61 protein-coding genes (1 of these 61 running past the window's edge) are annotated in these 55,820 nt (G+C 69.4%); 37 read left to right on the plus strand and 24 right to left on the minus strand.

The features are described from left to right. Nucleotides 1-238: 238 nt before the first annotated feature. Complete coding sequence (locus tag OHB23_RS04100; RefSeq protein WP_328810936.1) at nt 239-667, plus strand: VOC family protein; 429 nt, start codon at nt 239-241, stop codon at nt 665-667. Here the strand turns inward: OHB23_RS04100 and OHB23_RS04105 are convergent, their stop codons facing one another. Next, nucleotides 668-1,426, minus strand: a complete 759-nt coding sequence (locus tag OHB23_RS04105; RefSeq protein ID WP_027507308.1) for a lysophospholipid acyltransferase family protein — start codon at nt 1,424-1,426, stop codon at nt 668-670. Between the two features lie 61 nt (nt 1,427-1,487). Beyond that, a complete protein-coding gene (locus tag OHB23_RS04110) occupies nt 1,488-2,501 on the minus strand; it encodes an NADP-dependent oxidoreductase (protein WP_328810937.1) in 1,014 nt (337 codons plus the stop codon). Between the two features lie 67 nt (nt 2,502-2,568). Between OHB23_RS04110 and OHB23_RS04115 the strand changes: the two genes are divergently transcribed. Together OHB23_RS04115 and OHB23_RS04120 are read left to right on the plus strand one after the other, a co-directional pair. Beyond that, a complete protein-coding gene (locus OHB23_RS04115) occupies nt 2,569-3,132 on the plus strand; it encodes a TetR/AcrR family transcriptional regulator (protein WP_328810938.1) in 564 nt (187 codons plus the stop codon). Between the two features lie 63 nt (nt 3,133-3,195). Beyond that, complete coding sequence (locus OHB23_RS04120; RefSeq protein ID WP_231476487.1) at nt 3,196-3,591, plus strand: hypothetical protein; 396 nt, start codon at nt 3,196-3,198, stop codon at nt 3,589-3,591. A gap of 22 nt (nt 3,592-3,613) precedes the next feature. Here the strand turns inward: OHB23_RS04120 and OHB23_RS04125 are convergent, their stop codons facing one another. Genes OHB23_RS04125 through OHB23_RS04135 form a run of 3 tightly spaced genes read right to left on the minus strand, consistent with a single transcriptional unit; the run spans nt 3,614 to nt 7,736 of the window. Then, entirely contained in the window at nt 3,614-6,031 is a 2,418-nt protein-coding gene (locus OHB23_RS04125; protein ID WP_328810939.1) for an outer membrane protein assembly factor BamB family protein, read from the minus strand. Between the two features lie 3 nt (nt 6,032-6,034). After that, nucleotides 6,035-7,297, minus strand: a complete 1,263-nt coding sequence (serS, locus tag OHB23_RS04130) for a serine--tRNA ligase (protein WP_222632571.1) — start codon at nt 7,295-7,297, stop codon at nt 6,035-6,037. Nucleotides 7,298-7,325: 28 nt separating this feature from the next. Then, nucleotides 7,326-7,736: an ankyrin repeat domain-containing protein gene (locus OHB23_RS04135; protein WP_222632569.1), complete on the minus strand. Its 411-nt coding sequence runs from the start codon at nt 7,734-7,736 to the stop codon at nt 7,326-7,328. A gap of 35 nt (nt 7,737-7,771) precedes the next feature. Between OHB23_RS04135 and OHB23_RS04140 the strand changes: the two genes are divergently transcribed. From OHB23_RS04140 to OHB23_RS04160, 5 genes are all read left to right on the plus strand, one after another. After that, nucleotides 7,772-8,992, plus strand: a complete 1,221-nt coding sequence (locus tag OHB23_RS04140; RefSeq protein ID WP_222647823.1) for a septum formation family protein — start codon at nt 7,772-7,774, stop codon at nt 8,990-8,992. A 13-nt stretch (nt 8,993-9,005) separates the two neighbouring features. Then, entirely contained in the window at nt 9,006-9,338 is a 333-nt protein-coding gene (locus tag OHB23_RS04145; protein ID WP_081821502.1) for a metallopeptidase family protein, read from the plus strand. Nucleotides 9,339-9,423: 85 nt separating this feature from the next. Next, on the plus strand, nt 9,424-9,735 hold the full coding sequence (locus OHB23_RS04150; RefSeq protein ID WP_307096827.1) for a PE domain-containing protein: 312 nt from the start codon (nt 9,424-9,426) through the stop codon (nt 9,733-9,735). Next, nucleotides 9,732-10,913 (plus strand): PPE domain-containing protein, encoded by a 1,182-nt coding sequence (locus tag OHB23_RS04155; protein ID WP_328810940.1) that lies wholly within the window; start codon nt 9,732-9,734, stop codon nt 10,911-10,913. Before OHB23_RS04150 ends, OHB23_RS04155 begins: the two co-directional genes overlap by 4 nt. Beyond that, the gene (locus OHB23_RS04160; RefSeq protein WP_222641314.1) at nt 10,910-11,740 is read left to right on the plus strand and encodes an ESX secretion-associated protein EspG; all 831 of its coding nucleotides are present in this window, start codon (nt 10,910-10,912) and stop codon (nt 11,738-11,740) included. Before OHB23_RS04155 ends, OHB23_RS04160 begins: the two co-directional genes overlap by 4 nt. On the opposite strand, the gene OHB23_RS04165 is transcribed toward OHB23_RS04160, so the two are convergent. The 3 genes from OHB23_RS04165 to OHB23_RS04175 are packed head-to-tail and all read right to left on the minus strand — an operon-like array spanning nt 11,683 to nt 13,956. Continuing rightward, nucleotides 11,683-12,345, minus strand: coding sequence for a histidine phosphatase family protein (locus OHB23_RS04165; protein WP_328810941.1), 663 nt, complete (start codon nt 12,343-12,345; stop codon nt 11,683-11,685). The genes OHB23_RS04160 and OHB23_RS04165 overlap by 58 nt on opposite strands. Next, the gene (pheA, locus tag OHB23_RS04170; RefSeq protein ID WP_268788538.1) at nt 12,342-13,259 is read right to left on the minus strand and encodes a prephenate dehydratase; all 918 of its coding nucleotides are present in this window, start codon (nt 13,257-13,259) and stop codon (nt 12,342-12,344) included. The genes OHB23_RS04165 and pheA overlap by 4 nt, the downstream gene beginning before the upstream one ends. 1 nt (nt 13,260) lies before the next feature. Further along, entirely contained in the window at nt 13,261-13,956 is a 696-nt protein-coding gene (locus OHB23_RS04175; RefSeq protein WP_328810942.1) for a hypothetical protein, read from the minus strand. A gap of 88 nt (nt 13,957-14,044) precedes the next feature. Between OHB23_RS04175 and OHB23_RS04180 the strand changes: the two genes are divergently transcribed. The 4 genes from OHB23_RS04180 to OHB23_RS04195 are packed head-to-tail and all read left to right on the plus strand — an operon-like array spanning nt 14,045 to nt 17,582. After that, nucleotides 14,045-14,821, plus strand: coding sequence for a DUF2470 domain-containing protein (locus OHB23_RS04180; RefSeq protein WP_328810943.1), 777 nt, complete (start codon nt 14,045-14,047; stop codon nt 14,819-14,821). Between the two features lie 30 nt (nt 14,822-14,851). Further along, nucleotides 14,852-15,634 (plus strand): CPBP family intramembrane glutamic endopeptidase, encoded by a 783-nt coding sequence (locus OHB23_RS04185; protein WP_442973030.1) that lies wholly within the window; start codon nt 14,852-14,854, stop codon nt 15,632-15,634. Between the two features lie 25 nt (nt 15,635-15,659). Next, nucleotides 15,660-16,946, plus strand: a complete 1,287-nt coding sequence (locus OHB23_RS04190; RefSeq protein ID WP_328810945.1) for an LCP family protein — start codon at nt 15,660-15,662, stop codon at nt 16,944-16,946. Nucleotides 16,947-16,988: 42 nt separating this feature from the next. Next, nucleotides 16,989-17,582: a ferritin gene (locus tag OHB23_RS04195; protein ID WP_081821499.1), complete on the plus strand. Its 594-nt coding sequence runs from the start codon at nt 16,989-16,991 to the stop codon at nt 17,580-17,582. A 3-nt stretch (nt 17,583-17,585) separates the two neighbouring features. Here the strand turns inward: OHB23_RS04195 and OHB23_RS04200 are convergent, their stop codons facing one another. Genes OHB23_RS04200 through OHB23_RS04220 form a run of 5 tightly spaced genes read right to left on the minus strand, consistent with a single transcriptional unit; the run spans nt 17,586 to nt 21,149 of the window. Further along, a complete protein-coding gene (locus OHB23_RS04200; RefSeq protein WP_027507323.1) occupies nt 17,586-18,497 on the minus strand; it encodes a DUF5926 family protein in 912 nt (303 codons plus the stop codon). A gap of 11 nt (nt 18,498-18,508) precedes the next feature. After that, on the minus strand, nt 18,509-19,291 hold the full coding sequence (locus tag OHB23_RS04205) for a glycerophosphodiester phosphodiesterase family protein (protein ID WP_027507324.1): 783 nt from the start codon (nt 19,289-19,291) through the stop codon (nt 18,509-18,511). Then, entirely contained in the window at nt 19,288-20,307 is a 1,020-nt protein-coding gene (locus OHB23_RS04210; protein WP_328810946.1) for a DUF4328 domain-containing protein, read from the minus strand. The genes OHB23_RS04205 and OHB23_RS04210 overlap by 4 nt, the downstream gene beginning before the upstream one ends. 4 nt (nt 20,308-20,311) lie before the next feature. After that, nucleotides 20,312-20,653 (minus strand): rhodanese-like domain-containing protein, encoded by a 342-nt coding sequence (locus OHB23_RS04215; RefSeq protein WP_204869490.1) that lies wholly within the window; start codon nt 20,651-20,653, stop codon nt 20,312-20,314. Between the two features lie 43 nt (nt 20,654-20,696). Then, nucleotides 20,697-21,149, minus strand: a complete 453-nt coding sequence (locus OHB23_RS04220) for a hypothetical protein (protein ID WP_328810947.1) — start codon at nt 21,147-21,149, stop codon at nt 20,697-20,699. Nucleotides 21,150-21,325: 176 nt separating this feature from the next. Here OHB23_RS04220 and OHB23_RS04225 point away from each other — a divergent pair, with 176 nt between their 5' ends. Beyond that, a complete protein-coding gene (locus tag OHB23_RS04225; RefSeq protein ID WP_328810948.1) occupies nt 21,326-22,252 on the plus strand; it encodes an LLM class F420-dependent oxidoreductase in 927 nt (308 codons plus the stop codon). Here the strand turns inward: OHB23_RS04225 and OHB23_RS04230 are convergent. Further along, on the minus strand, nt 22,240-23,430 hold the full coding sequence (locus OHB23_RS04230; protein WP_328810949.1) for an acyltransferase family protein: 1,191 nt from the start codon (nt 23,428-23,430) through the stop codon (nt 22,240-22,242). The genes OHB23_RS04225 and OHB23_RS04230 overlap by 13 nt on opposite strands. A gap of 201 nt (nt 23,431-23,631) precedes the next feature. Between OHB23_RS04230 and OHB23_RS04235 the strand changes: the two genes are divergently transcribed. From OHB23_RS04235 to OHB23_RS04245, 3 genes are all read left to right on the plus strand, one after another. After that, nucleotides 23,632-24,255: a superoxide dismutase gene (locus tag OHB23_RS04235; protein WP_027507329.1), complete on the plus strand. Its 624-nt coding sequence runs from the start codon at nt 23,632-23,634 to the stop codon at nt 24,253-24,255. Nucleotides 24,256-24,461: 206 nt separating this feature from the next. After that, a complete protein-coding gene (locus OHB23_RS04240; RefSeq protein WP_027507330.1) occupies nt 24,462-24,995 on the plus strand; it encodes a hypothetical protein in 534 nt (177 codons plus the stop codon). Between the two features lie 317 nt (nt 24,996-25,312). Further along, nucleotides 25,313-26,011 (plus strand): TMEM165/GDT1 family protein, encoded by a 699-nt coding sequence (locus OHB23_RS04245; protein ID WP_056440761.1) that lies wholly within the window; start codon nt 25,313-25,315, stop codon nt 26,009-26,011. Here the strand turns inward: OHB23_RS04245 and OHB23_RS04250 are convergent. Next, nucleotides 25,953-26,447 (minus strand): nucleoside deaminase, encoded by a 495-nt coding sequence (locus OHB23_RS04250; protein ID WP_222641335.1) that lies wholly within the window; start codon nt 26,445-26,447, stop codon nt 25,953-25,955. The two genes, OHB23_RS04245 and OHB23_RS04250, sit on opposite strands and share 59 nt — an antisense overlap. Before the next feature lie 84 nt (nt 26,448-26,531). Between OHB23_RS04250 and OHB23_RS04255 the strand changes: the two genes are divergently transcribed. After that, the gene (locus OHB23_RS04255) at nt 26,532-27,299 is read left to right on the plus strand and encodes an SDR family NAD(P)-dependent oxidoreductase (RefSeq protein ID WP_222629296.1); all 768 of its coding nucleotides are present in this window, start codon (nt 26,532-26,534) and stop codon (nt 27,297-27,299) included. Nucleotides 27,300-27,414: 115 nt separating this feature from the next. Here OHB23_RS04255 and OHB23_RS04260 read toward each other — a convergent pair whose 3' ends face one another. Continuing rightward, complete coding sequence (locus OHB23_RS04260; protein ID WP_328810950.1) at nt 27,415-29,046, minus strand: TM0106 family RecB-like putative nuclease; 1,632 nt, start codon at nt 29,044-29,046, stop codon at nt 27,415-27,417. A 152-nt stretch (nt 29,047-29,198) separates the two neighbouring features. Here OHB23_RS04260 and OHB23_RS04265 point away from each other — a divergent pair, with 152 nt between their 5' ends. The 5 genes from OHB23_RS04265 to OHB23_RS04285 are packed head-to-tail and all read left to right on the plus strand — an operon-like array spanning nt 29,199 to nt 32,516. Then, nucleotides 29,199-29,837 carry a DUF6474 family protein gene (locus OHB23_RS04265; protein ID WP_027505892.1) on the plus strand — a complete coding sequence of 213 codons (639 nt, stop codon included), beginning with the start codon at nt 29,199-29,201 and terminating at the stop codon, nt 29,835-29,837. A gap of 57 nt (nt 29,838-29,894) precedes the next feature. Further along, nucleotides 29,895-30,392 carry a hypothetical protein gene (locus OHB23_RS04270; RefSeq protein WP_222632535.1) on the plus strand — a complete coding sequence of 166 codons (498 nt, stop codon included), beginning with the start codon at nt 29,895-29,897 and terminating at the stop codon, nt 30,390-30,392. Between the two features lie 16 nt (nt 30,393-30,408). Continuing rightward, nucleotides 30,409-31,074: a YcnI family copper-binding membrane protein gene (locus tag OHB23_RS04275; RefSeq protein ID WP_027505893.1), complete on the plus strand. Its 666-nt coding sequence runs from the start codon at nt 30,409-30,411 to the stop codon at nt 31,072-31,074. Then, a complete protein-coding gene (locus OHB23_RS04280; protein WP_056440779.1) occupies nt 31,071-31,577 on the plus strand; it encodes a copper resistance CopC family protein in 507 nt (168 codons plus the stop codon). Before OHB23_RS04275 ends, OHB23_RS04280 begins: the two co-directional genes overlap by 4 nt. Before the next feature lie 3 nt (nt 31,578-31,580). After that, on the plus strand, nt 31,581-32,516 hold the full coding sequence (locus OHB23_RS04285) for a CopD family protein (protein ID WP_328810951.1): 936 nt from the start codon (nt 31,581-31,583) through the stop codon (nt 32,514-32,516). On the opposite strand, the gene OHB23_RS04290 is transcribed toward OHB23_RS04285, so the two are convergent. The 3 genes from OHB23_RS04290 to OHB23_RS04300 form a co-directional block, all read right to left on the minus strand. Continuing rightward, nucleotides 32,517-33,533 (minus strand): CNNM domain-containing protein, encoded by a 1,017-nt coding sequence (locus tag OHB23_RS04290; protein ID WP_027505896.1) that lies wholly within the window; start codon nt 33,531-33,533, stop codon nt 32,517-32,519. Then, nucleotides 33,530-34,957 carry a hemolysin family protein gene (locus OHB23_RS04295; RefSeq protein WP_328810952.1) on the minus strand — a complete coding sequence of 476 codons (1,428 nt, stop codon included), beginning with the start codon at nt 34,955-34,957 and terminating at the stop codon, nt 33,530-33,532. The genes OHB23_RS04290 and OHB23_RS04295 overlap by 4 nt, the downstream gene beginning before the upstream one ends. A gap of 126 nt (nt 34,958-35,083) precedes the next feature. Further along, nucleotides 35,084-36,628, minus strand: a complete 1,545-nt coding sequence (locus tag OHB23_RS04300) for a succinic semialdehyde dehydrogenase (RefSeq protein ID WP_027505898.1) — start codon at nt 36,626-36,628, stop codon at nt 35,084-35,086. A 170-nt stretch (nt 36,629-36,798) separates the two neighbouring features. On the opposite strand from OHB23_RS04300, the gene OHB23_RS04305 reads away from it, so the two are divergent. Continuing rightward, nucleotides 36,799-37,566 carry a MerR family transcriptional regulator gene (locus OHB23_RS04305; protein ID WP_328810953.1) on the plus strand — a complete coding sequence of 256 codons (768 nt, stop codon included), beginning with the start codon at nt 36,799-36,801 and terminating at the stop codon, nt 37,564-37,566. A gap of 61 nt (nt 37,567-37,627) precedes the next feature. Here the strand turns inward: OHB23_RS04305 and OHB23_RS04310 are convergent, their stop codons facing one another. Next, a complete protein-coding gene (locus OHB23_RS04310) occupies nt 37,628-37,927 on the minus strand; it encodes a DUF6480 family protein (protein ID WP_231476342.1) in 300 nt (99 codons plus the stop codon). 138 nt (nt 37,928-38,065) lie between these two features. Here OHB23_RS04310 and rraA point away from each other — a divergent pair, with 138 nt between their 5' ends. Then, nucleotides 38,066-38,560, plus strand: a complete 495-nt coding sequence (gene rraA / locus OHB23_RS04315) for a ribonuclease E activity regulator RraA (RefSeq protein ID WP_056440786.1) — start codon at nt 38,066-38,068, stop codon at nt 38,558-38,560. 8 nt (nt 38,561-38,568) lie between these two features. On the opposite strand, the gene OHB23_RS04320 is transcribed toward rraA, so the two are convergent. Together OHB23_RS04320 and amaB are read right to left on the minus strand one after the other, a co-directional pair. After that, a complete protein-coding gene (locus tag OHB23_RS04320) occupies nt 38,569-38,766 on the minus strand; it encodes an RNA-binding S4 domain-containing protein (protein WP_027505902.1) in 198 nt (65 codons plus the stop codon). A 113-nt stretch (nt 38,767-38,879) separates the two neighbouring features. Continuing rightward, entirely contained in the window at nt 38,880-40,391 is a 1,512-nt protein-coding gene (gene amaB, locus OHB23_RS04325) for an L-piperidine-6-carboxylate dehydrogenase (protein ID WP_328810954.1), read from the minus strand. Nucleotides 40,392-40,476: 85 nt separating this feature from the next. Here amaB and lat point away from each other — a divergent pair, with 85 nt between their 5' ends. Both lat and OHB23_RS04335 read left to right on the plus strand, forming a co-directional pair. Further along, nucleotides 40,477-41,814: an L-lysine 6-transaminase gene (lat, locus tag OHB23_RS04330; RefSeq protein WP_328810955.1), complete on the plus strand. Its 1,338-nt coding sequence runs from the start codon at nt 40,477-40,479 to the stop codon at nt 41,812-41,814. Between the two features lie 60 nt (nt 41,815-41,874). Next, nucleotides 41,875-42,684, plus strand: a complete 810-nt coding sequence (locus OHB23_RS04335; protein ID WP_027505905.1) for an alpha/beta fold hydrolase — start codon at nt 41,875-41,877, stop codon at nt 42,682-42,684. Nucleotides 42,685-42,688: 4 nt separating this feature from the next. Here the strand turns inward: OHB23_RS04335 and OHB23_RS04340 are convergent, their stop codons facing one another. Then, a complete protein-coding gene (locus tag OHB23_RS04340) occupies nt 42,689-43,729 on the minus strand; it encodes an NAD(P)H-dependent flavin oxidoreductase (RefSeq protein ID WP_222647791.1) in 1,041 nt (346 codons plus the stop codon). A 165-nt stretch (nt 43,730-43,894) separates the two neighbouring features. Between OHB23_RS04340 and OHB23_RS04345 the strand changes: the two genes are divergently transcribed. Continuing rightward, the gene (locus OHB23_RS04345; protein ID WP_307108024.1) at nt 43,895-45,121 is read left to right on the plus strand and encodes a GGDEF domain-containing protein; all 1,227 of its coding nucleotides are present in this window, start codon (nt 43,895-43,897) and stop codon (nt 45,119-45,121) included. Nucleotides 45,122-45,161: 40 nt separating this feature from the next. Then, nucleotides 45,162-45,449, plus strand: a complete 288-nt coding sequence (locus OHB23_RS04350) for a hypothetical protein (RefSeq protein ID WP_235578852.1) — start codon at nt 45,162-45,164, stop codon at nt 45,447-45,449. Here OHB23_RS04350 and OHB23_RS04355 read toward each other — a convergent pair whose 3' ends face one another. Beyond that, nucleotides 45,450-46,025: a TerD family protein gene (locus tag OHB23_RS04355; protein ID WP_027505908.1), complete on the minus strand. Its 576-nt coding sequence runs from the start codon at nt 46,023-46,025 to the stop codon at nt 45,450-45,452. It abuts the gene before it with no gap. Between the two features lie 224 nt (nt 46,026-46,249). Between OHB23_RS04355 and lysX the strand changes: the two genes are divergently transcribed. The 9 genes from lysX to OHB23_RS04400 form a co-directional block, all read left to right on the plus strand. Further along, complete coding sequence (gene lysX, locus OHB23_RS04360; protein ID WP_328810958.1) at nt 46,250-49,609, plus strand: bifunctional lysylphosphatidylglycerol synthetase/lysine--tRNA ligase LysX; 3,360 nt, start codon at nt 46,250-46,252, stop codon at nt 49,607-49,609. Nucleotides 49,610-49,618: 9 nt separating this feature from the next. Continuing rightward, nucleotides 49,619-50,503: an alpha/beta fold hydrolase gene (locus OHB23_RS04365; protein ID WP_328810959.1), complete on the plus strand. Its 885-nt coding sequence runs from the start codon at nt 49,619-49,621 to the stop codon at nt 50,501-50,503. Between the two features lie 26 nt (nt 50,504-50,529). After that, complete coding sequence (locus OHB23_RS04370; RefSeq protein ID WP_222629337.1) at nt 50,530-51,414, plus strand: oxygenase MpaB family protein; 885 nt, start codon at nt 50,530-50,532, stop codon at nt 51,412-51,414. A 334-nt stretch (nt 51,415-51,748) separates the two neighbouring features. Next, nucleotides 51,749-52,282 (plus strand): hypothetical protein, encoded by a 534-nt coding sequence (locus OHB23_RS04375; RefSeq protein ID WP_328810960.1) that lies wholly within the window; start codon nt 51,749-51,751, stop codon nt 52,280-52,282. A gap of 9 nt (nt 52,283-52,291) precedes the next feature. Beyond that, nucleotides 52,292-53,461, plus strand: a complete 1,170-nt coding sequence (locus OHB23_RS04380; protein WP_328810962.1) for a zinc-dependent alcohol dehydrogenase — start codon at nt 52,292-52,294, stop codon at nt 53,459-53,461. A gap of 19 nt (nt 53,462-53,480) precedes the next feature. Beyond that, a complete protein-coding gene (locus OHB23_RS04385) occupies nt 53,481-54,284 on the plus strand; it encodes a transglutaminase-like domain-containing protein (protein ID WP_027505913.1) in 804 nt (267 codons plus the stop codon). Nucleotides 54,285-54,286: 2 nt separating this feature from the next. Next, on the plus strand, nt 54,287-54,826 hold the full coding sequence (locus OHB23_RS04390; protein WP_328810963.1) for a GNAT family N-acetyltransferase: 540 nt from the start codon (nt 54,287-54,289) through the stop codon (nt 54,824-54,826). A 22-nt stretch (nt 54,827-54,848) separates the two neighbouring features. Then, a complete protein-coding gene (locus tag OHB23_RS04395; RefSeq protein ID WP_328810964.1) occupies nt 54,849-55,247 on the plus strand; it encodes an MmcQ/YjbR family DNA-binding protein in 399 nt (132 codons plus the stop codon). 19 nt (nt 55,248-55,266) lie between these two features. Next, nucleotides 55,267-55,820: the 5' portion of a histidine phosphatase family protein gene (locus OHB23_RS04400; RefSeq protein ID WP_027505916.1), read on the plus strand. It continues 64 nt past the right edge of the window; only the first 554 of its 618 coding nucleotides appear in the window; it begins with the start codon at nt 55,267-55,269; its stop codon lies off the right edge, out of view.

A 55,820-nucleotide genomic window follows, 5' to 3' on the forward strand; every position in this document is an offset into this window, starting at 1 on the left:
TGCGACTCCGTCCCACCTCGTTCGCCCAGCCCCGTAAGGCCTTCGGTCGGTGTCCGTGTCGCTCTGACTCGAAGAAAGTTACGTGAGTGATTCGCGAGATGCAAATCGCCTGGTCACGGCGTGTCGAACAGTGCGAGAGGCCGGCACATCGCTTTCATGCACGGCCACGAATACCTCCAGAGTGCGCCCGAGCCGGCCCGATGGTCGTGTCGGCAGGCGTACCGGAACGGAGTAGCTCGTGCCCATCGCAGCAGTCGACTACAACCACGTACGCCTGACGGTCAGTGACATCGCGGTATCGAAGAAGTTCTACGACGACGTCTTCGGCTTCGAGGTGGCGTTCGAGCTGCCACCGAACCCGGACGTGGATACGAAAGAAGCCCTCGGCTTCCTCTTCGGCGGTGTCATCTACAAGTTCGCCGGCGGTCTACTCGGACTTCGTCCCACCGCGCCGAGCGACGACACGTTCGGCGAGGATCGCGCCGGGCTCGATCATCTGAGCTTCAGCGTCGCCTCCATGCAGGATCTGCACGACGCCGCCGCACTGCTGGACACCCTGGGCATCGAGCACGAGCCGGTGAAGGATCTCGGTGACGCCGGCATGGCGATCCTCGAGTTCCGGGATCCCGACAACATCGCCCTGGAGATCGCCGGTCCCAACAGCTAGTCAGTCCGAGGCGCGCTTGCGCTCGTCTCGCGCTGCCATCCGAGCCTCGAGGTCGACGGCATCCAACTTGTCGGCTTCCTCGAGGGTCGGGGCTGTCCCCCCGAGACGGGCCGGTACCCAGTACTCGCCGGCGGGGTGGTGATAGTTCTTCTGCACGTCGGCGAGCATGGTCTGCATCGTCGATCGCAGGTGGGCGGTGAGGTCACCAGCCGACATGGTCGGCGCGATCGGCTCTCCCACCGCGATGGAGATCGGGGTCTTCGTGCGTCCGAGCTTTTTCGGGAACCCCTTGGTCCACACACGCTGCGCGCCCCAGATGACCACCGGAATCACGGGGACCCCGGCCTCGATCGCCATCCGGGCCGCGCCCGACTTGAACTCCTTGATCTCGAAGCTGCGACTGATCGTGGCTTCGGGATAGACCCCTACCAGTTCGCCTCGCGACAACGCGTCGACCGCAGCCCGGTAGGACTCCGCGCCGGCGGCGCGGTCGACCGCGATGTGCTTGAGAGAGCGCATGATCGGCCCCGACTTGGGGTTGTCGAACACTTCCTTCTTCGCCATGAACCGGATGTACCGCTTGTGCTTCCGCGCAGGCAGGCCGGCGTAGGTGAAGTCCAGGTAGCCCGTGTGGTTGATGGCGATCACGGCGCCACCCCGAGCGGGGATGTTCTCCGCGCCCTCGACGTCGAACTTCAGCCCCTGCGCCGCGAAGACGGTGCGAGCGATTCCGATGACAGTGCGATAGACGGGGTCCACACGGTGCAGCGTAGCGGCTCGTCGCCGCCCCCGAGAGGGGCTCGTCCGGTAGGGCACTCCGTCAGCGGGAGTTGCCCACCGCCACGACCATCTTCCCGGTGTTCTCCCCGCGCAGCATCCCCAGGAACGCCTCCACCGTGTTCTCGATGCCGTGCACGACCGTCTCGTCGAAGGTCACGCGACCCTCGGAGAGCCACGTCCCCATGTCCTCCGCGAACTGGGGGAACCGGTGCAGGTAGTTGCCGACCGTGAATCCCTGCAGGGTGAGACCGCGGGTCACGATGTTCGACATGTTGTCCGGCCCCGGCGTCGTTCCCACAGTGTTGTAGGCGGATATCGCTCCGCACAGTGCGGTCCTGCCACCGTCGTTGAACGCGTCGAGCGCCGCTTCGAGGTGGTCGCCGCCGACGTTGTCGAAGTACACGTCGATGCCGTCCGGGGCTGCCTCACGCAGTTGGTCGCGCACCGGAGCCTGCTTGTAGTCGAATGCCGCGTCGAAGCCGTACTTGCCGGTCAGAAGGTCGACCTTCTCCGCCGAGCCCGCAGAGCCGATGACCCGTCCGGCGCCGAGAATGCGGGCGATCTGACCCACCGCGCTTCCCACTGCTCCGGCAGCGCCCGAGACGAACACCGTGTCGCCCTGCTTCATCCCGGCAATGTCCTGCAGTCCGACGTACGCGGTCAGGGCCGTCATACCGAGAATTCCCAGGTAGGCCGAGGTCGGAACGCCGTCGATCTCACGGACCGTACGGAAAGCCGAGGCCTCTCCCTGCGCGATGTCACGCCATCCCAGCTGATGCACCACGACACTCCCCACAGCGACGTCGTCCGAACGGCTCTCGAGAACTCGGCCGACGGCGCCACCGGTCATCGTCTCGTGGAGAGCGAAGGGCGGTACGTACGACTTGACGTCGTTCATGCGCCCGCGCATGTACGGGTCGACGGACAGGAAGTCGTTGGCGACGCGCACCTGGCCCGGCTCGAGGTCGGGAAGGTCGACTGTGACCGACCGGAAGTTGTCGGCAGTAGGCCACCCGGTGGGGCGGGACACGAGCTGGATCTGGGTGCTCTTCACGAAATACTCCTTTTGTGGATCGTTCGGTACAGTAAATACCGTACGCCTCACCGACGAAAGGTGACAGATGGGTAGGAGAGCGACGTTCGATGCGGCGCAGGTCGTCACTGATGCGCGGGATGTGTTCTGGCACAGAGGCTTCGATGGCGCATCTCTGCCCGAACTCGAGGCGGCGACCGGGCTGTCCCGGTCCAGCATCTATCACGCGTTCACCAGCAAGCGCGGCCTGTTCGACGCAGCGGTGCAGGACTATCTCGACACGGTGGTGGCACCGCGGCTCGCCCTGTTGCGTACCGACGACGGTCTGGACGCGTACTTCGCGTCGATGGACGTCGAACTCGAGAACCTCGATGCCGAAGCACCACGTCGCGGCTGTCTTCTGGTCAACACTGCTGCGGGATCCGCCGCGCACGACGACACCCTCGCCGCCGTCGTCGACGCCTACCGTCGGCGACTCACCGATGCGGTCACCGACTCCCTGGTGAACCGGGGTGACGACGATCCCGAGAATCGGGCTCGCATTCTGGTGACGATGAGCTCGGGCGCACTTCTGCAGGCACGCGTCGACCGGGACGAGGCACGCGCAATCATCGCCTCGGCACGGAAGTTGGCGCGGTCCTGGGAATCATGAGCCGACGCGGACATCGGTACCGTCGAGGAAGTGGATATCGACCGGTGGCGTAGCCGACTCCCCGTGACCAGAGCATCGGACGGTGAGCTCGTGGGGTGGACCGTCTCCGACATGGCTCGCGACGACGGCGAACTCGTGGACGCCGTCAACCCTGTCGGCCACGTGATCGCCGAAGACGTGCAGCTCGAGGCGGCAATCGACGTTCTCGAAGCGCGCGGGCTGAGCTCGCTGTCCGTGCCCTACTGGGCGCGTGCGCCGTTACCGCTTGTCGGCGAGCTGGATCTCCGGCGTGCGACACCGGAGTGGCAGTGGCGTCGGATGGTCATGACGCAGTTGGACGACACCAAGGTGTGGATCCGTCCCGCCTACCCGTCGTATCCGGAGCGGATGGTGGAACTCGCCGTCCCGCTGCCGGCAGACGACGTCCTGGTCCCCGAACCGCCGACACGGGACGAGTAGTTCCGCGGCACCCTGGCGCGGATCACTCCAGCAACGCCACCTGATCGCTACCGACGTACAGAAGTCCGGCGGAACTGTCGACGACGGAACCGTGTCCGTCCGCATCGGCATCTTCGGTCGGGCCGAGGAGATCTCTCCCGGTCATCGCTCCCGTGCGGACGTCGAGCAACTGCACGGACAACGAGCCGTCGGGTCCAGCCACCACGCTGGCGGCGCGGCCACCGACCTCCGCTGTCACCGGATCGAAGTCGTCCGCTGCCTGCTGCCACAGGCGCGTCCCGGTCCGCAGATCGAAGGCGGAAACCTCGGCGGTTCCGGGCGCTCGGACCAACACCACGTCTCCCACGACTGCTGTCCCGTTGGTCGCGGTAAGCGCATCGTTCGACCACAACACTTGCCCGGTGACTCTGTCGATGGCCGATGAGCCCACCAGAAGCGGCAGGTCGGCGGTCGAAGAATCCCATTCGTCGTAGGAATAGCTCGGCCCGGGAACCACCGCCAGGACACGGCCGTCCACTGCAATCGCCTCGTAGCCGGTGACGGGATCCGACGACTGGTCGCACGTCATCCTGCGTACCGTCGTCACTCCACCCGCCGACACGGTCGCGCCCGACACACAGGAGTCGGGGCGTCCACGAGACCACCTGGTGGCGCCTGTCACGGGGTCGAAACCCAGTGCCTCACTGCCGAATCGAACGATACCGACGTCTTTGCCCACCGTGACGACCTCGCCCGGATAGCCGGGATAGCCACCCGTGATCGGCGTCGACACGGCCCAGTCGGCTGCAGGGTCGTCGAGCGTTCCCTTACGTAGAACGGTGGGGCCGGATTCGCCCGCCGGCGTCACTGTCTGGACCACCGAGTACAGCGCATCCCCGTCGGTTCCTATCCCCACCAGCGGGTCCCCGCCGGGCATGTTCTGCAGATCCCCGGCGCTCGTATCGACGGCGACCAAGGATGTCTCAGACGCACGGTCGGGATCGGCTCGCAGACACACCACTGTCGTGCCGAGAAGCGTGTCGAGGCACGACACGAGATCCTCCACGGGTGCTCTCCACCGCACGACCCCCGTCACCGTGTCGATACCGAGCAAGGTCGAGTCGTCGTATGCGCCGGTGGTTCGGTCGAGTCGGCCCACCGACACGACTGTGACTCCGCCCGCGTCGATGACCCCGGACGCCAGCGGGGGCACCGTGCCGCTACCTGGATCACTGAAAGTGGAGAAGCGTCCTCCCGCATCTGCTGTGAGCGTCCACGCGCTGTCGACGACGTCGCGGACGACGGGCAGAGCTTCGCCAGGGGTGCCATCCGGATCGACATCGAGGCCTGGCGCCGTTGCCAAGTGCTCGAGGTCCGCCGTCGAGAGATACGGCACGTCGGCGGGTTTGTCCTCGCGCGCCGTCACGGTGATCACCGTTCCGGACGGGCGAGTGACGACGACACTGGGGACGCCGGTGCGGGATCGGGCGGACACGGCCCCTCCGGCGAGCTGCACGTGGTCGCTGCTCAGGTCCTGGTCCGGGTCGTGAACGTCCGGGTTCCGCGGGGCCTCGGTGCCGCCGGCGATACCGAGCGTCAACGACCCCGAACGACCGCTTGCACTTGTGCGGACCTCGATACACGCACCCGACTTCGAGCCGTCCGACAGCGTCAGCTCGCTCAGCGAGCGATCAAGCTCGACTCTGCGGCCCGGTCCGTCGTCCCAGGCATTCGACAACGCTCTGCTCACTGCGCCGAGCCGCGCCCTGTCGAAAGTCGGTGCGCCCTCGACGGTGCTTGTTCGACATACCGGAGGTAGGGGCGACGTTTCACCCGGAATCCGCGCCGAGACACGCAGGCCGGGAGAGGCGACGATGTCGAGCAGTTCGTCCTGTGTCACCAGGTCGTCGCTTCCCAGCTGGAGCACGGTGCCGTCCGGCGCGTACGCCAGAGCGGACCCCGGCGACAGATCGACCACGGTTCCGTCGGCCAGTCGCACTCGCCGCGTCACCGTCGGCCCGCAGGGCGGGACACCCCGATCCGTCACACTCACCGTCGCGGTCAGCGAACCGGACTTCCCTGCACGTGTGATGGTTCCCGATGCGGTGGTCGAGGCGATCTGCTCAGGTGCCACGTCGGACGGCCTACTCATGATGTCGTCGGGAACGCCACCGAACTGCAAGGACCCGGACGGCGACGCGAATGCCACCGTCGTTCCCCGTGGGAGGGCGCGGTGCAAGGCGTCCGTCAACGCCGCCGCCTTGCGAGCGGAGAACCACGGTGCGGCAGGACTGTCGTATGTCTCGGCGCCGAACGCCACGTAATAGCCGCTCGTCTCGCCGGCCGACGTGCACTGCAGCGGAAGGTCGACGGGATCGGGCGGGCGCAGAATCGCCGCGATCAGTGTTCCGGCCGCCACGATGCCCACGACGACGAGCGCATCGACGCCGCGAGCTCGCATCGACTACGAGGTCGGCGGACGCAGGACGTCGGTGCCGACGAACGGGACGAGCGCAGCCGGGATCTTGACGCTGCCATCGGGCTGCTGGTGGTTCTCGAGGATCGCGGAGATCCACCGCGTCGTGGCCAGGGTCCCGTTGAGCGTCGCCGCCGTCTGCGGTTTCCCGTTCTCGTCGCGGTAACGAACACCGAGTCGACGCGCCTGGAACGTGGTGCAGTTCGAGGTGGACGTGAGTTCACGGTAGGTGTTCTGCGTGGGAAGCCATGCCTCGCAGTCGAACTTACGCGCAGCCGACGATCCCAGGTCGCCGCCGGCGGTGTCGATGACGCGGTACGGCAACTCGACCGCGGCGAGCATCTCCTTCTCCCAGCCGAGGAGCCGCTGGTGTTCCGCGTCCGCGTCCTCGGGACGGGTGTAGACGAACATCTCCACCTTGTCGAACTGGTGGACACGGATGATGCCGCGGGTGTCCTTGCCGTAGCTGCCGGCCTCGCGGCGGAAGCACGACGACCATCCCGCATAGCGCTTCGGGCCGCCGTTCAGATCGAGGATCTCGCCCGAGTGGTAGCCGGCGAGGGGCACCTCCGACGTGCCGACGAGGTAGAGGTCGTCGTCGCCCAAGTGGTAGATCTCCGACGAGTGCGCGCCCAGGAAGCCGGTCCCGGCCATGATCTCCGGCCGCACGAGCACCGGTGGGATGACCATCGTGAACCCGTTCGACACTGCCTTCTGGGCGGCGAGCTGCAGCAGACCGAGCTGCAGCAGTGCGCCGTAGCCGGTCAGAAAGTAGAACCGAGCGCCCGACACCTTGGCGCCGCGCTCCATGTCGATGATCCCGAGAGCCTCGCCGAGCTCGAGGTGGTCCTTCGGATTCTCGATGGTCGGGATCTCACCGATCGTCTCGAGGGTGACGAAGTCGTCCTCGCCGCCGGCCGGCGCGCCCTCCTGCACGATGTTGGAGATCGCACGGTGTGCGGTGTCGAGAGCCGCGTCGGCGGCATTCTGCTCGGCCTCCGCCTCCTTCACCCGCGCGGCGAGCGCGGACGCCGTCGCGAGAAGCTCCGGGCGCTCGTCGGGAGTGGCCTTACCGATCTTCTTACCGAACGCCTTGTGCTCGGCGCGCAGATTGTCGGCAGCCGACACGGCGGCCCGGCGCGCGGTGTCCGCCTCGAGCAACGCGTCCACCAGGGACGGATCCTCGCCACGGGTGCGCTGCGACTGACGGACGGCGTCGGGGTCCTCGCGGACAACTCTGAGGTCGATCACGGGACGTCAGCCTACTGGGGCGATGTGGTCACCCTCGTCCGAGGACGTCCAGGTAGTCCTCTCGACCGAACATGCGCGCGGCGTCGACCGCGGTCGGATGCCCCGCATCGGCGTCGGCTCCGGCGTCGACCAGTGCCCGGACGACCTCGTCCTCCCCCTTGAACACGGCACCGGCGAGCGGGGTCTGCCCCTTGTCGTTCGCGCGGTTCACGTCGGCTCCGCGGTGCGCGAGGGCCACGACGCTCTCGGCGTGACCGTGATAGGCCGCCAGCATCACCAGGGTGTCCCCGGATCCGTTCGTCAGATCCACGGGCACGCCCGCGTCGACGTACGCGGTGAGTGCGGCGGTGTCGCCGCTGCGTGCCATGTCGAACACGCGCGTCGCGAGGTCCTCGATCCCGGCCTCGAGCCGGGTGTCCTCGGTATCAGCACCACTCATACCGTCCGAACCTACCGGCAGGCATGATGGAGCCGATGTCTCCGAAGCCCGAAGATCCCACCCCGAGCCCGTCCGGCGAGGACGGCCCGGTGGTCGACGACGCCCCGACGTCCGAGATCGCGACACCCGACGCGTCCACATCCGACACGTCCGCGCCCGACGCGGTGGTACCCGAGGCATCGACGGCCGACGAGACCGACACCGCGACGGACGAGAAGAGTGGCCCCCGCACCGTCCAGGCCTCGAACGCCCGTCGGCTGCTCGCCCTGGTCGCGATCGGCGCCATCGGAGCCGCCGCCGTCACGATCGGTGTGTCCGGTGGGTTCGACCGGAGCGAGAAGCTCGCCACACCGTCCACGGCAGGAACCGTCGGAACCGCGTCGACGACGTCCTTCGGCTCGTCCGACGCAGGCGACTGCCTGCAGTGGACTCCGACCGACGACCCCGACACCGACCGCCAGGACCTCGCCGAGGTGAGTTGCGCGGAGCCGCACCGCTTCGAGGTCGCCGAGACGGTGGACCTCGGGGTGTACCCGGTCGCCGAGTTCGCGACGGGATCGCCGTATCCCGACGCGGCCCGCTTCGCCTCCCTGCGCGACGAACACTGTGAGACCGCGGTGCAGGACTACACCGGGGGCCGCTTCGACCCCACGGGCAAGTACTCGGTGGGCCTCATGTTCCCCAGCCAGGCCGGGTGGGCCGCGGGCGAGCGCGCGATCCGGTGCGGCATCCAACAGACCGGCGCGACCAGCGCGCTGCAGGTGATGACCGGCAGCGTCGCCGACCAGGACCAGTCGATGGTCTGGGAGACCGGTAGTTGCGTCGGCGTCGAGTCGGGCGTGCCGACAGACCCGATCGACTGCACCGCTCCGCACGCCTTCGAGGTGGTGTCGGTGGTGGATCTCGCCGCGCAGTTCCCCGGCGGGCTGCCGTCCGTCGAGGACCAGGACCGCTATCTCGAACCTACGTGCACCCAGGCGTCGGACACCTACCTGGGCGGTCCGGACGTTCTCCGGGAGAAGACACTGACGCTGTTCTGGGACAACGTCGACGCCTCGAGCTGGTTGGCGGGCAGCAAGAAGGTGAGCTGCTCCATCGGCAAGGAGGTCGAGTCGGGCGGGTTCGCGTCCATCGTCGGCTCGGCGAAGGGCGACATCACCATCGACGGCGCCGCGCCGGTTCCGCCGCCTCCCGTTCCGGACGGCCGCAGCCTGCCGATCCCGCTCCCCGGAGCGTCTCCCCTGCCCGGTGCGTGACGTGTCGGTCAGCATGTCCGAAGCGGAGTTCGAGAACGCGGTCGGCGATGCGCTGGACACTCTCCCGGACGAGCTGGCCGCATACATGAACAACGTCGTCGTGCTGGTCGAGGACGAGCACCCGACGGAGGATCTCCTGGGTCTGTACGAGGGCGTCGCTCTGACCGAACGGTTCGAGTACAGCGGGCACCTGCCGGACGTCATCACGATCTACCGACTGCCGATCCTCGACATCGCCCGTGACGAGGACGACGCGCGCCGCGAGATCGCGGTGACCGTCGCCCACGAGATCGGGCACCACTTCGGCATCGACGACGATCGCCTGCACGAACTCGGCTTCGGCTGAGCTCCGCTTTCCACCCGCGGAACCGATTCCCGCCGTCGCGCGTCCAAGTCTCGAGATCCGACCGGACGCTCGAACGGAGACCCCCATGCCCGGCCACGTACTCGTCGATCCCGAGGCGCTGCTCGCGGCCGCGTCGGAACTCGATGCCGCGGCGATGCGCCTGGCGTCGTCTCTCGCCTCCGCGTCCGTCGCGCTCCGTCCTCCCCCCGCGGGCAGCGACGAGGTGTCCGCGCTGGCTGCACGCTACTTCTGGTCGACCGCGCAGTCTCTCGACACCTCGACGTCCGCGGCGGTGACCGAGCTCCACGAGACGGCGGCTGCCCTGCGAGTCCAGGCGGCGGCGTACCGCGAGGTCGACGCGTCGTTCTCCACGGCCCTGACCGCGGGCACCGCGTGACGGCCGGGCCCACCGGGGTGTTCTGGCTCCCGCGTACCGCGGCGGTGAACTCGGCCGCACTGCTCGCGGGTGCCGGCCCCGCTCCGCTGGCCGCCGCCGGCACGGCGTGGGCCGCGGTGGCCACGGCACTCGCCGCGGCCGCCGCGACGGTCAGCGGTGTCGCGTCCGCACTGGCAGCCACGTGGGACGGGGATGCCGCCGACGCCGCCGGAGCGGGGATGACGGCGTTCGCGACGTGGGGCACGGGAGCGGCGCAACACGCCGCCGCCGTGTCCGCTCGGGCCGCCGCCCAGTCCGCGACGGTGGTGACCGCGCTCGCCGTCATGCCGACACTGCCGGAGATCGCCGCGGTGAAGGTCGGACGCACCACCGCGTACGCCACCGGCGGCGCCCTCACCGGCGCGGCGCAGGCTGCCGATGCCGCCGACGCCGCGCTCGATCTCCGCGCCGCCCTGGTCATGGAGGCGTACGAAGCGGCGACGGCGCCGCTCGCGCTCGTCGACGGTCTGCAGATGCCCCCGCAGATCACCACGGCGGTCACCGCGTCCACCTCCACGGTCATCTCTGCTGTCCCCGGTCACGGGCCGGTGCCGGGCGAGGCCGGGACACCGCCGTCGGACGACAGCGGATCCGACCGGCAGAAGCACGGATTCTCGGACGATCCGGCGCACCAGAGTCACCGGTCGCCCCTCACCACGGACAGCATCGGACACGATCCCGCCGTCACGAGGGCGGCGTCGCTGATCCAGCAGATGCCGGCGCAGGCCGGGTCGACGCTGTCCTCCGTTCTGTCGTCGGCACCGCAGCCCGGTGCGGCACTGACGATCACCCACGCTGTGCCGCAGCAGGTTCCGATGGCCGCCACCGGGTGGGGTGGCGGCGGCGGGCGAGGTGGCAGCGGACAGGGTGGCTCCGTGCACGCCGCCGGTGGCTCGTTCGCACGGACGCCGTCACCGTTCCTCGGTGCGGGCGTCGGATCGGACACGGCGGTGTCAGCGGGACAGGACGCGTCCGTGTCCGGCGCCGCGCACGCCCGGTCGCCGTTCGGCGCGGGACTTCCCATGGGTCACAGCAGGCTCGGCTCCGACGATGTCGTGCACGCCCGCAGGACACCTGCCGTCGTCGAGGAGGAGGCGGGAGTTCCGGTCGTGCCCGCCGTCATCGGGGCGCGGCGATGAGCGCGGCGCCGGTGCTGGGCGGGGACGTCCCGCTCGAGGGTTCGCTCACGCTCGACACGAACGAACTGACGTATCTCGTGGGGGCGATCGGAGGACGTTCTCTCCCTGCCGTTCTCGGATGGCACCCGGCCGGCGCGACCGTCGCCGATCGCGCGACCGTGCTCGCGAGTGCCGCCCGACGCCTCGCCGATCGTCTCCTGGTGTCAGCCGACGGCGGCCTGCACCGTGATCTGGCCGCGATGCTCCGTGCGGCGGCGGCGCCTCGCTGGAGTGTCGACGTCCGCATCGTCGGCCACTCCACCGGCATCGAGAACCGGCGAGGATGTCTGTGCGGCAACGACATCGACGATCCGGTGTGGATGACCGCGAGCGAGGGATCGGTGACGATCACGCGGGTCGACACCGACATGGCCGCCCTGATCGCGGCCTGGCTCGGCGACGCCGCAGGAGCGCCGATCGATCCGCTGACCGAGTACACCGACGTCCTCACGGCCGGTATCGAGGACGTCGTCCCGCACTGCACCCGCCACACCGAGATCGTCGGACTCCGACACGATCACGGTGTCACCACCACGGTCGACCCGTCGATCGCGGTGTACGACAGCGACTCCGGCCGTGTCGTCGCGACCACGGTCCAGGATCCGACCGGACGATCGAGCACGTCCGTGCGATCCGCGACACCGGTACGCACCGTCGGAGCACTCCGCTCGCTGATCACCTCGCTGGAACGGCGCTCGATACTCGACGACCACCTGGTCCGTGTGTCCGCTCAGCCCATCGGATCGTCGGGAGTGCGGCTGCCCTTCGTCTCGAACGGGGGCGTGTAGTCGCCCCAGCGCACGCAGTCCCAGGCCGAGACACCCTCGGCGGGCACCAGTTCGACGGTCCCCGTGTTGTCGAGATGGTTGTCGGCGGCGAAGTCGCGATCGATCCCGGACAGCACCGCGGCGACGAGCCGAATCGCAGCACCGTGACTCACCACGTGGACGGTGGCGGAATCGTCGCCGAGGTGGGTGGCGCGGAGCTCGTCCAGTACCGGCACGTAGCGGGCGAGCACCTCGGCGCCGGACTCGCCCCCGGGCAGGCGGGCATCGAGGTCACCGTCCAGCCAGGCGCGATACACCGCGGTGAAGCGGGCGTGGTCCTCCTCGGCGCTGCGGTCCTCGAGGTCGCCGACGAACGTCTCCTGCAGACCGTCGCGCACCGTGAGCGGCGTGCCGGTCGCGTCGGCCAGGTACTGCGCGGTCTGACGTGCGCGGACGGCGATGGACGACACCACGGCGGCCGGCGTCTGCGTGACTGTCCGGGCGTACTCCTGCGCCTGTCGGTGTCCGAGCTCGGTCAGCTCCGCGCCGGGCGGCAGGGTGTCGAGACGACGAGCGACGTTCGAGTGGGTCTGACCGTGCCGCACCAGGACGAGTCGGCCGCTCACCGATCTCCCCGTCGCAACGCGTCCAACCAGTCCCGGCCGCGGTCGTCGGTGGGGCGAGGACCGCCGGCGGCGACGTGCGCGCTGGGCCAGGAGCCGAGGAACCGCACGTCGGTGCGCGAGTGCAGGACCCGCAGGGCGTCCGCCACCGCGACGTCGTCGATGTGGCCGACGCAGTCGATGTAGAAGCGATAGGTGCCCAGATGGGTACGGAGAGGGCGAGACTCGATGAACGTCAGATCGATGTCGCGCGTGCTGAACTCGGCCAGCGCGGACACCAATGTGCCGGGCCGGTTGGCGGGAGTGAGCACCACGGCAGTGCGATCCGCACCCGTGGGCGCGGGCGGCGGGCACGGGCGCGTGACGTACACGAAGCGGGTCCGTGCGTTCTCCACGTCGGCCACGCCGTCGGCCAGCACGTCGAGTCCGTGCCGTCGGCCCGCCAGACCGGTGGACACCGCGGCGTCGGCGAGTCCGGCCGCGACGTCCTCGGCCGCACCGGCATTGGACGACGCGAACTCCACCTGAGCATCGGGCATGGTGGCGGCGATCCACTGCTGGACCTGGGCGGCGGCGTGGGGGTAGGCCCGGATCGTGCGGACGTCCGCCATGGCGGTGCCCGGACGAGCGACGATGGTGAAGGCCACGTCGAGTTCGGTCTCCGCGAGGATCTGCAGCCGGTCCCCGATCGCGAGCGCGTCGAGGGTGGGCGGGACCGAGCCCTGCACCGAATTCTCGATGGGCACCACGGCGCCGTCGGCCGCACCGGAGCGCACCAGTTCGAGGGTGGCGGGCGGGCTCGACGCACTGACGCGCTCGACGGGAGCGCCGAATGCCCCGTCCGCCTCGAGCTTCCCCAGGGCCATCTCGGTGAACGTTCCCGAGGGTCCGAAGTAGGCGATGCGCACCCCGGTCACGCTACGCGTCCCCCGCCGCGTCGCCGGTGATCTCGTCGATACGACGGCGAAGTTCGTGTGCGATGTTCCCGGCGTTCGGCACCAGGACACCGAGAAGGACCTCTCGGGTCGCGGCCGCGGCGTCGGGATGAAGGGCCACCAGCGCGGCCAGATCCGGGGAGCGGAGCGCGCTGCGGACGTCGTCGCCGCGCAGTGCGGCCACCGTTCCGGCGAGCACGGCGAGCACCGAGGACGTGTCGGTCGCGACGGCGAAGAACCCGTGTTCCGCGTGCGCGACGATCGCGAGGAAGTCGGCGACCCTATCCTCGGACCACCCCGCGTCCAGGCCGGGATGCCGACCGGCCCGATCGACAAGCGCCGTCGTCTCCACGACGTCGCCGTCCGGACAGAGCACGACGACGGACGAGCCCGGCGCGATCGCCACCGCGTCGCCCAGCTGCTCGGCGGTCGCCTCGACCACGTAGGCGCGCACCGAGGGCGGCTCGTCGGGCGGAGCCACGTCCAGTCGTACGAGGAACCGTTCGAGGGCGGCCGAGTCGTCCACCGCACTCAGCGGGACACAGGCCGTTCCGACGAGTGGGTGCGGTTCGAGGGCCTCCGCCGTCGCCACGTCGTCGACGGTCGCGACGAGCAGGTCGGCGAACAGGGCCTCGGGATCTCGCCGGGGGCGCACGCCCAGGGTCAGCATCGTGGGCACGCTCCGAGTCTAGTTCGACGTCTTGCGCACCGGCGCGAGGGCTGGTTAGCTAACCCTTACCTAATTACTTCCACCCGAGGGGGCCGTCATGAACGGTGTCGTCACCACCACCGCGCCGTCCACCGCCGAGCGGGTGCGCAGCGTGTGTCTACGTGCCGAGCACACCGTCCTGGCGGTGGAGGGCAGCGCACCCGTCGCCACGACCATGCACTTCCTGCGCTCGCCAGGCGAGATCGTCATGGTGGTGCCCGCGGACAGCACCGTGGGGGCCGTGTCCTTCCAGGCCGGCTCCGCGGGGATCCCCGCCGTGCTCGAACTGACCGACCACACTCCCCTGGACCTGCGCGAACCCGTGCGCTCACTGGTCTGGCTCAGCGGTGAGCTGCGCCGCGTCCCGGACACCGCCGAGCGCGCGGTCGCCGCGGCGGTCGCCTCCCAGTACCCGCACGCGGGACTGCTCGACATCGGACACAGCGGCATCCTGCTGCGTCTGCTGCTCGAGTCCGTCGTCGTGGCCGATGCGACGGGGGCGGAGCCGGTGCCGGTGCGCGACCTCGTGAACGCCGATCCCGATCCGTTCTGGGAGGTCGAGGGAGGCTGGCTGCAGCACCTCGACAGCGACCACTCGGACATGGTCGAGCAGATCGCGCGGCGACTCCCACCGTCGTTGCGCATCGGTCGCGCCCGGCCGCTGAGCATCGACCGCTACGGCGTCGGGATCCGGGTGGAGGGGCAGGGCCAGGACCACGATGTGCGGGTGCCGTTCGCGAACCCCGTGTCCGACGTGACCGAGCTCGGTCGCGCGCTGCGCGTGCTCGCCGGATGCCCGTTCATGAACGGCCTGCGGGCGCGCGACCACCACTGACCACGACCCTCGAGACGGGTCACGGGCACAATCGACCGGGTGCATCCGGAGAAGACACCCACCACCGAGTCGCCACGGTCGATCCGGATCGAGATCGTCGTCGTCCTGCTGTTCACGTTCGGGCTCAGCGGACTGTCGAGCATTCTGTCGCTCGTCGAGAGCGCGCTCGAGCAGGGCGCCCTGTCGGACCAGACCGTGGCGATCAACGTGCCGCAGTCGACTCTCGGACCGATCGACTTCCTCCGTCAACTGATCGGCGTCGTCCGGCTCAGCGCATGGGGGGCACTCGGTCTGTACCTGTTGTGGCGCAGCGGAATCGGGCCACGCGCCATCGGCTTCGCACGTCCCCGCCTGCGCCCGCACGTGCTGCACGGCGTGGGGCTCGCCGCGATCATCGGCATCCCGGGCCTGCTGTTCTACCTCGTCGCCGTCGCACTGGATCTCAACGTCACGGTGCTGCCGAGCACCTTGAACGACGTGTGGTGGCGCCCGATCACGCTGACGCTCTCCGCGGTGGCCAACTCGGTCGCCGAGGAGGTCCTGGTGGTGGCGTGGCTGATCTCGCGGCTGCGCGCCCTCGGGTGGACCGACAACCGATCGCTGCTCGCGTCGGCCGTGTTGCGCGGGAGCTACCACCTCTACCAGGGCTTCGGGGCCGGCGTCGGCAACCTCGTCATGGGTCTGATCTTCGGCCGGTACTTCCAGCGCACCGGTCGACTGTGGCCCCTCGTGATCGCCCACGCCCTCATCGACATCGTGGCGTTCGTAGGGTTCGCCGCCCTGCGGGATCACGTTTCGTGGCTGCCGGGCTGACAGGTCGGCCGGTTAGAGTCGCCGGATGAGCCAGCAACCTCCGTACGACCCGCGGCGGCGACCGCCACCCCCTCGCCGTCCGGGTCCGGAGGAACCGCCGGTGGTGCGGCGACGGGCGGGCAGCCCTCCGGGGTGGGCCGACCAGACCCGTGTGCAGCGGGGTCCTCAGCAGCCACCACCCCGGCAGGATCCGCGGGCGTGGTCGGCGGTTCCCCCGGCGCGGGACGCGCCACGGCGTGACGATCGGTACCGGGACGACCGGCGACCGTACGACGACGGGCGTGGGCCGGCCGATCGAGGCCGCGCCCCTGCTCCCGCCCCGGTTCCGCCGCGCCAGGTGCCGCCCGAGCCGACGCGTCGACGCCGGCGGCCACGGTGGGGTCGCCGCATAGGTATCGCCCTGGTGGTGTTGCTCCTGCTCGTCGTCGGGGGCGCCGTCTGGGCGGACACGTCGCTGTCCCGAGTCGACGCGCTCGGGAACTACGAGGGTCGCCCGGCAGACACCCCGGGGACCAACTGGCTGCTCGTCGGATCGGACAGTCGTACCGGACTCACTCCCGAGCAGGAGGCCGAACTCGCGACCGGTGGGGACATCGGTGCCGGCCGGACCGACACGATCCTGCTGATCCACGTGCCGGCGAGCGGCCCGACCACGATGGTCAGCCTCCCGCGCGACTGGTACGTGCCGATTCCCGGCAACGGCACCGACAAACTCAACGCCTCGTTCTCCCTCGGCGGCGCGCCGCTGCTGGTGCAGACCGTGGAGGGTGTGACGGGCCTGCGCATCGATCACTACGCCGAGGTGGGCTTCGGCGGGTTCGCCGACATGGTCGACGCGATCGGCGGGGTGGACATCTGCGTGCCCTACGACATCGTCGACCCCCTGGCAGGAATCGACCTGCGTGCGGGCTGCCAGGAGCTCTCGGGTCCGCAGGCGCTCGGCTTCGTCCGCAGCCGCGCGACGGCGCTCGCCGACATCGATCGGATGAACAACCAACGACTCTTCCTGTCGTCGTTGCTCTCGAAGGCGACCAGCCCGACCACCTTCCTGAACCCGTTCCGGGCGGTGCCGCTGGTACGGGGGGTCGTCAAGTCGCTGCAGGTCGACGACGGCGACCACATCTGGAATCTGGCCTCCCTCGGCTGGGCGCTGCGCGGGGAGATGGTCACCACCACCATTCCCGTCTCCGGGTTCGAGGACGTCGACGGCTCGGGCAACGTCCTGCTGTCCGACCGCGAGCGGGCGTCCCGGTTCTTCGAGCTCCTGGCCACCGATCAGCAGCTGCCCCCCGACCTCGTCGGCGGCGGATGACGCGTCCCGACGGACACGCTCGACCCAGTACCGTGTGTCGTCATGAGCCTCGACGACGTGTCCGCTGCCTCCGACGCCCGGGATTCCGGGGTGTTCCACGACAGGGAGTCCAGCGCGTTCCACCTTCTCCTCCGTGAACAGGTGCGACACGAGTTCACCGCCTCGCAGCAGTACATCGCGATCGCGGTCCACTTCGACGGGGCGGATCTGCCGCAGCTCGCCGCACGGTTCTACGCCCAGGCCGACGAGGAACGCGGCCACGCCATGATGATGATCCAGTACCTGCTGGACAACGACCTCGAGGTCCGGGTGCCCGGGGTCGACGACGTCGTGAACGCGTTCGGGTCGGTGCGCGAGCCGGTCGAGCTGGCGCTGCGGCAGGAGAAGAAGGTCACCGAGCAGATCACGACGCTGGCACGCACCGCCCGCGACACCGGCGACTACCTGGGCGAGCAGTTCATGCAGTGGTTCCTCGCCGAGCAGATAGAGGAGGTGGCGTCGATGACGACGCTGCTCACCATCGTCGACCGTGCCGGCGAGAACCTCTTCCACATCGAGGACTTCATCGCCCGCGAGATGACGAGCGAGTCCCGCGGCGGCGGCAACGCGCCGAGGGCCGCCGGGGGACTCGCCTGATCGTCAGCGCAGGGTGACCTGCCGGCTGCGCAGGCCGTCACGGGCGCGCCGCTGCTCAGAGGTGAGCTCGCTGGTGTCGGCCAGCGTCTCGTCGAGCCTGCGGCCGAGAGCCGCTGTGCCCGTTGCCCATTCGTCGGGATGAACCTCGGGATCGAGATCGAAGACGGGCACGAGCAGGCCGTGGGTACGGAACGAGCCGGCGAAGCGCGATCCCTCCCCCACATGCAGTTCACCCACCGACTGCAGGCGAGCCAGCGCGATCATCAACTGATCCTCGTCCTCGGGGCGGACCCAGCGGATGTGCGCCTTGTCGCCGGCGTCGACCCACCAGGCCGCGGACACACCGTCGGCCGTGATGCGGGCGGACGGGAGGATCGCACCGTTGGCGCGCTCGATGGTGGCGTCGACCTCGGGGTCCGCTCCCGCGCCCTCCGGGATCCACCACGAGAAGTCCTTGTGGACGGTGATGTCCAGAGGGGACGTCGCGTCCACGAGTTCCGTGAGCGCGGGCGTCTCGGCGGACGGGTTCGACGCCGCCGTCGAGGTTCCGGGCGTCGCCGAGGAGGCCCACACGACGGAGGCGGCGAGGTCGGCCGACAGATCCTCCGAGAAGGTCTGGACCTGCATCGCGACGAACGCGTTCTTCTGCTCGTCGTCACGCACGAGTGCGGCGACGGCACCGGGGAGCACGGTCGCGAGAGTGAAGGGACGGTCGCTTCCCGTCACCGGGAGGGATGCCGACGCGGAGGCGACGAACTCGCGCATCGCCACGATGTCGCACTCGAAGGCGAGGCCCTCGAACGGCCGCACCGGCGCGGACGACAGCGCCTCACGCTCGGCTCTGCGCTGCTCCAGCAGCTCCGCGCGTCGACTGTCGGGCTTCGGTCCGCTGTTTCTCTTGCTCTTCTTACCCACGAGCGTCGAACCTACCGGGTGATGCTGTCGTCCAACCACGCGAGCGCCCGACCCGGATGATCGGTGGCGAGCCAGCGCACCCCGAGGTCGTGGCACAGATGCACGTCCTCCTCGGTGTTCACGGTCCAGCAGTACGTCGCTCGACCGGCCGCCGCGGCGTGATCGACCAGGTTCGGATGATCACGCAACGTCTTGATCGAGGGCCCGACCGCCGTGGCGCCCACCGTGGTCGCGGCGCCGCCGCCGATGTAGCGCGACGCGGTGCCGAGCAGCACGGTCGGCAGCATCGGAGCCGATCGCCGCACCCGCCACACCGCCGAGGGCGCGAACGACATCACGACGGCGCGGGACAGGGACGCCGACCCGGGTCGGCCGATGCCGAAGCGGTGCAGTTCCGCCAGCACGGCGTTCTCGATCAGGCCTCCGTAGCGCACCGGGTGCTTGGTCTCGATGAAGATCTTGGCGGGCTTCGCCTTCCACGCCATGACCATGTCGATGAGGTCGCTCAGCAGCAGCACGTTCGCCGGATCGTCGGCTGTCCCGTAGTCGTGGCCGGACAGTGCCTCGTAGGTGAGGGCACTGACGATCCCGGTTCCCGACGACGTCCGGTCGATCCGTCGGTCGTGGACGCACACCACCCGGCCGTCGCGCGTGAGCCGCACGTCGCACTCGACGCCGTCGGCCCCCTCGCGCAGCGCCTGTTCGTACGCCACCAGTGTGTGTTCCGGCCGCGTTCCCGACGAGCCTCGATGCGCGACGACGAGGGGTGTGGCCTCGTGTGCGGAGTAGATCATCGGACGTCGGCGAGCTGGTCGGGTGCGGTGTCCTCCGGGGCCGGGGTCGTGTCGGACACGGGGGTGGTCGGCAGGACCGTCCATCGCGTGAGGGTGCGGGTGTCGCCGCGCACGGTGCGGCCGTCGGCTCGGCGGATCACGGTGAGCGTGAGGGCGGCCACCCCCGCGGCGACCAGGTCGGTGATCGCGGTGAGGACCACACCGTTCGCCTGCGCCTGGATGCCGTCGACGGTGCGCCACGCGACAGTTGCCGCGATCAGCAGCCAGTTGCCGACCCAGGCCGCCCACCACCACGGCACCAGACGCTCGAGTCGGAGCCGGTGCTCGCTCGTGCGAGCCAGCTCCGTGAGGAAGACCCCGGGCAACAGCAGGGTGACGATCGGCAGCAGCGATCCGAGGTACAGGGTTCGCGTGCGCCGCGGATCGGTGAGTCCGTGACGGGCGTAGGCGCTGCGGCGCAACCGGACCACGCGGGCGACCGTCGCCACCGCGGCGACCAGACCGACTCCGAGGGACAGGAACGACAGGCACCACACGGCGGCGTCCGACAGTGCGAGGACCGCGGCGGGCATCAGTCGGTCGCGACTGACGAGCAGCACGACGTACCGGGCCAGCTCGGCGACGGCCGCCGCGACGAACAGGGCGACGGTCGCCGTGAGCAGGGAGGTCGAGCGCCGGGCCAGCCGGTCCGTGGCGCTCTCCGGCGCACTCGGGTGCGGGCGCGGCGCGATCGGCAGACCCCAGGTGGGCATGACCGCGTAACGGGGGGTGGGGGTCGGCACCCGGCGGACACGGCGCCGCGGCGCGGATCCGGGCGCGGAGGCCACCCAGCGGAAGTTACGACGGACGGCCATCGGCAACTGCCCGACCGGGGCAGTCGACTGCCCGACCGGCACCGGGGAGAGCAGGACCCCGTCGCAGACGGGACACCACTGCCGCGGCGACGGCCCCACGTCGATGCGCCGTGTGCAGCGCGCACAGATCTGAAACCAGGCCACCGGCCGAGGAGCGGTCACGGCGTCAGTACACGGTGGCCGGGCGACCGGCGTCGTCGACGACCGGGAGGCCGGCCTGCTGCCACGCCACCATGCCGCCGTCCACGTTCACCGCGTCGACTCCCGCGTGCTGCAGGTACTCGACGACGCGGGCCGAACGCCCACCCTGGCGGCACACCACGTAGAGGGTGCCGTCCACGCTGATGTCGGCCATCCGCGACGGGACGTCGCCCATCGGGACGTGCAGCGCGCCGGGAGCGTGCCCGGCGGTCCACTCGTCGTCCTCACGGACGTCGAGCAGGGCGGCGCTGGGACCGGGCTCCGGGACGTCGGAGACGGACACGGACGGTACGGATCCGAAGCTCACGCACTCGATCCTGTCACGCCCCTCGCCCCGGTGCCACCGTCGATCACCAGTCGTTCTCGAGCCGCCCGCTCTCGAACCGTCGTGCGCCGCGGGCCACCACCCACGTGGTCCCCACCTTCGCCGCGGGCAGGGTGCCCGCCGCGATCTGCGCGAGCACGGCCTGTCGGGAGATCGCCCGCTCCGCCGCCACCTCGGACACCGACGACCACCCGTCGGTGGGCGGCAGTCCGGAGACCGACTCGTGGTCTCGTGCCGAGCGGACGGACAGCGACACGAGGTCGCGACCGCCGACGAGATCTCGCAGCAGAGCCGAGGCGAGGGTGACGGCCTGCGGCAGGCCGTCGGCCGAGAGGGTGACCACCAGGCCCGCGCGGCCGAGAAGGCTCCGGGTGAGGCGTCCGCGAAACGGCGCGACCGCCGAGGCCAGGGAGTCGATCTCCGCGGCGTGCAGGTCGTCGAGCGCGGCGGACAGTTCGGCCTCGGCGGTGAAGTCCATGGGGAGCAGTATTGTCGATCGGCATCTTCGACTTCCTACGGAGGTTGCTGATCGACAATCACCATCCCCATCATCCACAGAAACATCCACAGAAACGGGACTCGATCCCGTTTTCTCCGCGTGTGTCGCACCCACGGTCGCTCCCCGACTCCGGCACGCCCTTCTACTGTCGAACCATGGACCTCAGAATCTTCACCGAACCGCAGCAGGGCGCGACCTACGACGACCTGGTCCGCGTGGCGCGCGCCGCCGAGGACTTCGGGTACGACGCCTTCTTCCGCTCCGACCACTACCTGGCGATGAGCACGGACGGTCTCCCCGGACCCACGGACGCCTGGATCACCCTGGCCGGCATCGCCCGGGAGACCTCCACGATCCGCCTCGGCACCCTCGTCACCTCGGCCACCTTCCGGTACCCGGGTCCCCTGGCGATCTCGGTCGCGCAGGTCGACGCGATGAGCGCCGGCCGCGTCGAACTGGGGCTCGGAGCAGGCTGGTACGCCGAGGAGCACGCGGCGTACGCGATCCCGTTCCCGTCGGTGGGCACGCGCTTCGATCGCTTCGAGGAGACCCTCGCGATCGTCACCGGTCTGTGGGGCACTCCCGCGGGTGAGACGTTCTCGTACCAGGGCGACCACTTCACCGTGACCGACTCACCCGCTCTGCCGAAGCCGGTGCAGAGTCCGCCGCCCATCATCATCGGGGGCATGGGGAAGAAGCGGACGCCGGAACTCGCCGCGCGTCACGCGACGGAGTTCAATCTCCCGTTCGCGGACACCGACGCGACGGCGACACAGTTCGACCGGGTGCGCGCAGCGTGCTCCGACATCGGCCGTGATCCGTCGTCGATGACGTTCTCCAACGCGCTGGTGCTGTGCTGCGGCACCACCGAGGACGAGATCGCCCGCCGCGCCGCCGCGATCGGACGGGACGTGGAGGAGCTCCGGGCGAACGGCGCGGCAGGGACGCCTGCCGAGATCGTCGACAAGCTCGGAACGTACGCCGGGCTCGGATCGACCCGGTTCTACCTGCAGGTGCTGGACCTGTCCGATCTCGACCACATCGAGCTGGTCGCCGCCGAGGTGATGCGTCAGCTGGCCTGAGGGCCGGAGGTCGGGTCACTCGAGGTCGGCTCGTTCGCGGTCGGGGCAGGCGTCCGCGGATGCCCCGACCAGTGGCGGGCGATCCACCGTGCCGCCGGCGTCTCGACGTAGCGGTACACGAGATCCGAGAGCACACCGGTGATCAGCGCGAAGACGAGCACCGCGACGGTCGCACCGAGATGCGGCTCGACGAGCGAGTAGATGCGGTAGAGCACCAGAGTGTGGACCAGGTAGATCGTGTAGCTGCGCGTCGCGAGCCAGTGGATCACGCGCGAACGACCGAACGCGGTGTCGGTGGGAGCCACCAGCACCACCGCGACGACGAGCACCAGCACCGTCCACAAGTGACCCTGCTGACCGACGTGGAAGGCGTCCACCGTCGTCGCGTACCGGATGACGGCGAACTGGGCGAGACCCGCGAGAAGAAGGGCCCGCCACGACGCCAGCCGGGCGAACGCGAGATACACGATCTGGCCCAGGAAGACGGTGGGCAACGTCGCCGCGACCTTGTCGACCATGGGGATCGTGTACTCGTACGGCACCAGATCGGTGTAGAGCAGGATCAGCCAGCACACCGCCGCGCCGACGACCGGAACCAGCACGGGGCGGGACGCGAGCACCCGGCGCATGCACACCGCATACACGTAGAAGACCCCCTGGACGACGAGCGTCCAGGTGACCCCGAGGACCACGACCTCCGGGCGCACGAAGAAGCCGCCGAGCACGAAGCTCATGGCGGCCTCGGCGTTGCTGATGCCCACGGTCTGCGAGAACATCCCGTTCACCCCGAGGCGGACCAGCACGATCGCGGCGAGGACCGACAGCCAGAACACCGGGAGCAACCGCGCTGCCCGCCCCACGAGGAAGGCGCGCGGCGAGTTGCGGACGACGGACGCGGTCGCGACCAGTCCGGTGAGGATCATGAAGAACGCGACGCCCACGAACGAGAGATGGTGGTTCAGACCGCCGTGCTCGACGAACACGAGGGTGACGACGTCGATGAGCCACCACGGTGTTCCGAGATCGTCGACCAGGAAGTACGAGATGTGCGAGTACACGACGGTCAGGACCGCCAGCGCACGCAGGATGTCGACTCCGCCGAACCGGATCCGCGGCGGATCGGCCGCCGTACGGACGGAGACCACCCCACCGTCCGAGTCGGGCGTCGAGGAGGTCATCACCCTCGATCTTAAGGTTCCGTTCACCTGTCGGTCGAGTTCGCCCACGTCATCGCTGCGCGCGGGCAAGGGGACCACGGTCCGCATCGGTGCGTCTGCGCTGCACTCCGACTGCGTCGAACTCTTGCGCGAGGTGTACGAATGACGTTGGCTGGGTAACGCCAGCAGTCAGCTACAACAGATGCAAGAGAAGGGAAACACGTGTCCGAGTACACACTGCCCGACCTCGACTACGACTATGCAGCTCTCGAGCCCCACATCTCCGGGGAGATCAACGAGCTGCATCACTCCAAGCACCACGCCACCTACGTCGCCGGCGTGAACACCGCACTGGAGAAGCTGGCCGACGCCCGTGACAAGGACGATCACGGCTCGATCTTCCTGCAGGAGAAGAACCTCGCGTTCCACCTCGGTGGCCACGTGAACCACTCCATCTGGTGGAAGAACCTCTCCCCCAACGGTGGAGACAAGCCCGAGGGCGAGCTCGCGGCCGCACTGGACGACCACTTCGGCTCGTTCGACAAGTTCCGCGCGCAGTTCACCGCCGCGGCCAACGGTCTGCAGGGCTCCGGCTGGGCAGTGCTCGGCTACGACACGCTGGGCAAGAAGCTCCTCACGTTCCAGCTGTACGACCAGCAGGCGAACGTGCCGCTCGGCATCATTCCCCTGCTGCAGGTCGACATGTGGGAGCACGCCTTCTACCTGCAGTACAAGAACGTCAAGGCCGACTACGTGAAGGCGTTCTGGAACGTCGTCAACTGGGCCGACGTGCAGCAGCGCTTCGCCGCAGCCACGTCGCAGACCTCGGGTCTCATCTTCCCGTAGTCCCGCCGCACAGTCGCACCGCGAATGCCGCGTCCCACGAGGGCGCGGCATTCGTCGTCTCACCGGCCACATCTGGCACTCGTGACCACTTGTGTGCCAGCGCGATGGTGGTGTTCTCTTCCTCTACCCGACGTTGTGTGCCGATGGTCCGCGCACGTTCCGCGCAGGCCGTCCCGCTCGATGCCGGCCAGTGCGAGGAGAACGTCATGACCAGTCCCGATCGTCGCATCATCGGTGTGGCCCCGTTCCACGCCTCGGGAACCCTGCGCGGCTTCGTCATCTCCGGCCGGTGGCCCGACACGACAAAGGAATGGGCGCAGCTTCTCGCCTTCACGGTGCGGGTCGCGTCGACCCCCGGCCTGCTGGACACCAGCACCGTCTTCTGTGTCCGCGAGGAACTGCCCGACGACCCGCACGAGGGGACCGTGGGCATCGTGGTGTCCGAGGGCCCCGTCATCGGGGACCACGCGGTGACCCCGGAGCGCTTCGCGCTGCATCAGCCGGCCGCGCTGATGATGCTGCATCCGCCGTCGGAGACGATGCCGACGCTGCCGGAGTGCGCCGGGGCCGCGTCGGGGTGCGTGCTGTTGCCGGGTCTGCCGCACCTCGGGCTGGACCATCGCGCCGCCTGGGTCGAGGCCGAGGCGGACGGCACCGTGACGTCGATGATCAGCCGTGTGGGCCTCGATCCCATCAGCCATCCCGATACGGCCGTCCTCGCGATGTTGCTCGCTGCATGACACGACAAATTTCGGGTAGCCGAACAGGTTTGTCGAAGTTGCAGAAGCCTGACCAGGGCTTTAGCGTGGAGATCAGCGAAGGGGAGTAGCCCCCGGTCATCCAGTCGACATACTGGCGCGCACCGGTTCGCCGGGGCGCTCCCGGCTCGGTGAACCGAGCTTCCACACACGTGGCAGCAGGTGGGCGAGACCTTTCGTCGACCGGCCGGCCTCCGGCCTTCCCGCACCGGTCCCGATGACCGCACGGTGCGCTGCACCGAGCGTCGGCCAGGTTCTCCCCTCGTGTCGGTCGACGCGCCCTGTCCTGGAGGTTCGACGTGCTCGCCGCCCTGCTGCTCAGCTTCGGAGTCATTTTCGTCGCCGAACTCGGCGACAAATCCCAGCTGATGGCCATGACGTTCGCCCTGAAGTACCGCTGGTGGGTCGTCATCGGCGGCATCACGGTCGCCACGACGCTCGTCCACCTCGTCTCCGTCGCCGTGGGCCACTACCTCGGTGTCGCGTTGCCCACGCACCTGATCGGCATCGTCGGCGGCGTCGCGTTCCTGGTCTTCGGCCTGTGGACGCTACGCGGCGATTCGCTCGACGACGAGGAGAAAACGAAGGCCGACCGGGTGACGAAGTCCGCCTTCATCGCCGTCGCGTCCGCCTTCTTCCTCGCCGAGCTCGGCGACAAGACGATGTTGGCCACCGTCACGCTCGCCTCCGACAACGACTGGGTCGGCGTGTGGATCGGCTCGACGCTGGGCATGGTCGCCGCCGACGCTCTGGCCATCGTCATCGGCGCGACCCTGGGCAAGCACCTGCCCGAGCGGCTCATCACCCTCGGTGCCGCGACCCTGTTCTTCGTCTTCGGCGTGTGGCTGATCCTCGAGGGGCTGCTTCCCGGCACACCCGTCGGACTGATCGCCGCGGCCGTGGTCCTCGCCCTCGGTATCGCGGCGACGAGCTGGACTCTCACTCGTCCGACGGCAGACCGGCATTCCGACGATGAAGTGCCCGCATCTCCGCGCTGACCTCCGGTACGGGCCCCCGCACCCGGATCCGCGGCGCCACGTCGCCGATGGGCAGCGCGGCGACAGGGCCCGGCTCCAGACCCCACTCCGACCGCCACGCGGTGAGCTGAGCACTCGTCACCGCGACGACGATGTCGCCGAGCCCCACCCACGCGTGCGCCGCCGAACACATCGGGCAGTGCTCCCCCGATGTGTACACCGTGGTCCGGGCGCGCTCGTCGGCCGTCAGGTTCCGCACGGCCCACTCCACGATCGTGAACTCGGGATGGCGCGTCGAGTCCCCGCCGCCCACGCGATTGCGGTCCTCGAAGAGCACCTGACCGTCCGCGTCGACCAACACCGACCCGAACGGCTCGTCACCGGCGTCGAGTGCCTCGCGCGCGAGCGCGACACAACGCCGGACATGGACCTCGTCTGCCGAACCGGGGAACGTCATGTCCCGAGTCTGCACCCACCGACTAGGGTTCGTTTCAGTGAGCGGCCGGTAACCGAGTCGGCCGTCCGACGAGAGGACACGGCAGTGGAGATCGCGGGAACAGCGGCATTGGTCACCGGCGGCGCATCGGGGCTCGGCGCGGCCACGGCGAAGCGGTTCGCCGACAACGGCGTCACCGTCTTCGGCCTCGACCTGCAGCAGTCCATCGACAAGGCCGGTGACTCCGTACCGGACGGCGTGACGCTCATCGCCGCCGACGTCACCAGCGACGAGGAGGTACGGGCCGCCCTCGCACAGATCGGCGAGGCCGGCGTCCCGCTGCGCATCGTCGTGAACTGCGCCGGCGTGGGCTGGGCGGGACGCATCCTGTCCAAGAAGGGCGTGCACGATCTCGAGCTCTTCCGCACGGTCATCACCATCAACCTGCTCGGCACCTTCAACGTCATGCGTCTGGCGGCCGATCACATGCAGACGCTGCCGACCGTCGACGAGGCCGGACAGCGCGGCGTCATCATCAACACCGCGTCGGTGGCCGCGTTCGAGGGCCAGATCGGTCAGATCGCCTACTCCGCGTCCAAGGGCGGCGTGCACGGCATGACCGTCCCCGCGGCGCGCGACCTCGCGCAGGTGGGCATCCGCGTCAACACCATCGCCCCCGGCATCGTCGACACCCCGATGCTCGCCGGCGTCACCCCGGAATACCGCGCCGGCCTCGAGGCGGGCGTCCCGTTCCCGTCCCGACTCGCTCAGCCCACCGAGTACGCGCAGCTCGCACAGATGATCGTCGAGCACGACTACCTCAACGGCGAGACCATCCGCATGGACGGCGCACTCCGGATGGCACCGCGGTAACTGCTCGAAAAAAAGTTTTTCGTCACCACCCATCCACACCGGGTACTGGGACGAATCACATGTCGAGACGCTCGTCGTCGCTGCCAACCCCCGACTGGTAGCGATGGCGAGCGTTTCACTTCGTTACAGAGGAAATCCCGCCGAGCTCGTCCGCAGTCGGAATCTCCCGCGCGGCCGCCCCGTCCATCCAGACCCGCAGCGCGCGGGTGGCCTGCACGTCGTCCTCGTTGTACTCGAGCAACCGCGTGCGTTGCGACGCGTCGACGTCTCCGTCGTATCCCACCGCGCGGCGGTACCAGGCCATCGACGCCTCGCCGCCCGCCTCGTCGTCCCGCCAGTGGAAGCCCGCGACCGGTGCGACCTTCTTGAGGCCCTTGCCCGACGGACACACGAAGTTCTGGGACACCGCGATGTAGATGTCGACCCAGTCCGGCCCGTCGATGAACTCCCGCACCTCGGCCTCGGTGGGGACACCGGGCATGCCGGCGAACCGCCGCGCGGATCCCAGCAGCCATTTGTCCTCGGCGGCGCGCGAGTAGCAGTAGGCCGCGAACGTCAGGCCCTCCGCGTGCGCGTCCGCACGCACGCCCTGCATCCAGGACCAGAACTCGCCGAACGAGCGCGCCTCGTCCATCGTGGGGACCGGTTCCCACGTCACGAAGGCGCGGTACTGCGGCTCGGCACCGTCCCGCCGGTCGAGGAGCGTTCCCCACATGTAGGCGCCGTGCTCCTGGTAGCTCTCCATGTCGACGTCCACCTCGACGTCCGCCCGCTGGACCGTCACGGTGTCGCGGCGCCGGACGAGCGGCAGGTCGGCGATCCATGCACGGGCGATGACGACCGTCTCGTCGAAGTCGCCGTGCGGCCACTCGTCGGGCACGCCGCCCGTCCAGTCCGCCAGGTCGTCGATGGTGACGATGCCCGCGGACCGCAGGGCGTCCGCTCGCGACCCCGCCGCCACCAGCGAGACGTCCCGCGTGCGCCGCAGGGTCTCCCCGCACTCGGACCACCACGGACAGGACCGACATTCCGACACCTTCGACGGCGACGTGACGACCGAGCCCGACGCGATGGCCAGTCGGTCACCGAAGCGCGTGTCGTACTCCGCCTCGACCGCCGTCAGATCGTGCACGAGCATCACCTCGGCACCGAAGCCGATGACACCGGCTCGCGCCGACGCACCGGCCTGACCGATGCGGCCCAGGAGCCGATGCACGTGCACGGCCGCCAACTGGTCCCGTAACTGCGGTCGCACCTTGCGCGTGGGATCGAGAGCGGGGGCCCACGACGTGAACGGCGTGGTCACCGCGCCGCTTCCCGGATCGGTGACCTTGTGGTTGACCACCAGTACCGGGATGTACCCGCCGTCCGGATCGCGCACCAGCATGTCGCACCGGCCACGCCGACCGGCGTCCTCGTCGTCGGGGAAGGTCGCGTTCCAGATGCGCTCGACACCGGACTCGCACGCCGCGCGGGTGGCGCGGACCTGCATCGAGCGGGACATCGACGGGGAGACCACCACCCACGACTGCGGATCCGCGGCGACCAGGGTGTCCCGGATCTCGGCTCGGTACGCGGCGGCCGCCTCCCGGCGCATCTGCACCCCCGCGTCCTCCGCGGTGTCGACGAGCAGAGAGCGGTAGGCGGTGTCGAGATACACGCGGTGGCGGCACCGGGTGAGCGACGACGCGTCGATCAGCACGGAGGGGCCGGACGCCGGAGCGGGGGGCGGCACGACGTGGGACATTCTCGCAGCGTAGATCCACGGGCCGACACCTCACGCGGATGCAGCGCACCCGGAGCGGACCGATAGGCTGGCGGCAGGCATTCAGGCGCTCGTCGGTCATCCGGTCGGAGCGTTCTGGCGACGTAGTCGGACACGATAGGGGCACGTACACCATGGCTCTGCGCAAGAAGCGTTCTCGCCGTGCGACCCGGAAGGCCGAGGCCAAGGCCCTGCGCCACAAGGCGGGCCTCGAGGCGAAGTACACCGCCCGGAACGAGCGCAAGCATCTGAAGAAGCTGGCGAAGAACGACGCCAAGGCGCTGACCAGCCAACAGAAGGTGGATCAGGCGCACATCAGGACCCTGGCCGCACGGGAGAAGGCCGCGCGCGAAGGCAAGATCAACGCGGCGAAGGTGCGCAAGTACGTCGGCATCGGTCGCGTCCTGGCCCCCGTCCTCGTGCCGATCGCGTACCGCGCGGCGACCCTCCTGCGGGGTCAGCTCGACCAGTACCGGGCCGGCCGCATCGGCGTCGACGTGAAGGAGCTCGGCCAGTACACCGGACACGGTGCGAAGCTCAGCGCTCGCATCGTCGGTGCCGAGCGCTCCGTCGCCGAGGTCGCCGCGTCGCACCAGGACGCCGAGACGGGCGCCTTTGCCGACGCGATCCGGTCGCGCCTGACCGAGCTCACCACCGCGGTGCACGCCGCCGAGCAGATGCCGCCGTCGCGCCGCAAGCTGGCTCACGGCGCCATCTCCGACGAGCTCGACGGCATCGAGGCCGACATCCTCGCGCGCCTCGGCGTGCGCTGATCCCTGCCTGAGTCGACGATGGGGACCGAGCGCACGCGCGTGTGGCGCGGTGGTGCCGTGGGAGCACTCACGGCCACGCTCGCCGTCGCCGCGCACGGTGTCGGCGGTGGTGGCGTGCCCACCTCGTCCGCTCTCTCCCTGCTGCTCGCCGTCGCGATCGGTGCGGGCGTGCTCGCCGCCGGTGTCGGGACCGCCCGGACCGGCCCCCTCCCGATCCTCCTGTGGCTCGTGGGAGGACAGGTCGTCGCGCACGAAGCACTGGCCGCCGTCGCGGAACACGCCCACCCGCTCGACGCGTCGATGCTCGCGGCGCACGCCGTCGCCGTCGGTGTCGGCGCAGTCCTGGTCGCCTCGTCGGAGCGGCTGTTCGCCGCGATCACGTCGGTGCTGCGCGCACCGCAGCTCACGTTCTCGCCGCCGCGTCGCCCCCGACCCGTCACCGCCACCGCGCCGCTCGATCGGCCCGTTCCCGTACCCGTTCTGTCCGCCGTCTCCAGGAGAGGACCACCGCAGGTGCTCGTGCAGCCACTCACACCGCGGTACTCCCTCACCTGAACGGAAGACATCTGTCATGACCAGCTTCTCCACGCGTGCCCTGGGCACGAGTGTCCTCACCGCCGCCGCCCTCCTCGCCTCCGCAGGACTGGCGTCCGCCCACGTCGTCGTGTCCGCTCCGGACGCGGCACAGGGTGGATACGGCGTTCTCACCTTCCGGGTGCCGACCGAGTCGGAGGCGGCGTCCACCACCTCCGTCACCGTCCAGCTGCCCGGCCTCACCTCGGCCCGCACGCAGCCCATGCCCGGCTGGACGGCCGTCGTCGAACGCTCGGCGGACGAACTGGCCACCTCGGTCACCTGGACGGCGGATCCCGGCAACCCCGGTGTCGGGCCCGGACAGTTCGAGCAGTTCCAGCTCTCGGCCGGCCCCCTGCCGGAGGAGGAGAGCGTGTCCTTCCCGGCCCGCCAGACCTACAGTGACGGCGAGGTCGTGAACTGGGACCAGCCGACACCGGAGGACGGTACCGAGCCCGAACTGCCGGCTCCCACACTGGAACTCGCGGCGAGCAGCGGCGATCATCACAGCAGCCCCACGGTGTCGTCAGCGTCCTCGACCACCGAGGCCGCCGCGTCGTCGTCCGACACCACGGCCCGGTGGCTCGGCGGGATCGGCCTGGTTCTCGGAGCACTCGGTGCCGCACTCGGGATCGGCGCCACGGTGCGGAGTCGACGCTCGTGAGCCGGTTCCTCGCTCTGCTGCTCGCCCTCGCCGCGGCGCTGCTGCTCGGCACCTCGACGGCGTCCGCGCACTCGGTGGTGGTGTCCAGCTCCCCCGAGAACGAGAGTTCCGTCGATCAGGGTCCGGCGGAGGCGACGGTGACGTTCAACGAGGCCGTGCAGTCGCAGTTCGCCTCGCTGACCGTCGTCGGTCCCGACGGCAACCTCTGGTCCGACGGTGACCCGCGGGTGTCGGGTTCCACCGTCGCGGTGGACCTCCGAGAGCTCGGGCCGACGGGCACGTACACCATCGCGTTCCGCGTCACGTCCGCCGACGGCCACCCCGTGAGCGGTACGCGGACATTCGAGCTGACGACGGCCGGCACCGGGACCCCCGGTCCCGCGGCCGACGCCGGCGCGTCCTCGACCGAGTCGGGGGGCGGTGTGCCGCTCTGGCCGTTCCTGGTCGCCGCCGCGGTGGTGTTCCTCGGCGGTCTCGCGTTCGCTCTGCGGAAGAAGAACTGAGTCGTGGCCGGAACGACGACGGCGCGGTGGTCACCGCTCGCCGTCGTTCCGGCTGCTCTGCTCGGAGTGATCGCCGCCCTCGTACTGGCGCCCTCCGACCTTCCGCTCGACTCCCTCGTGCGGACCGGTGCCGACGTCGCCGGTGCCGTGGTGCTCGGGTTCGGTCTGCTGATCCTGTGGGCCCGCGATTCCCGGCACGTCGACGACCACCTCGCGTGGCGCGGCGCCCTCGTCGCGGCCGCGTGCTGGGCAGTCTCCGAGGTCACGCTGCTGGTGCTGGGGGCGGCGCGGTCCGATGCCGTCAGCGCCACCGCGGTGTCGCTCGGCACGTTCACCGACTACGTCCAGAACATCGCGAACGGCCGGATCGGCTCCGCGGTCGTGGTCGTCGCGCTCGCGATGGCCGTGCTGGCGGCCACTGCCCTCCGCACCGATCTGGAAGTCTCCGGCATCGTCGTCGTCGTACCCACCGCCGTCGCCCTCATCGCTCGCCCGATGACCGGCCACATGGCGCAGCAAGCCGTCGGCGCGCTGCTCGTCGCCGTGCACGTCGTGGCGGCATCGGTGTGGCTCGGGCTGCTGGTCGCGATGGCGGTGACCCTGCGGTCACGGACCGCCTGGGCGGATCTGCTCCCGCGCTACTCGGCGGCCGCGCTGTGGTGTGTGGTCGCCGTCGCCGTCACCGGTGTCGTCAACGCCGCCGTGCGGCTCACCTCGGTGACCGCCCTGGTCGACACCGACTACGGGCGGCTGATCCTGCTCAAGTCGGTCCTGCTGGTCGCCCTGGTGATCGGCGGGTGGTGGCGACGGCGCACGTGGGTGAGCGTCATCGGTGCCCACACCACGCACGCCACGGTCTCGACGCGGCGTGCCGTCGTCGAGACCGCGGCGATGGCCGCGGCGTTCGGCGTGGCCGCCGCACTGGCGACCACGGCCTGATCACGCGGGCAGCGGGTCCGCGCTGGGCAGCAACCGGACGAGCACGTCCGACATGGTGATGACACCGACCACCGCACCGCCGTCGCGCACCACCGCGAGATGGTTGCGGGTCTCCCGCATCTCCGCGAGCGCGACGTACACGGGCGCGGCGGCGTCGAGCTCGAAGGCCGGTCGCACGAAGTCGTCCACCGAGCGGGAGTCCTCCGCCTGCAACGTGTCTCGCACGTGGACCAGACCGATCACGTCGGCGCCGTCCCGCACGAGGATGCGCAGATGGCCCGTGCGCAGCGACGCCGCCCGCACGTCGGCGACCGTCGCCGTCGTCGCCACCGCGGTGGGCTCGGAATCGATGCGCACGAGGTCCGCCACCGTGAGCTTCTGCAGTTCCAGCGCACTCGAGAGCTGATCCGAGTAGCCCTTGTCCAGCGATCCGACACTCACCGAGTGCGCGACCAGCTGCTCGAGATCGTCCGGGTTCTGGCCCGACATCACCTGATCGGCCGGCTCCACACCGGCCCGGCGCAGCAGTGCATTCGCCATCCCGTTGAGCGACACCAGGATCGGGCGGGTGAAGAACATGAAGACACGCATCGGGATCGCGAGCATCGTCGCCGACTTCTCGGGATGCGCGATGGCCCACGACTTCGGCGCCATCTCGCCGACGACCAGGTGCAGGAAGGTCACGATGATCAGGGCCAGGACGAAGCCGAGCACGTCGGATGCCCAGTAGGGCAGACCGAGTGACTCGAACAGCGGCCGGAGCCAGTAGTGCACGGCGGGCTTGGTGAACGCACCGAGTGCCAACGTGCACAACGTGATACCCAGCTGCGAGCCGGCGAGCAGCACCGTGAGCTCGGTGGAACTGCGGAGCGCGGCGCGCGCCGACCGCGAATCGGCCGCCGCGTCCTCGAGCCGGTGCCGCTTGGCGGCGAGGAGCGCGAACTCGACGGCGACGAAGAAGGCGCTGAGCGCGATCAGGCCGACGGTGACGACGAGGAACACCAGGGGGTTGCTCACAGCGCACTCTCCGTCTCGACCGCGGTCGAATCATTCGAGGCCGTGTCTGATTCAGGCCGGCCTCCGGCCTTCCCGCCACGCTCGACGACCTCGAGCGTGACCGACGACGGCACGTGGTTGTCGATCTCCTGAATTCTCATGACGAGGAACCGTCGGGGCGGTTCGGCGTCGGTCGCGAGGTCACCGGGGTCGATGGGCAGCTCCAGTTCGATGACGTCGCCGACCTCGGGAAGCGATCCGTGGACGCTTATGGCCAGTCCGGCGATGGTCTCGATGTCACCCTCCGGAAGTTCGCGGTCCAGAGCACGTTCCACCTCGTCGAGGTGGACGTCGCCGGCCACCGTCCACACACCGTCGTCGCCGGGCACGGGTTCCGCGCCGTCGGCGTCGTCGTGCTCGTCGGTGATCTCGCCGACGAGCTCCTCGGCCAGGTCCTCGATGGTGACGACACCGGTGAAGGAGCCGTATTCGTCGATGACGCAGGCGAGTTGGTTCTTCGACGCGCGAAGCTCCCCCATGGCGTCGGGGAGCATCTGGGTCTCGGGGAGCACCAGTGCGTCGCGGGACAGCACGGCGACCGGTGTGTCGCCGGGCAGGTCGGTGGCGAGCACGTCGCGCAGGTGCACGACGCCCTCGATCGAGTCGTCGGCATGGAGCACCGGATACCGCGAGTGCTCGACGCTCATGAGGGCGCGCACCTCGGCGATGGTGGAGTCGGAGCGCACCGTCGCCACCTTCGCGCGGGGGATCATCGCGTGACCCGTGGTCTGGGTGGGGAAGTCGAGGATGCGGTCGAGCAGTGTGGACAGCTCCTCGGGCAGGTCACCGGTGCCCCGGCTCTCGGCCACGATGTGTTCGAGGTCGCGCGGGGTCGCCGAGTGCTCGACGTCGTGGACCGGCTCGATCTTCAGCGCCTTCAGCAGCGCGTTGGACGAGGCGTCGAAGACACGGATGAGCCAGCCGAACAGCTTGAGGTAGATCGTCGTCGACAGCGAGAGCCATCGCGCGACGGGTTCGGGGCGGGCGATGGCGAAGTTCTTGGGGAACAGCTCGCCGAAGAGCATCTGCACGAACGTCGACACCACCAGCGCCGTCACCGCACCGACGGCGAGTCCGACACCGCTCGGAATGCCGACGCCGCCGAGCAGAGTCCCGAGGGACTGTCCGATGAGCGGCTCGGCGAAGTTACCGACGAGCAGGCCGGTGACGGTGATGCCCAACTGAGCGCCCGAGAGCATGAAGGACGTGCGCTTCGTGACGGCCAGGGTGCGCGCGGCGACGGTGTCACCCGCTTTCGAGCGCGCTTCGAGCCTCGACCGGTCCACGGTCATGTAGGCGAATTCCTGGGCCACGAAATAGCCTGTGCCGGCGGTGATTCCGACGACGACGACGATACCGAGGAGAAGCGTCAACAACTCGCTCATGTGCCGGTCACCGCCCTGGTCGCATCGGTCGATACGAGGGGGGCCATGACCGGCCCGGGTTTGTCGCTGTCCATTCGTCCTCTAGTCGCTGCGGGTGTTTCGCCCGATTCTACGGGATGCGCGCCGCTACCGTCCCGGCACGTACTTCAGCGCCCGGATGAAGATCGGCAACGTCTTCGCCCAGAGCTTCGGAGGCAGCCGTCGTCCGCCGAGGTTGATCAGGCGCGTCGTGGAGACGGTCTGCGACTCGGTGTACTTCAGGACGCCGTCCGGTCCGTGCCGACGACCGACGCCCGAGACACCCATGCCGCCCATCGGCGCACCGGTGCTTCCCCAGGTCGGCGCGTACCCCTCGTCCACGTTCACGGTGCCGGCGTGCAGTCGCGCGGCGATGGCCTCGCCCTGCGCCTTCGTCTTCGCCCACACGCTGGCGTTCAGTCCGTACTCGGTGGCGTTGGCCCGCTCGACAGCCTCGTCGACACTGGCGACGGGGTAGATGGAGACGAGGGGACCGAACGTCTCGGCTCCCCAGCACTCCATGTCGTCGGTCACGCCGGTGAGCACGGTGGGCTCGTAGAACAGCGGGCCGATGTCGGGGCGTGCCTTGCCGCCGGCGACCACGGTCGCACCCTTCACCTTCGCATCGTCCACGTGGTTCGAGATGGCCTTGACCTGGTCCTCCGAGATGAGGCTGCCCATCTCGACCCCGAACTCGTACGTGGCGGCCAGCGTCATGCGGCGCACCCGCTCACCGAACGCGGCGGTGAACTTGTCGGCGATCGACTTCTCGACGTAGATGCGCTCGATGGAGATGCAGAGCTGACCGGAGTTGGAGAAGCAGGCACGGACGGCCGCGTCGACCACCTCGGGAATCTTGGCGCCGGCGGCGACGATCATGGCGTTCTTGCCGCCGAGCTCGGCGGAGAACCCGATGAGTCGCCGACCGGTCTGCTCGGCGAGAAGCTGGCCGGTGGCGGTGGAACCCGTGAACATCAGGTAGTCGGAGGTGTCGACGATGGCGGTGCCCACCACCGATCCGGGGCCGGGAACCACGGCGAAGAGGTCACGGGGCAGACCGGCCTGGTAGAGCAGTTCGACACATGCGAGCGCGCAGTACGGCGTCTGGCTGTCCGGCTTCAGCACGATGCCGTTGCCGGCCATCAGAGCCGGGATGGCATCGGACACCGCGAGGGTCATCGGGTAGTTCCACGGCGAGATGATGCCGACGATGCCTTTGGGCTGGTAGTTGACCTGCGTCTTGGTCAGCACGGGAAGCATGCCCTTGACGCGCTTGCTCTTCAGCAGTTCGCCGGAGACCCGCGCGTAGTGCCGCGCCGTCATCGCGATGTCGAGGACCTCCTCCTGGGCGGCGGACCGGGACTTCCCGGTCTCTGCCTGCGCCAGGTCGATGAGCGACGCCCGGTGCTTCAACACGAGGTCGCGATACTTGTGGAGGATCTTCGCTCGATCTGCGATGGACGTCGTCGCCCACCGCTTCTGGGCTGCGCGGACCTTGTCGTTCGCCGCCAGCACGTCGTCGCGGGTGCCGACGGGGATGGTCGCCATCTCGCGGCCGGTGAACACCTCGATGACGGGCTTGGTCTCCCGGCCCGGTGCGACCGAGGCGAGGGCGACGAGTCGTGTGAACGTGTCTGCGGTCGGCGCTGACATGCGTATCTCCCAGTGGCGGATGAGTGTGACGACGGTTGACGGATACACCGTCGGTATCGACACGGTACGCCAGGAGTGCGTTCGGACACAGCCCCCGACCGGACGCCTCGGCGGATCGGGCCAAGATTGTGCTTGACCCTCACGCAACGGGAGGCAGGACAGTGACCGGTGTGAACGATGCACTGACCGTGGGACAGGTCGCCGCGCTGGCAGACGTCAGCGTGCGCACCCTGCACCACTACGACGCGGTGGGGCTGGTGGTGCCCGGCGGCAGGTCTCCTGCGGGATACCGCACCTACTCCTCGCAGGACGTGGAGCGCCTGTACTCCGTGCTGACCTATCGCGAACTCGGGTTCCCGCTGACCGAGATCAAGGAGATACTCGACGATCCCGCCGCGGACGCGCTCGAGCATCTCCGACGGCAGCGCACCCTGCTCGACCGGCGCATCGCTCACCTGACAGCCATGGCGAACGCCGTGGACACCGTGATCGAGAGGAAGACGATGGGTACGAACCTGACCCCGGCCGAGCAGCGTGAGATCTGGGGCGACGACTGGGCCGGCGAGAGGTACGAGGACGAGGCCCGCGAGCGCTGGGGAACCACCGATGCGTGGGCCCAGAGCACGGAGCGCACCGCCGCGATGTCGGCCGACGACTGGCGTGCGATCAAGGCCGACACCGAACAACTCGAGGCTGATCTCGCTGCAGCGATGCTCCGCGGCGTGGAGCCCGGTTCGGACGAGGCCGACGTCCTCGCGGAACGCCACCGAGCGTCGATCGACCGTTTCTACGACTGCGATCACGCGATGCATGTCTGCGTGGCCGGGATGTACACCGCCGACGAGCGGTTCCGCGCGCACTACGACGGGCGGGCCGCCGGGCTGGCGGAGTGGATCGTCGCCGTCGTCGGAGCGAACGCCCGCGAGAACGGGGCCTGACACACGGACGGAGCACGAGGCCGAGAGGCCACGTGCTCCGTCGTCAGTTCTGTCGGGGGCTCTAGACGAGGCCCGCGATCCTGCCCACGACACCGAGGACGATCAGCACCACGACGACGCCGACCGCGACCAGGAACACGATCGCGGGTGTCCGAGTGCGCTGGGGCGGTTCATGATTGGGACCCGCGGCCGACGTGGAGTCCGGCGGCGTGTCACCCGGCACGATGCTGCCACCGGGTTCGAGTCCTGCAGTCTCTGCGGGATCGGGGTTCTGGCCGGACATGGGGTGGTCCTCTCGGGTGGCGTCGCGCGCAGTCTCGTCACCGGTGTGACCGTCGTTGCCGTCGTGACTTGTACTCATGACGTGCGGGTTCCCCCGACCTGCACCGTCCAATCGACCTCGAGGGACCGAACCGCCGACGCACCAACCGCCGCCCCGGCGGGTGTCCCCGACAGCGTGACCCGACGTGCCGCAGGACTGCCGCTAGCCTGTGACGCCATGAGCACCTTCATCGCGACCGCCGATCTCGCCGACACCATCGGGCCGGACATCCGGAGCTGCGACACGCAGTTCCGTCAGCTCGGGGCCGTGCGGGAGTTCTGCGGACCCATCACCACCATTCGCTGCTTTCAGGACAACTTGCTGGTCAAGCAGACATTGTCGGAGCCCGGCAACGGCGGAGTCCTGGTGGTCGACGGCGACGCGAGTGTCCACACCGCCCTCGTCGGCGACATCATCGCCGGGCGCGGTGTGGACAACGGGTGGGCGGGCGTCATCGTCAACGGTGCCGTGCGCGACTCGGCCATCCTGACGACTCTCGCCATCGGGGTGAAGGCGCTGGGAACCAACCCGCGCAAGAGCACGCAGACAGGGTCGGGTGAGAAGAACGTCACAGTCGAGTTCGGCGGAGTCACCTTCATCCCCGGCGAGTTCGTCTACAGCGACGACGACGGTGTCGTCGTCGCGGCGCAACCCCTCCCGCCTCAGGGCTGACCGGCAGCTCAGGCCTGAGCGACGCGGGCGGACACCCCGCCGACGGTGACGGTGTCGCCCGCACGGAGCTGACGTCCTCGGCGCAGTTCGGTCTCACCGTTGACTTCGACGAGACCGTCCGCGATGACAGCCTTCGCCTCGGACCCCGACTCGATGAGGTCGGCCAGCTTGAGGAACTGCCCCAGCCTGATCACCTCGTCGCGGATCTCGACCGTTCGATCGGTGCTGTGATCCCGGCCGTCCTCCGGCCTTCCCGCGTGATCCCGGCCGGCCTCCGGCCTTCCCGCGTGATCCCGGCCGGCCTCCGGCCTTCCCGCAGTCACAGGAACGTCACCCCCTGGGCGAGCGGCAGCTCCGAGCTGTAGTTGACCGTGTTGGTGGTGCGTCGCATGTAGGACTTCCAGGCGTCACTGCCCGATTCGCGCCCGCCACCGGTCTCCTTCTCGCCGCCGAACGCGCCGCCGATCTCCGCGCCCGACGGGCCGATGTTCACGTTCGCGATGCCGCAGTCCGACCCTGCCGCCGACAGGAAGCGTTCCGCCTCGCGCAGGTCGGTCGTGAAGATCGACGACGACAGCCCCTGCGGTACGTCGTTGTGGAGGGCGATGGCCTCGTCCAGATCGCTGTAGGTCATGACGTACAGAATGGGCGCGAACGTCTCACGGCGCACCACGTCGGTCTGCGCGGGCATCCGCACGATGGCCGGCTGGACGTAGACACCGTCCTCGGCGCCCGCCACTCGCACCCGCTCACCACCCGCGACGACGGTGCCGCCGTCCTTCCGCGCGAGCTCCAACGCGTCGGCGTACCCGTCGTGCGCGGCCTCGTCGATCAGCGGTCCGACCAGCGTCGACGAGTCGAGCGGCGACCCGACGGGCAACGACGAGTACGCGGTACCCAGTCGGTCGACGAGGGTGTCGGCGACGGACTCGTGCACGATGACGCGGCGCAGGGACGTGCACCGTTGACCGGCCGTGCCGGCCGCGGAGAACACCAGGCCGCGGACGGTGAGGTCGAGATCGGCGCTCGGACAGACGATCGCGGCGTTGTTGCCGCCGAGTTCGAGGAGCACGCGGCCGAACCGTGCCGCGACGCGGGGGCCCACCTCGCGGCCCATGCGGGTCGATCCGGTGGCGGAGACCAGGGCGATGCGCGGATCGTCGACGAGGGTCTCACCGACGGCACGGTCACCGACGACGAGTTGCGCCACCGCCGGCGACACCCCGGCACGGCGTGCGGCTTCCTCGAACAGCGCCTGCACGGCTACCGCGGTGACGGGCGTCTTCTCCGACGGCTTCCACACCACCGTGTCGCCGGCGACGAGGGCGAGCACGGTGTTCCACGACCACACCGCGACCGGGAAGTTGAAGGCCGTGATCACGGCGACGACTCCGAGTGGGTGCCACTGCTCCATCATCCGGTGGCCGGGCCGCTCGGTGGCGATGGTGTTGCCGTAGAGCTGGCGGGACAGTCCGATGCCGAAGTCGCAGATGTCGATCATCTCCTGGACCTCGCCAAGGCCCTCGCTGACGATCTTGCCGGCCTCGATGGACACCAGCTCACCGAGTGCGTCCTTGTGTTCGCGGAGCAGTTCACCCAGCTCACGCACCAGACCGCCGCGTACCGGCGCGGGAACGAGAGACCACGACCGGTAGGCGTCCGCGGCTGCGGCGATCACCGAGTCCACGTCGCTCGTGAGCGGCACGTGGCCCAGCACCGCACCGGTGATCGGGCTGGTCGCGGCCAGGCCGGAGTCGTGGTCGAGCGGCGCGGCCCCGACTGCGGCGAGCAGCTCGGACGTACGGGCGGACAGGTCGACGGTCGATGTCATGGATTCATTGTCTCCGATGGTCGTGACAGGATTTATTCCGGCCCAGCTGTTGTTTGACAGTATTTTATCGCGTACTTTCGCCTTCATGACGCAGGTACTGCCATCGCGGCCCACCACCCCCGTTCCCGCCAGTGCGCCGGAGTCGGTCCACGACGTGCTGTCGCGCCACATCCTGGCCGACGGCTTCGACATGGTTCTCGACCTCGAGCGGTCGCACGGCTCCACACTCGTCGATGCGCGGACCGGTGCGTCCTATCTCGACATGTTCACGTTCTTCGCCTCGAACGCGCTCGGGATGAACCATCCGTCGCTCGCCCGCGACGACGAGTTCCGGGCGGATCTGCTGACGGCCGCGCTGCACAAGCCGAGCAACTCCGACCTCTACTCCGAGCCGATGGCCCGCTTCGTCGCGACCTTCGCGCGCGTGCTCGGCATCCCCGAACTACCCCACCTCTTCTTCGTCGAGGGCGGTGCGCTCGCCGTCGAGAACGCCCTGAAGGTGGCCTTCGACTGGAAGAGCCGGTTGAACGAGTCCCGCGGTCTCGACCCGGCACTGGGCGGACGGATCCTGCACCTCGAGCACGCCTTCCACGGCCGGTCGGGCTACACCATGTCGCTCACCAACACGGATCCGATCAAGGTCGCGCGTTTCCCGAAGTTCGACTGGCCCCGCATCCCGTCGCCGTACCTGCGCGAGGGCGCGGACATGGACGCTCTCGAGGCGCGCTCACTGGCCGCTGCGCGGGCCGCGTTCGAGTCGTTCCCCGACGACATCGCCGCCGCCATCGTCGAGCCGATCCAGGGCGAGGGCGGCGACCATCACTTCCGACCGTCGTTCCTCCTCGGGCTGCAGGCTCTGTGCCACGAGTTCGACGCGTTGTTCGTCGTCGACGAGGTCCAGTCCGGGGCGGGCATCACCGGCACCGCGTGGGCGCACCAGCAGCTGGGCGTCGAACCCGATGTCCTCGCCTTCGGCAAGAAGACCCAGGTGTGCGGCATCATGGCGGGCCGCCGCGTGGACATGGTGCGCGACAACGTCTTCGAGGTCGGATCCCGGATCAACTCGACGTGGGGCGGCGGCCTGGCCGACATGGTGCGAGCACGGCGGATCCTCGAGGTGATCGAACGCGACGGCCTCATCGCCCGCGCCGCGGAGAGGGGCGCGATCCTCGGCGCCGCTCTCGACGCACTCGCGGTGCGTCACCCGTCGATCTCCGACGTGCGGGGACGCGGCCTGTTCCGGGCGTTCTCGCTGCCGGACACCGCGACTCGCGATCGACTGATCACGCGGCTCCTCGTCGACGAGCGGGTGATCATGCTGGGGTGCGGCTCGCGCAGCGTCCGGTTCCGTCCCGCGCTGACCGTGACCGAGGATGCGTTGGCCGACGCCGTCGCGGCGATCGACCGGGTTCTCAGCTCGTGACCGGATTGTCTGTGTACGCCGAGTGACAGGCACTGCGCCGGGCTCCGCTACCATCCGCCCATGACACTGCGCTACGACGTCGACGGTCACGGTCCCACCCTCGTACTGGTGCACGGAGTCGTTCACCGCCGCCAGGCGTGGGACGCGGTGCTGGACCTGCTCACGCCCTATCGGCGGGTCGTGACCGTGGACCTGCCCGGGCACGGGGAGTCGGAGCCGCTGCACGAGTCCGGTGAGAACGTGCTGCTCACGCTCCAGAACGAGGTCACCGAGTTCGTCCGCGAGATCGAGGAGCCGGACCACCAGGTGCACATCGCCGGCAACTCGCTCGGCGGCTACGTCGCGCTGTGTCTCGCCGCGCAGGGCGAGGTGGCGTCGGCCACCGCGCTGTCCCCCGCCGGCTTCTTCCTCAACCACACCGACCAGGCTCGGACCATGGTGACGTTCCGCGCGATGCGGACCGTCGCGCGCACGTTCGGCAAGGCCACACCGACTGCGCTCAAGATGCGGGCGGTGCGGTACCCCACGCTGCTGCCGTTCTTCGCGCATCCGAGCAGGGTGTCGTACGAAGCCGCCGTCGTCGACGCCTCGTCACTCACCACCAACGCGATGATCGACGCGGGCATCGACGCGCCGTTCGAGTTCCCGCCACTCACCGAACCGCTGGTGCCGGTGACGGTGGCGTGGGGCACGCGAGACCTGATCCTGCCGCACTACCAGGTGCGGGGCGTCCGTCGCCGCTTCCCGCACGCCCGCGTCATCTCGGTCCCCGGGGTCGGCCACGTGCCGATGACGGACAACCCCGAGCTGATCGCGTCGATCCTCCTCGCGGGAAGTCAGGACCGGTCCCCGACCGCAGACCCGTCCTGAGGTTCTAGGCGGTCTCCATCTCGGCGACGATCCGCGCGACGATGTCCGCGGCCGGCGCGGCGGTCACCGAACGCCACCCGGTACCGGCCCACAGGTTGGGCACGTCAGCTCGGCCGGCAGCCGTCGCCGCGGTGCGGATCGGGCCCGTGATCGCGTTGACATCGGGATAGCCGGCCGGTGCGGAGGCCGTGAACTGCGCCGCGAACTCGTTCTCGAGTCCCCGAGCCGGTCGTCCCGAGAACGCACGCGTCACCACGGTGCGCCGGTAGCGGCGGTCCAGCAGTGCGGCGCGGTGCACCGCCGAGGTACCGGCCTCGTCTGAGCACAGGAACGCGGTGCCCATCTGCGCAGCGACGGCGCCGAGTCCGAGAGCGGCCACCACGCCGGACCCGTCCATGATCCCGCCGGCCGCGATCAAGGGCACGTCGACCGACAGTCCGACGGCGAGCAGCAGGGACGGCAGCGACATCGCGTCACCGCCTCGAGGAGACGACGCGTCGTCGGTGAAGACGCCCCGGTGTCCGCCGGCCTCACTGCCCTGGACGACGAGCATGTCGGCCCCGTCCTCGACGGCCTCGCGGGCCTCGTCGACGGAGGTGACCGTCCCGATCATCAGGGCGCCGATCTCGTGCACGCGGGCGGTGAGCTCGGCGCCGGGTCGACCGAACGTGACCGATACGGCCGCCGGGCGGTGGGCGAGCACCACGTCGATCACCGCGTCGATGTCGTCGGGGCCGGGTGTCGCCGGGCCGGGTTCGACCCCGAACTCGGCGGCGATCGGGGCCAGCGCGGCGCGGTACGACTCCATCTCGTCGGCGACCGCGATGTGCGCTGACGGGAGGAAGAGATTGACGCCGTACGGCGCCGACGTGAGGGACTCGATCTCGGAGAGCCGGCCGTCGAGCGCCTCCGGGCTCAGCAGCGCTCCGGCCAGGAACCCCAGGCCACCGGCATCGCTCACGGCGGCGGTCAGGGCGGGGGTGGACGGGCCTCCGGCCATCGGCGCGCACACGACGGGAAGCCTGGCAGGGAACACAGCGGTCATGCGGCCGATCGTACGTCGAGGGGTGATCTCGACTACCTACCACGAATACCCGATTTTTCACCGGTTTCGGGCCGACCAAACCGACTACACGTACACTTCACTGGTCACCAGCAGGGACACACGCCGCGTCGGGGGTCGCATCGAGTTCGAAGGGATTCTCCACGCATGCCGCACCCGACTCGTCCGCCGGTCACGCAGCGCGTCCGCGCGTCCCGCGATCGCGCTCGCCCGGGTCGACACAGCGGATCCCGGCGCATCCGCAACGCGCAACGCAGACCCCTCACCCACCGGCCTCGGGACAGCGCACTCGACGTCGTGCGTCGGTGGCTGACCACGCCGCACGATTTCGACTGGATCTTCGTCCACCACTCCACCCGGTCCATCCACGGCATCATCCGGCTGGTCTTCGCCGGCGCGGTGCTGCTCAACGCGACCGTGTCCATGTTGATGCTCGCCTCGCCCAACGGCCCCTCCGGCACGCCGGCGATCGTCTACGTCTTCCTCGTGCTGGCCCTGCAGATCGCCGCGATGATCTGGGTGCTCACGGGACCGACGCCGGACACGAAGGCGCAGTTCCTCGGGTTCCTGATCTTCGGCGACGTCGGCATCGCGTCGGTGATCCTGCTGGACACCCCGACGTCGGCACTGATCGGCACCTTCCTGTTCGCGATCAACGGCGCTCTCTGCACGTTCTTCCTCAGCCCACGAGTGCTGCTCGCCCATCTCGCGTTCACCAATGCCGTCATCGTCCTCATCGGCACCCTGGCGTACGTCCAGAACCTGTGGGGGCCGTGGGACGCGATCGCCGCGGTGCTGGTGGCCAGCGGCGCGAGCAGTGGGGTGCCTGTCTTCGCGTCCATCGCGTGGTCACTCGTCTCGACGGACGCGAAAGCCTCGGACCTCGATTCGCTGACCGGCGTCAGGAACCGCCGCGGTCTGCAGAACTCGGTCGAGGATCTGTGGGAGACGGCACTCGCGACCACATCGCCCGTGGTGGTCGTGATGATCGACATCGATCGTTTCAAGAGCGTCAACGACCGCTTCGGACACGATCAGGGCGACACCGTGATCGTCCTGGTCGCGACCCGGCTCGCCGAGCTCTTCGACGGCCACGGGGTGCTCGCGCGTACCGGCGGCGAGGAGTTCGTGGCGGTCCTCACCGATGTGGACGGTGACGTCGAGTCGGTGGTCGCCCGTGTCACCGAGACGGTCCACGATCGACAGGACACCATTCCCGTGACCGCCAGCGTCGGCGTCGCCGTGTTGACTCCCGACTCGTCGCTGTGGAGTTCCGGACCCGGGGCGATCGACCGCGCGACGCGGGGTGCGGACTCGATGATGTACCGAGCCAAGGCCGCCGGCGGGCATCGGCTGCTCTCGACCTTCCTGTGACACCCGCCCTGCATCGGACCCAGACGAGGAAACCCACCCCGTGATCGACATCTTCCACGCACTCGTGGTCATGAACTCGCTGTTCGCCGCGTCGGCGTGGTGCCTGGCGCGGCCGAACGCCTGGTCGATCTCCGCGGTGGTGCTCGCGTCGATCGGCTGGCTGCTCTTCAACGCACCGCTCGAGGGCCGTGTGCTGGTGGTGTTCTCACTCCAGCACGGATTCACCGAGTCGGACGTGCTGTCCATCGTGGGCATGATCATCGCGGCGGTCGGCGTCGTGCGCGCGAGGCGACGAGCCGACCGCCCCGAGATCAGGCGTCGAGACTGATCAGACGCTGATGCCGAAGTCGCGGGCGATGCCGGCGAGTCCGGAGGCGTAGCCCTGGCCGACGGCGCGGAACTTCCACTCCGCACCGTTGCGGTAGAGCTCGCCGAACACCATGGCGGTCTCCGTCGAGGCGTCCTCGGTGAGGTCGTAACGGGCGAGCTCGGTGCCGTTCGACTTGTCGATCACGCGGATGTAGGCGCCGCGGACCTGGCCGAACGACTGCGAGCGCGCGTCGGCCTCGTAGATCGAGACGGGGAACGTGACGATGTCGACGGTGGACGGGACCGCTGCGAGATCGACGTCGATGACCTCGTCGTCACCGTCGCCCTCACCGGTCTTGTTGTCACCCGTGTGCTGGATCGAGCCGTCCGGAGTCTTCAGATTGTTGAAGAAGACGAAGTACTCGTTGCCGGGCGCCTTCTTGTCCGGGCCGAGCGCGATGGCGCTGGCGTCGAGATCGAAATCCGTTCCGGTCGTCGTGCGCAGATCCCATCCGAGTCCGACGGACACCGCGGTCAGATTCGGTGCGGCCTTCGTGAGAGACACGTTGCCACCCTTGGTCAGGCTGACGCCCATGTGAGAGATCCCTTCTCGTTTCGCCCGATTCATCCGTATTCGGATCGGTGCTGCCCGGCCAACGAACCCGACGTCGTTCCGGTTCCCGGCCCTTCGTGACGACCCGCCGCGCAGCACAGGGCGCGCGGCGGCATCGAACGCTGCATAGTTGTCTGTCACAGCCTGTGTCCTGCGGAGCACGGGCTCGTCCCGTCATCCACGGTCCCGGCAGGAGGCGCTCGATCATGGCCACACAGGCGACCCCGGCGGCATCCGCCGCGGGCACTGCATCACCGTCCCCGTCGGGCCTGTCCGACGCGTCCCGCGTCGCCCGCGCCGATCGCCGGTCGCGCCACAAGGGCCGCCTGCGGCAGGTGCCGCACCACGTCGGCCTCGTGCTCGGTGTCTACGCGACGCTGGTCCTCCTGTGGAGCCTGTCACCCGCGCTCCGAGCCCTCGTCCACGTGCCCCGCGAGTGGCTCGACTCGTACGTCATCGACGCTCCCGACACGAGCCTGTCCTACGGCTTCGTGGTCGCGCTGGTCGCCGCGGCGCTGTCGACGCGCAAACGCGTCGCGTGGTGGATCGCTCTCCTCTACACGACCGGATCCGCGGTGGTGAACGTATCGACCCTGGTGGACGATCCCGGCAGCGTCGGGTCCTGGATCGGCCTCGTCCTGCAGGTCGCGGTGCTCGCACTGCTGCTCGCCTCCCGCACCGAGTTCGACACCAAGGTCCGACGCGGCGCCGGATGGAAGGCACTCGGTGTTCTCGTCACCGGTCTGATCGTCGGCATCCTCGCCGGCTGGGCGCTGCTCGAGGCCTTCCCGGGTTCGCTGCCGCGGAACGAGACCTTCCTGTGGTCACTCAACCGAGTGGCCGGCCTGGCACTGGTGGACAACGAGCAGTTCAGCGGCCGACCACACGGATTCCTCAACTTTCTTCTGGGACTGCTCGCCTTCGTCGCCCTCGCCGCGGCGGTGGTGACACTGTTCCGCTCGCAGCGTGCGAGCAACGCCCTCACCGGCACGGACGAGTCGGCGCTACGCGGACTCATCGCCCGCTCCGGCCACGACGACTCGTTGGCCTACTTCGCCACCCGCCGCGACAAGGCGGTGGTCTTCGCACCGAACGGCAAGGCCGCCATCACCTATCGCGTCGAGGTCGGAGTGTGCCTCGCCAGCGGCGATCCCATCGGCCTCGAGGAGTCCTGGCCTCACGCGATCGAGGCGTGGCTCGAGATGTCGTCTCGGTACGGGTGGGCCCCGGCGGTGATGGGAGCGAGCGAGACCGGTGCCGCCGCGTTCCGGCGGGCGGGACTCGCCGTGCTCGAACTCGGCGACGAGGCGATCCTGCAGACCCGCTCGTTCAGCCTGAACGGACCCGACATGCGCCCGGTGCGCCAGGCGGTCAATCGGGCGCGCGGCAAGGGCGTGACGGTGCGCATCCGACGGCATCGCGACATCCCCGAGGACGAGTGGCCGGGCATCGTCGAGCGTGCCGACCGCTGGCGTGACACCGAGACCGAACGCGGGTTCTCCATGGCACTCGGGCGCCTCGGCGACCCTCTCGACGGCGACTGCCTGCTCGTCGAGGCCGTGCTCGATGCGGATGACCGCGTCGTCGGCACCCTCTCCCTCGTGCCCTGGGGCGCGAGCGGAGCATCGCTCGACCTCATGCGCCGTGATCCCGCCTCACCCAACGGCACCGTCGAGCTCATGGTCTCCGAGCTCGCGTCCCGCTCGGACACCGTGGGCATCACCAAGGTGTCCCTGAACTTCGCCGTCTTCCGCTCCGTGTTCGAGGCGGGCGGCCGTATCGGTGCGGGACCTGTTCTGCGCTTGTGGCGTTCGACGCTCGTGTTCTTCTCGCGATGGTGGCAGCTCGAGGCGCTGTACCGATCGAACCTCAAGTACCAGCCCGAGTGGGTACCGCGGTATCTGTGCTTCGAGGACAACCGCGATCTGCCGAAGGTGGGTACCGCATCGGCCATCGCGGAGGGCTTCCTCACGCTGCCGGGCCTCGGTGCACGCACTCACACCGGCACCCGACAGGCTGTTCCCGCCGCACTGCTGGCCGACGGCACGCTGCACGCCGACGGGAGCGAGCCCGACGACACACCCGTCGACACGCTGCCCGGCCGGCGACGGCCGGAACAGGTCCGGGTTCGGATGTCCAAGCTGGACAGGCTCTCCGCGGACGGCGTCGACGCCTACCCCGTCGCGCATCCGCCCACCCACACCGTGGACGCCGCGGCGAACGCCCCGGAGGGCACCACCGTGCGCGTGTCCGGTCGCCTGCTGCGCATCCGCGACTACGGCGGCGTCGTCTTCGGCCTCGTGCGCGACTGGAGCGGGGACCTGCAGATCCTCCTCGACAGCGAGCGCATCGATCGAGATCGGTTGCGACGCTTCACCTCCGATTTCGACCTGGGCGACCTGATCTCCTGCACGGGAGTGGTCGGTCGCAGTCGCACCGGAGCGCTCGCGCTGCTGGTGAGCGACTGGCGCATGAACGCGAAATCGCTGCACCCGCTGCCCGACAAGTTCCGCGGGCTCACCGACCCCGAGGCGCGGGTGCGTCAGCGCTACGTCGACATGGAGATCAATCCGCAGGCGCGCGCCCTCATGCGTGCTCGCAGCGCGGTGGTGAAGTCGCTGCGCGACACGTTGGGCGACCGCGGATACATGGAGGTGGAAACGCCGATCCTGCAACAGATTCACGGCGGCGCGAACGCGGCACCCTTCCTCACGCACATCAATGCCTACAACCTCGATCTCTACCTCCGTATCGCGCCGGAGCTGTACCTCAAGCGGCTGTGCGTCGGCGGCATGGAGCGGGTCTTCGAGATCGGTCGCGTGTTCCGCAACGAGGGCGCCGACTTCAAGCACAATCCGGAGTTCACGATCCTCGAGGCCTACGAGGCGCACAGCGACTACGAGCGCGCGATGGTGTTGTGCCGGGAGCTGATCCAGCGCGCCGCCGTGGCCGCGCACGGCCGCGAGGTGATCTACCGGCCGGCCGAGGACGGCACCATGACGGAGATCGACATCTCCGGCGAGTGGCCGGTGAAGACCATGCACGGCGCCGTCGCGGAGAAGATCGGTGCCGACGTCCGGCCCGACACACCGCTCGCGGAGCTGCAGCGTCTGTGCGATCTGCACGACGTCCCGTATCAGTCGACCTGGGACGAGGGCGCCGTGGCGCAGGAGATGTACGAGCACCTCGTCGAGGACTTCACCGAGTTCCCGACGTTCTACACCAATTTTCCCACGTCGATGTCCCCGTTGACCCGGCCCCACCGCAGCATCGCGGGCGTCGCCGAGAAGTGGGATCTGGTGGCGTGGGGGGTCGAGTTGGGCACCGCGTACAGCGAGTTGACCGACCCCGTGGACCAACGCGCTCGTCTCACCGCGCAGTCGATGCTCGCCGCGGGCGGCGACCCCGAGGCGATGGAACTGGACGAGGACTTCCTCCAGGCGCTCGAGCACGGCATGCCGCCGACCGGTGGCCTCGGAATGGGTGTCGACCGGGTGGTCATGCTCATCACGGGTGGGTCGATCCGCGAGACCCTCGCGTTCCCGTTGGCCAAGCCGCGGAGCTGAATGTTTCACATGAAACCGAACGGCGAGGTGGTCGTCGACGTACTGGGGACCGCCGTGCACGTGGTGGTCTCCCGTCCCGACGCGGCGGCGGCGCCCGCCCCGGTCGTCGTGCTGTGCGGGGGGCTCGCCTCGACGTGGCACGACTGGATCGACGTGTCCGCGCTGCTGGTGGCGGCCGGCCACACGACGGTGGCCATCGATCGACCAGGCTTCGGCGACAGCGAACCGCTGCCTCCGGACCGGGTGCCGACGGTGCACGAGGAGGCCGATCGCATCCTCGCCGTCCTGGACGCCCTCGCGATGACGGACCCCGTGGTCCTGGTGGGGCACTCGATGGCCGGCTTCTACGTCGAGGGCTTCGCGCGGTCGTACCCCGCGCGCACGGCGGGGCTCGTGCTGCTCGACTCGAGCGTCGAGAAGTCGCCGTCGGCCCTGGTGCCGCCGCGCATCCGCATTCCGGTGACCCGCGTGATCGCCCGCATCGTCTCGGCCGCCGGTCTGCAACGGTTGCTCGCCGATCCGGTGCGCCACGTCCTGACGCAGGCCATTCCCCCGGACGGGTACGCGCCCGACCGAATCGACGATCTCCGCCGCATCTACCGCGATCCCTCCTATCTGGAGGCCGCCGCGATCGAGTACGCGGTGTACGCCGACATGGCCCTCGAATTGAACCGCCTGCGCCGCGCGACGCCCGTTCCGTCCGTCCCCGTCATCGTGGCCGCCGCGCACACGGGACGACGGACCCCGTGGGGAGCGCAGTGGTTGCGGCGCCAGCAGCGTCTGGCCCGCTACCTCGGCGGCCGCTTCGCCGTGGTGTCCCCGTCGCACCACCACGCCATGATCGATCAGCCCCGGCGAGTCGCGGCGCTGGTGAGAACTGTCTCCACCGGCTGAACGCCGCGCGAGCGCACACTGGAGAGATGAATCCTCTGCGCACGGTCCAGACCCGAGTGGGCGAGACCATCTTCGCGCGGGTCGCGGGCGACGAGGGCCCCGCTCGACGCGACCGGATCCACCTGGCCGAGGGGCCGCGTCGGTACGGCCCCGATTCGGCGATCCAGCGCGTCCACGCCGATGCGTCGATGTTCGTCGGCGGAATGCGCGCCCTGCTCCTGCAGTCGTTGCACCCGCTGGCGATGGCTGCCGTGGACGAGCACTCCGGCTACCGCGGCGACCCGTGGGGCCGTCTGCAACGCACCAGCACGTTCCTCGCCGAGACCACGTTCGGCACCATCGAGGACGCGGAGCGCGCCGTGCGGATCGTGCGCGCCGTGCACAAGCGCATCACGGGTGTCGCGCCGGACGGGCGGCCGTACGCCGCGTCGGATCCGCACCTGCTGCGGTGGGTCCACGTCGCGGAGATCGACAGCTTCCTGCGCGCGCACGATCGTTACGGTGCCCGACCTCTCGATGCCGGCGGCCGCGACGCCTACGTCCGGGAGTCGGCCTGGGTCGCTCGCGGGCTCGGCGCCGAGGACGTGCCCGAGACGGTCGACGAGCTGAACGAGATGCTGGCGATGTACCGGCCCGAACTGCGCGGCACTCCCGCAGCACGTCGCACCGCCCGCTTCATCCTGCTCAACCCACCGATCCCGTTGGCAGTACGCCCCGCCTACGGTCTGCTGTCGTCGGTGGCGGTGTCGATGATGCCGCGGTGGACCCGCTTCCCCCTCCGGTTGCCCTACCTGCCGATCACCGAGGCCACCGCCGTGCGCGCGAGCGGCATCGCCGTCACCACCGCCATCCGGTGGGCACTGGGCGCGGGCCCGACGGCGCAGGACGAGCTGACTCGCACCACGGCGTGACGCAGCGTCCGAACCGTGTGCATCTCAGCGGTCCATCCGACCTGACCGCGACAGACCGGCCAGCGCTGGTACCGCGGCCTTCATCGACTGCTGGTCGTGGCGTGACGGGACTTCACCGGCGTCACGAACGCGCTCGTGTCTCAGGGTCATGACACTTCTCCTGGTAGCGGGAGAAGTGGCAGCTCGGGGAGCGGCGTGTGAGCGGGGCCGACGGCCTCACTTTCACTTCCAGTGCCGCCAGGCCAGCAGCCGGCGGACAGAGAAGGATTCCGCGACGTTTTCCTCACTCCTCCTCGGGTATGCGCCCGCCACGCAGACCTGAGGAGTGGTGGACGTGAGCATCGTCGAGACAGCGCGCAACGCGGTGAAGGCGGCAGCCGAGACCGCGCTGCAGAACCCCGCAGTGCAGAAGGTGACCGGCCGCGGCGAGGCCGAGTCCGCCGGGCCCGTGACCCTGACCATCGCCGTGGACGTTCCCACCGCGCGCGCCTTCTGGACGGACACCCCACAGTTGTCCCGCGTGCTGGGCGACATCGCCTCGGTGTCGGACGACGGCGGGGACGTGGTCACGTGGACCGTCTCCGACGGGAACGACGTCGCCGTCGCGGTGGAGACCACGCGGTCGGCCGACGACCACGGAGTGCGGTTCACCCGCCGCGACGACAGCGGCGACCTCGCTGTCGTGCGCTTCGCCGAGGCTCCGCTCGACCTCGGGACCGAGGTGACGCTGGAGCTCGGTCTCCCCCTCCCCGACGTCGCGGCGCGCATCGCGGCCTACAAGATCCTCTACCGCGCTCGGGCACTGCAGCAGACGGGCGAGATCCCGACACTCGTGCCCACTCCGTCCGCACGACCGAGCGAGAAGTAGGAGACCGACATGCGTGCACTCTGCTGGACCGGCGTGAACACCCTGTCCGTCGAGACCGTGGACGATCCTGTGATCGTCAATCCCCACGACGCCGTTCTGGAGGTGTCGGTGACGACGACGTGCGGGTCCGACCTGCACTTCCTGAGCGGCTACCTCCCCGGCATGCGGGAGGGCGACGTCATCGGCCACGAGTTCATGGGCCGGGTGGTCGAGGTCGGCGCGGAGGTGACGGCCACGAGTGTGGGATCCCGCGTGGTGGTGCCGTCGTTCATCGCGTGCAACAACTGCTGGTACTGCGACCACGAGCAGTACTCGCTGTGCGACACCACCAACCCGAATGCGGATCTGCAGCGCCCGATCATGGGCTATCCCACCGGCGGCATCTACGGCTACACGCATCCGTTCGGCGGCTACCAGGGGTCGCACGCGCAGTACATCCGCGTGCCGTTCGCCGATCAGAACTGCTTCGCCGTTCCCGACGGCGTCACCGACGAGCAGGCGCTGTTCGCCTCGGACGCGATTCCCACCGGGTACATGGGTGCGGACTTCTGCTCGATCACCGGCGGGGAGACGATCGCCGTGTGGGGAGCGGGAGGCGTCGGCCTGATGGCGGCGCGCAGTGCACAGCTGATGGGGGCCAGCCGCGTGATCGTCGTCGACCGGATTCCGGAGCGACTGGCCATGGCGCGCGACGAGATCGGTGCCGAGACCGTCGACTACACCGCCTCGGACAGCGTCACCGACGAGATCCGCGAGATGACCGGCGGCCGCGGACCCGACGCGGTGATCGAGGCCGTCGGCATGGAGGGCCACGGCACCGGTGTCGGCCAGATCTACGACAAGGCGAAGCAGGCGCTGCGCCTCGAGAGCGACCGCGCGACGGCGCTGCGGGAGGCGATCCGGACGGTCCGCAAGGGCGGCGTCGTCTCGGTGCTCGGCGTCTACGGTGTCACCGACAAGTTCCCCATGGGTCTGGTCATGAACAAGGGCCTCACGCTGCGCTCCGCACAGCAGCACGGACAGCGGTACGTCCCGCGTCTTCTGGACCACCTGCAGTCCGGCGAGCTGGACCCGACATTCCTGATCACGCACGACATGTCGCTCGAGGAATCACCCGCGGGGTACGCGATCTTCAAGGAGAAGGCGGACAACTGCGTCCGGGCGATCTTCCGGCCGTGACCGGTGGCATCATGCGGGAGTGACGCGTGACGTATCTGCCCACCTCGACGTGACCGTCGTCGACCCCAGCAACCTCGAGTTCCAGATCGCGGTCGCCGAACTACCGGGGACGACGGTCACCGAGTCGCTGTCGTTCCGGCTCGACGGCGAGGAGATCACGCCCACGGTGATCCGCGCGGAGACCGGCGGGCGCATCCACCGATTCGATTGTGGGCGTGGTCAACTCGTCGTCGACTACCGCGCCCGCGTGGAAGGCGAGGCGGATCCCGCCCCGGTGGTCGAGCGGGACCTGTCGGTCTACCTGCGGCCGAGCCGCTACAGCGAGTCGGACAAGTTCCTGGGCTTCGCCGAGACCGAGTTCGGGCGCTACACCTCCGACGCCGACGTGCTCGAGCGCGTCTCCGCCTGGGTCGGCCGCCGTCTGCGCTACGTTCCCGGCAGCAGTGACCCCATCGACGGCGCCACCGACACCCTCCTCGCGGGTAGCGGAGTCTGCCGCGACTACACGCATCTCGTCGTCGCGTTGCTGCGGGCGATGACGGTGCCGGCCCGCCTCGTCGCGGTCTACGCGCCCGGCTGCGACCCGATGGACTTCCACGCGGTCGCGGAGGCCTACGTCGACGGCGTCTGGCGCGTCGTCGACGCGACCCGGCTGGCCCCACGGCAGAGCCTCGTGCGCATCGCCACCGGGCGGGACGCGTCCGACACCGCGTTCCTCGACAACCACGACGGGTACATCGTTCTGGACCGCATGCAGGTCATGGCCACGGTGGACGGGATGCTCCCCTACGACGACGTGCACGAACTCGTGTCCATGCGCTGATCGTGATCACCTTCCGGCGGGTCACCGAGGACGACTTCCCGCTGCTCGCGCGCTGGTTGTCGCACCCGCACGTGGCGCGGTGGTGGAACCACGAGGTCAATGCCGAGGCCGTCGCCCGCGACTTCGGAGCGTCCGCCCGCGGCGAGGAGCCGTCCGAGGATGTGCTGGCTCTCGACGACGGAACCCCCGTCGGCCTGCTCCAGCGCGCCCGGTGGCACGACTACCCGGAGTACGTCGACGAGCTGGCGCCGTTCTGGGCGGTGCCCGCGGAGGCCGTCACCATCGACTACCTCATCGGCGAGGCGCACCTCGTCGGGCACGGCCTCGGCACCCGCGTGCTGATCGAGTTCACGGCCGACACGTGGCGGCGGTACCCGAGCGCGACGTGCATCGTCGTGCCGGTGGCCACGGGCAACGTGGCGTCGTGGCGGGCGCTCGAAAAGGCCGGGTACCGACGTGTCGCCGAGGCCCACCTCACCCCGGACAATCCGATCGACCCCACCGACCACGTGGTGATGGCGATCGACCGCCCGGCTCGATGACGAGGGCCTAGTCTCCTCGGTCATGGAGCATCCTGTGCGATTCCGCGACGACGATCCGTTGTTGGCCACGGTGCGGGAGCGAGCCCTGCGCCTGCCGGGCGCCACCGAGAAGGTCTCCCACGGCCGCCCCAACTTCCGCACCACGAGGGTCTTCGCGATCTACGGCGCCACGGTGAAGGGGGATCACCCCTCCACCCGCTGGGATCGGTCGCTGCAGGTCCTGCCCGACACCGACGAGCGAGCGGCGCTGCTGGACGACGAGCGATTCTTCGAGCCCGCGTACACCGCGGCGAGCGGCTGGGTGGGACTCGACCTGACGATCGGGACCCCCGACTGGACCGAGGTCGACGAACTGCTCGACATGTCGTTCCGGCGGACGGCGCCGGCACGGCTGGTGGCAGCACTCGGAACGCTCTCGTGACCGTGAGACAGTGGCCGCTGTGCAACTGCTGCTGATCCGCCACGCTCTCCCGCTGCGTTCCGACGCGGATGCCGATCCCGCCCTCGCACCGCTGGGACTCGAGCAGGCCGCGCGCGTGCCCGACGGGCTGCGCGCCCATCGGCTCGCGCGCATCGTCAGCAGTCCACAACTGCGCGCCCGGCAGACCGCGGAACCGCTCGCCGCGGACACCGGACTCCCGGTGGACGTTCTCGACGGTCTGGCGGAGTACGACCGCGACTTCCCGGGTTACCTCCCCATCGAGGAAGCGCGCGAGAAGTTCCCCGCCGAGTTCGAGCGCATCAAGGCCGGGCATCTGCCGAGCGCGGTGGACGCCGACGCCTTCCGCCGACGGGTGTTCGACGACATCGCCTCGGTGGTGCGTGACGCGGAGCCGGAGGACACGGTCGCGATCTTCGCCCACGGCGGGGTGATCAACGTCCACCTGCAGGATCTGCTCGGCACCGCCATGCCTCTGACCTTCCCGATCGACTACGTCTCGGTCACGCGAATACTGTTCTCGCGCAGCGGCAGACGTACGGTAGCGTCGGTGAA

The sequence above is a fragment of the Rhodococcus sp. NBC_00294 genome (assembly GCF_036163995.1).
GTDB lineage: Bacteria > Actinomycetota > Actinomycetes > Mycobacteriales > Mycobacteriaceae > Rhodococcoides.

What these genes read in the sequence shown, in the direction of transcription:
- OHB23_RS04160 (WP_222641314.1), top strand. Translation starts at nt 10,910, where the DNA reads ATGAGCGCGGCGCCGGTGCTGGGCGGGGACGTCCCGCTCGAGGGTTCG.
- OHB23_RS04140 (WP_222647823.1), top strand. Translation starts at nt 7,772, where the DNA reads ATGTCTCCGAAGCCCGAAGATCCCACCCCGAGCCCGTCCGGCGAGGAC.
- OHB23_RS04300 (WP_027505898.1), bottom strand. Translation starts at nt 36,628, where the DNA reads ATGTCAGCGCCGACCGCAGACACGTTCACACGACTCGTCGCCCTCGCC.
- OHB23_RS04370 (WP_222629337.1), top strand. Translation starts at nt 50,530, where the DNA reads ATGAATCCTCTGCGCACGGTCCAGACCCGAGTGGGCGAGACCATCTTC.
- OHB23_RS04225 (WP_328810948.1), top strand. Translation starts at nt 21,326, where the DNA reads ATGGACCTCAGAATCTTCACCGAACCGCAGCAGGGCGCGACCTACGAC.
- lysX (WP_328810958.1), top strand. Translation starts at nt 46,250, where the DNA reads ATGGCCACACAGGCGACCCCGGCGGCATCCGCCGCGGGCACTGCATCA.
- OHB23_RS04125 (WP_328810939.1), bottom strand. Translation starts at nt 6,031, where the DNA reads ATGCGAGCTCGCGGCGTCGATGCGCTCGTCGTCGTGGGCATCGTGGCG.
- OHB23_RS04275 (WP_027505893.1), top strand. Translation starts at nt 30,409, where the DNA reads ATGACCAGCTTCTCCACGCGTGCCCTGGGCACGAGTGTCCTCACCGCC.
- OHB23_RS04355 (WP_027505908.1), bottom strand. Translation starts at nt 46,025, where the DNA reads ATGGGCGTCAGCCTGACCAAGGGTGGCAACGTGTCTCTCACGAAGGCC.
- OHB23_RS04335 (WP_027505905.1), top strand. Translation starts at nt 41,875, where the DNA reads ATGACACTGCGCTACGACGTCGACGGTCACGGTCCCACCCTCGTACTG.
- OHB23_RS04145 (WP_081821502.1), top strand. Translation starts at nt 9,006, where the DNA reads ATGTCCGAAGCGGAGTTCGAGAACGCGGTCGGCGATGCGCTGGACACT.
- OHB23_RS04345 (WP_307108024.1), top strand. Translation starts at nt 43,895, where the DNA reads ATGCCGCACCCGACTCGTCCGCCGGTCACGCAGCGCGTCCGCGCGTCC.
- OHB23_RS04250 (WP_222641335.1), bottom strand. Translation starts at nt 26,447, where the DNA reads ATGACGTTCCCCGGTTCGGCAGACGAGGTCCATGTCCGGCGTTGTGTC.
- amaB (WP_328810954.1), bottom strand. Translation starts at nt 40,391, where the DNA reads ATGACATCGACCGTCGACCTGTCCGCCCGTACGTCCGAGCTGCTCGCC.
- OHB23_RS04220 (WP_328810947.1), bottom strand. Translation starts at nt 21,149, where the DNA reads ATGGACTTCACCGCCGAGGCCGAACTGTCCGCCGCGCTCGACGACCTG.
- OHB23_RS04150 (WP_307096827.1), top strand. Translation starts at nt 9,424, where the DNA reads ATGCCCGGCCACGTACTCGTCGATCCCGAGGCGCTGCTCGCGGCCGCG.
- OHB23_RS04115 (WP_328810938.1), top strand. Translation starts at nt 2,569, where the DNA reads ATGGGTAGGAGAGCGACGTTCGATGCGGCGCAGGTCGTCACTGATGCG.
- OHB23_RS04365 (WP_328810959.1), top strand. Translation starts at nt 49,619, where the DNA reads ATGAAACCGAACGGCGAGGTGGTCGTCGACGTACTGGGGACCGCCGTG.
- OHB23_RS04135 (WP_222632569.1), bottom strand. Translation starts at nt 7,736, where the DNA reads ATGAGTGGTGCTGATACCGAGGACACCCGGCTCGAGGCCGGGATCGAG.
- OHB23_RS04190 (WP_328810945.1), top strand. Translation starts at nt 15,660, where the DNA reads ATGAGCCAGCAACCTCCGTACGACCCGCGGCGGCGACCGCCACCCCCT.
- OHB23_RS04205 (WP_027507324.1), bottom strand. Translation starts at nt 19,291, where the DNA reads ATGATCTACTCCGCACACGAGGCCACACCCCTCGTCGTCGCGCATCGA.
- OHB23_RS04180 (WP_328810943.1), top strand. Translation starts at nt 14,045, where the DNA reads ATGAACGGTGTCGTCACCACCACCGCGCCGTCCACCGCCGAGCGGGTG.
- rraA (WP_056440786.1), top strand. Translation starts at nt 38,066, where the DNA reads ATGAGCACCTTCATCGCGACCGCCGATCTCGCCGACACCATCGGGCCG.
- OHB23_RS04295 (WP_328810952.1), bottom strand. Translation starts at nt 34,957, where the DNA reads ATGAGCGAGTTGTTGACGCTTCTCCTCGGTATCGTCGTCGTCGTCGGA.
- OHB23_RS04195 (WP_081821499.1), top strand. Translation starts at nt 16,989, where the DNA reads ATGAGCCTCGACGACGTGTCCGCTGCCTCCGACGCCCGGGATTCCGGG.
- OHB23_RS04310 (WP_231476342.1), bottom strand. Translation starts at nt 37,927, where the DNA reads ATGAGTACAAGTCACGACGGCAACGACGGTCACACCGGTGACGAGACT.
- OHB23_RS04260 (WP_328810950.1), bottom strand. Translation starts at nt 29,046, where the DNA reads ATGTCCCACGTCGTGCCGCCCCCCGCTCCGGCGTCCGGCCCCTCCGTG.
- OHB23_RS04380 (WP_328810962.1), top strand. Translation starts at nt 52,292, where the DNA reads ATGCGTGCACTCTGCTGGACCGGCGTGAACACCCTGTCCGTCGAGACC.
- OHB23_RS04395 (WP_328810964.1), top strand. Translation starts at nt 54,849, where the DNA reads ATGGAGCATCCTGTGCGATTCCGCGACGACGATCCGTTGTTGGCCACG.
- OHB23_RS04230 (WP_328810949.1), bottom strand. Translation starts at nt 23,430, where the DNA reads ATGACCTCCTCGACGCCCGACTCGGACGGTGGGGTGGTCTCCGTCCGT.
- OHB23_RS04340 (WP_222647791.1), bottom strand. Translation starts at nt 43,729, where the DNA reads ATGACCGCTGTGTTCCCTGCCAGGCTTCCCGTCGTGTGCGCGCCGATG.
- OHB23_RS04265 (WP_027505892.1), top strand. Translation starts at nt 29,199, where the DNA reads ATGGCTCTGCGCAAGAAGCGTTCTCGCCGTGCGACCCGGAAGGCCGAG.
- lat (WP_328810955.1), top strand. Translation starts at nt 40,477, where the DNA reads ATGACGCAGGTACTGCCATCGCGGCCCACCACCCCCGTTCCCGCCAGT.
- OHB23_RS04240 (WP_027507330.1), top strand. Translation starts at nt 24,462, where the DNA reads ATGACCAGTCCCGATCGTCGCATCATCGGTGTGGCCCCGTTCCACGCC.